The sequence below is a fragment of the Pseudofrankia sp. EUN1h genome, assembly GCF_001854645.1.
Classification (GTDB): Bacteria; Actinomycetota; Actinomycetes; order Frankiales; family Frankiaceae; genus Pseudofrankia; species Pseudofrankia saprophytica.
On the sequence record NZ_MBLN01000077.1, the window covers coordinates 1 to 57,671 of the forward strand.

Genomic DNA, 57,671 nt, shown 5'->3' on the forward strand with positions numbered 1-57,671 from the left:
AGGTTCAACGCCGCGCTGATCGTGTCCGGATGATCCACACCGAGTTCGGTGGTCCACCGGTCGTGGACGTGTTCGCCGATGCGGCGGCTGGTCGGGTAGTCGCCCTGGTTACGCAAGGCCGCAGTCAGCGCCAGCAAGAATTTCCGGCCCGTGTCGCTGTCGGTATTCAGCAGACCCGTCGCCACGGCATGGGGATACAACTGCGCGTACCGTCCCCAGCCCGCAGGAATCGTCCCATCGGGCGGATGGCTCTGGGCAAGTAGACCCTGCACCGCCCGGTGCAGCATCGGCCGAAGCGCCTGCGGGGTGTCGTCCCGCAAAACGGCCTGGACCAGCCTGTGTATCACCACCCGGTCACCCGCAACCAGACGCACCATCGCCGTCCGCACCAACGTCCCGACGACATCCCGCAACACCAACGGATCACGGGCTGCCTCRCCCAACGGCGCAGGCAACAGACCGGCGACCTCAGGTCGGACCAGGTCCACCGGGATCGGCTCCGGACCGAACTGCGCCCACAACCGCAACAACAACACCGCCGACTCATCCAACGTCCGTAGCGCCACCGTCCACGTCGCCGCGACCGGCACATGATCCGCCGGGACGCCGCGGGCCATCACCTCCGACACACGCCCTCGCAGCAGATCCACATACTCCCGGGCCGAGATTCCGGTCTCCGCCAGCCACGCGCCGGCCTGCTCCAACGCCAACGGCAAATCGTCCACTGCCGCCGCGATCTGCCCCGCCTCGGCCACCGATAGCCGTGGCGCCCTCTCCCGCAGCAGTGCCACCGACCGGTCCCGCGGCAGCACGTCCACCTCTACCGTGCCCGCCAGCCGCGACCACGCCAGATCCCGCGTCGTCACCAGCACATGCCCACCACCAGCTGCCGACAACAACCCGTACAGATCGTCCGGCCCACCCGCGTTGTCCAGGATGATCAACCAGCGCGGGAACCGCTGACCATGCCGAAGCACCTCTACAACCGCACGCGCCGATTGCTCCGCCTGCCCAGCCGCCGCCATCCCGACCCGCGCCGCCAACGCCGCCAAAGCCCCCAGTGCCAACGCCGGATCCTCCGCAGGCACCCACCACACCAAGTCGTAGTCACCCGCATGCCGGTAGGCGTACTGCACCGCCAATTGCGTCTTCCCGACCCCACCCAGACCGTGCAGGGCCTGAGGCACCGCTACCGCCCGGCCATCCCCCACCAGACGGGCCCGCAGGTCCGCCAGCTCCTCCTCACGGCCCGTGAAATGCGGATTCCGCGGCCACGGCAACGACCACACCACACCACCACCCGCCGCCGTCGCCGAGCCCGAACGTGCAGCACCTGCCCGGAACACCGGATTCGCCGGAAACAGCTCCAAGGCCGCCGCACACAGAACGGCCGGGCCGTCCTCGATCAACCCGTTCGACAGCAGCCCTGACACCGCCGACCAGAAACCCAGAGCATCCGACGCCGCCCACGACGGCAACCGCTCCACAGGCACACCCGCAGCCACCAGAACCCGCCCAGCCGAACCCGAATCCGGGAACACCGTCGCGAACGCCGCGACCTCACCCACCGACAAGCCACCCACCGGCAGCCACCCCCGTCACCAACCAGCCACCAGCCGTGGCACGCCAGTGACTCAGACGAACATCATCCCACCAGGGGCGCAGCTACAGCCAGCACCCACCGAACACATCACCAAACACCACCGAGTGACCGACATCACAACGTGAAGGTGAGTAATTTCGGTTTCTTGCCTCAGCACGAGAGAGCACTGCTACTCGAGATCGCCGATCTGGGAATCCGGTGGTAAAGTCCGCAGCCGCCCCCAGCCGTCAGGATCGGCTAGTGCTGCCCTGGCGCGGATCGTGTCTGGATGATCCTCACCCAACACCCGCCGCCCCCGGGCCAGCACGTCCTCCTGCAGGACACGCGCGGCCAGGTAATCACCCTGCTCATGCAGGGTGGCCGCGAGGTTCGACGCCGCGACGATCGTGTCCGGATGATCCTCACCCAACACCCGCCGCCCCCGGGCCAGCACGTCCTCCTGCAGGACACGCGCGGCCAGGTAATCACCCTGGTCCGCCAGGGTGGCCGCGAGGTTCGACGCCGCGACGATCGTGTCCGGATGATCCTCACCGAGGCTCGTGGCCCACCGGCCGTGGGCGTGTTCGCCAATACGACGGCTGGTCGGATAGTCACCCTGATCACGCAAAGCCGAGGCCAGAGCTATCAGGAAATCCCGGCCCGCGTCGGTGTCGGTGTCCAGGAGACCGGTTGCCAGGACATGGGGATAGAGCCGGGCGTACCGGCCCCAGCCCGCAGGAGTCGACCTGTCCGGCGGATGGCCCTCGGCAAGCAGCCCCTGCACTACCCGGCGCAGCACCGGCCGGGCCGCCTCCGGGGTGTCGTCGCGCAAAACGGCCTGGACCAGCTGGTGCATCACCACCTGGTCATCAGCGACCAGACGCACGATCGCTGTCCGGGCAAGCCTGCTCACGGTGTCCCGGAACCTGATGGGATCATGGGCGACCTTGCGGAGTCGTCGCGGGAGCAGGCGCGCGACCTGCGGCCGGATCAAGTCCACGGGGATGGGCTCCGGGCCTAGCTGCGCCCACAACCGCGCCAGCACCACCGCTGACTCATCCAGACCACGTAGCGCCACGGTCCACGTCGCCGCCACCGGCACATGATCCGCCGGAGTGCCCCGGGCCATCACCTCCAACACCCGCACCCGCAGCAGATCCACGTACACCCCCGCCGGCATACCCGTCTCCGCCAGCCACGCCCCCGCCTGCTCCAACGCCAACGGCAAATCCTCCACCGCCGCCGCAATCTCCCCCGCCTCCACCTCCGACAGCCGCGGAGCCCGCTCCCGCAACAACACCACCGACCTGTCCCGCGGCAGCACGTCCACCTCCACCGTGCCCGCAAGACGCGACCAGCCCGGATCCCGCGTCGTCACCAACACATGACCACCGCGACCAGCCACCGACACCACCCCGTACAGATCGGACGGCGCCTCCGCGTTGTCAACTATCAGCAACCAACGCGCGAAACGGTCCCCCTGGCCTAGCAGCTCCACCACCGCACAGGCGGACTCCTCCGCCTGCCCAGCCACCCCGACCCCGACCCGCTCCGCCAACGCCGCCAACGCCGCCAACGCCAGCGCCGGATCCTCCGCCGGCACCCACCACACCAGGTCATAGTCACCGGCGTGCCGGTAGGCGTACTGCACCGCCAATTGCGTCTTCCCGACTCCACCCAGACCATGCAGAGCCTGCGGTACGGCCACCGCACGACCATCCCCCACCAGCCGGGCCCGCAGGTCCGCCAGCTCCCGTTCACGGCCCGTGAAATGCGGATTCCGCGGCCACGGCAACGACCACACCCCAGCCCCCACCGGACCACCCGAAGGCAAAGCACCCGCCCGAAACACCGGATTCGCCGGATACAGCGCCAACGCCGCAGCACACAGGACCGCCCGGCCGTCCTCGATCAGCCCATTCGCCAGCAACGACGACACCGCCGACCAGAACCCCAGCRCATCCGACGACGCCACCCACGACGGATGCCGACTCACAGGCACACCCGCCGCCACCAACACCCGGCCCGCCGCCAGCGCGTCCGGGAACACCTCCGCAAACGCCCCAACCTCATCCGCCGACAAACCACCCACCGACAGCCACCCCCGTCACCAACCAGCCACCAGCCGTGGCACGCCAGTGACTCAGACAAACATCATCCCACCGACGATGCAGCTACAGCCAGCACCCACCGAACACATCACCAAACACCACTGAGTGACCGACGTCACACTTGAGGGTGAGTAATTTCGGTTCCTCGCCTCGTCRCAAGAGAGCACTACTACGCGAGGACTGTTGATCCGACTACCCGCGGAGACGTTCCGAATGGCATGGTCCTGCCGAGCCGTTCGCCGGCCGCCAGCTGGGCACCGCTCGGCCGCCAGTCCTTTCTCGTCAGGCCGGCGAGTCGGCCAGGTACTCCTCCCGGAGCTTTCCCTTGGCGAGTTTGCCGGTGGGCATCCTCGGCAGCTCCTCGCGGAACACGACGACCCGCGGCACCTTGTAGCCGGCGATGCCGCGACGCAGGTAGGTACGGAGTTCCTCGGCCAGTTCGGGCGAGCCCTCGACGCCGTCGGCGAGCTGTACCACGGCGTGCACGTACTCCCCCATCTCGGGATCCGGCAGCCCGAACACGGCGACGTCGGCGACCAGCGGGTGCATGACCAGCGCGGCCTCGATCTCCGCCGGGTAGATGTTCACGCCGCCGGAGATGATCGTGAAGCTCTTCCTGTCGGTCAGGTAGACGTAGCCGTCCTTGTCGAGGTAGCCCATGTCGCCGGCGGTCGCCCAGGTGGGGTGGCGTGGGTGGCGGCTCTCCCGGGTCTTCTCCGGGTCCCGGTGGTACTCGAACGGCTCCTCGTCGCGTTCGAAGTACAGCGTCCCGGCCTCGCCGGTCGGCAGCTCCYGCCCGGCCTCGTCGCAGACGTGCGGGGTGCCTATCAGCGGCCGGCCCACCGAGCCCGGGTGCGCCAGCCAGTCCTCGGCGCCGATGTAGGTGAGCCCGGCGCCCTCCGTCCCCGAGTAGTACTCGTCGACGATCGGGCCGAGCCAGTCGATCATCTGGCGCTTCACGTCCACCGGGCACGGAGCGGCGGCGTGGATCAGTCGCCGCAGGCTGGACAGGTCGTACCGGAGCCGCACCTCGTCGGGCAGCTTCAGCAGCCGGACCAGCATCGTCGGCACCACCTGGACATGGGTGACCCGTTCACGCTCGATGACGGCCAGCAGCTGCTCCGCGTCGAACTTGTCGAGGATGACAAGGGTCCCTCCGATCTCGTGCACGCCGGTCGACCACTGCAGCCCGGCCGCGTGGTACAGCGGCGTCGGGCACAGGTAAACCGATTCCTCCGTCATCCCGAACAGGAACCGCGCGAGGGTGGAGATCCCGCCCCGGCCCGGCTCGTCGACCGCGTCACCGGACAGCCTGCGCCGGATGCCCTTGGGCCGTCCCGTCGTTCCCGACGAGTAGAGCATCACGTCGCCCCGGGGCTGCTCGGCCAGCGGCTCGGCGGAGCGGGCGGCGATGGCGGCCTCGTAGGTCTCGAATCCGTCCACGGAGCCGTCCATCATCAGCCGGATGCCGCACTCCGGCGCGAGCTGCGCCACCCGCGTCGCCAGCTCGCCGAACCGCCTCGTCGCGACGAGCGCCTTCGCCGCCGAATCGTTGACGAGGTACGCCGCCTCGTCCGCGGCGAGATGCCAGTTCACCGCCGTCAGGTAGAAGCCGGAACGCAGCGCGGCCCAGACGACCTCCAGGTAGCGCGGATGGTTCTCGGCGACGATCGCCACCGCGTCACCGGGGCGCACCCCGCGCTCCCGTAGCAGGCGGGCCAGGCGGATGGACCGCTCGTCGAGCTCCCGGTAGCTGACGCGCTCGCCCGAGGTGCCCATGACGACGGCGGCCTTTGCCGGGTGAGCGGCCGCGTGCAAGCCTGGGTACATCAGCGGACCTCCAGCGTCTGTGTGCCAAGCCCCGAAGGCGGCCGAGGACTCGAGGATCGCCGCGCCCGCTCGGTCATGCCTCCGCCTCGATGAGTTCCAGCGCCTCCAGCTCACGGATGGCCGCGCAGGCGCCGTGGGCCATCGAGAGGAACATCCGGTCGGAGTTGTCCGACCGGACGCCGGCGGCGTAGACGCAGCCGAGCACCGTGATCAGTGGCCCGTGCGGCAGGCCGCGCCGGTAGTCGTCGAAGCAGTCGGCCACCGTGTAGCCGGTGACGCCGAGCTCGACGAGCCGCCGGTGGTAGGCGTCGACCAGCTCGCCCTCGTGCGCGCGGCGCACGTCCGGGGACAGCGCGGTGGACAGGAAGTAGGCGAGGTCACGGCCGGGCAGCCCGATCGAGATCGTCTGCCAGTCGACCGCGCACACCCCCGGGCCGTCCGCCGGGAACAGCAGGTTGTCCAGCCGGTAGTCGCCGTGCAGTACCGAGTAGGGCGCCTCGTAGGCGCTCTGCCAGCGGTAGGTCAGCGCGGCGGCGCGCCGCAGTGTGTCCGCGTCGCGCGGGTCGAGCTCGGCCCGGTAGCGCTCGACGAAATCCGCGGTGGCCGCCACGTGCAGCTCGCCCATGAACGCCCGCGCGGCGTCGTCGGAGCGCGCGAGCCAGGACGACTCGGCGTCGAGCAGCGCGCTGTTCCAGAACGGGGCGTGCAGCCCGGCGAGGTTGCGGACGGCGTCGGCGGCCTGGTCGACGTCGCAGCCGGCCTCCTGACTGCCCGCGCGGGCCGGGTGCGCGTCGGCGAGTACCAGCGTGAAGAAGCGGGAGTCCGGGCTGATGGCCGCCTGCCAGCAGTGCGGCGTGCGGATCCGCACGGAACCGGCGAGGTGGGCGTAGAAACCGACCTCCTTGCGGTAGCCCTGCCGGACCACGCCGCGCCCGTCCGGGTCGCCCGCGCCCATCTTGACCACCACCGTGCGCGGGGCGGTGCTCACGGCGTCATCGGGCCCGCCGCTGCCGGGCCCGCCGTCCGCGTACTCCAGGTGGAAGCGGTAGCTGGAGCCCATCTGCCCCGTGCCCACCGCCTCGTGGCGCAGGCCGGTCACGGTGACGTCGCCAGCGCCGCCGCCGCGCAGCGCCGCGGTCATCCAGGCCGGGGTGATCTCGCCCGGGTCGTCGACGACCTGCGCGGCCGTCCCGATGGCGTCGACGTCGTCGCCCTCACCGGGCGCCCGCCGCGCGGCTGTGTCGTCAGCCGTGGCCGTGCCGTCCGCGGCCGTCATGCCGACCGCCCCGGGTTGGCCGGCAGGCCGGACAGGCCGGCCGGGCGGACGCCGCGGTAGGCATGGACGACGGGCGCGAGCTCCGCGGATGTCGCGCCGTGCATGATCACTCCGGTCACGCCCAGATCGAACTGGCGCGCGACGGCCCGGGCGCACTGCTCGGGGCTGCCGGTCGCGGCCGTCGCCAGCCATTCCGCCGGGATCAGCGTGGCGATGTGCTCAAGCTGTTCCGTCGTCGCCTTGGCGTCGATCCCGCCCTTGACCGAGGTGACCACCTCGTCCGCGCGGAACCGGGCCAGCACCGCCGGGTCCCAGTCGTTGACCCGGACCATCAGGTCGCCGTAGCCCTGCAGGTAGGAGCCGAGCCGGCCGACGGTCTTGAGCAGCCGGCGGTCCTCGGGGACCTCGTCGGAGACGGTGGCCAGCACCGACCAGACCCGCACGCTCGCCGGGTCGCGGCCCGCCGCCTTGGCGCCGCGGGCGACGGCGGCCAGCGCCTCGCGGACCGCGGTGTCGGAGTAGAAGGTGTGCAGGATGACGCCGTCCAGGCAGCGGCCGGCGAGCTCCAGCGAGCGCGGCCCGAGCGCGGCGAGCATCACCGGGATGTCGTCGTCGAAGTCGGCGTCCTGGTGCAGGTACGGCCAGGCGCCGGCCGGGCCGTCGTGGCCGAGCACCATCTCGCCGTGCCACAGCCGGCGCAGCACGCCGACGAAGTCCTCGATCTGCGCCCCGGTGATCGGCTTCAGCCCGAACGCCTGGAACAGCCGGTCGAAGCCCCGGCCCAGGCCCAGCGCGAACCGGCCGCCGGTCAGCCGGTGCATGGTGGCCGCCATCGTCGCGGTCACGATCGGATGGCGGGTGTTGTGGTTCGTCGCGCCGGTGGCGATGCCGATCGACGTGCTGACCGCTCCGGCGGCGCCGGACAGCGTCGCCGCGTCCTTGGTGCTGAACCGTTCGGAGATGAAGGTGGCGCCGATACCCAGTTCCTCGGCGGCGCGTACCTCGTCGACCAGGTCACGGGGTGCCGAGCTGTGCCCGGCTAACGTGTAGAAACCCAGCTCGGTGAGCTGGGGACTGCCCGTCGGCTGGTCGGGCGGCTGGTTCGGCGTCACGTCGCGCTCCGTCCGGATCGGTCCGGCCGGCCGCACGCCGACCGACTGGTACTGCGGGTAGGCCTAGACGCCCCCGGGCCGTCGATGAACGGTTCCGCGCGTACTCACCGCGCTCCTCCCGAACACCTCGGCGCGRCCGGGGGTGGACGCCCGCCGCGAGCGGCAGGCCGTGCGACCAGATGTTGCATAAAGTATCCTTTCTGCGAGCGGCAGACAACGGCCGCCGACCGGATCCGCCGGCCGCGCCGTCACGGCGGGCCAAGCACGAGCCTTCGGGCCAGTCCTGTCCCTCCACACATTTGCCAAGACTCGGCAATACCGTAAAGCGCCGGAGCCCTCGGCTCCCTGCCGCGAACGGACTCGACGCGCCGGTCCGCCCGATCAACCGGCAGTCGCTCCGCCCGCCGTGCCACGGGAGAGGGGCCCCGCCGGCCGCGCCGTGCCCTTCGGAGGACCCATGCCGTCGCTGGACACCATCAACGTCTACGACCCCGCCCGCTACGAGAGCGGCATCCCCCACGAGGACTTCCGGGTGCTGCGCGCGCAGGCCCCCGTCTTCCACCATCCCGACCACGAGCGCCCCGACGGCCTCTGGGCGGTCACCCGGCACGCCGACGTCACCCGGGTGTCCCGCAACCCGGAGCTGTTCTCCTCGAACCGGTGCACCGCGAACCTGGGCGAGATGACCGAGGAGAGCATCGCCCAGCAGCGGCTGATGATGCTGAACATGGACCCGCCGGAGCACAACCGGCTGCGCGGCCTGGTCAACCGTGGGTTCACCCCGAAGATGGTGAGCCGGATGACCCAGCACCTGCGGGACACCTGCGAGCGGATCGTCGACGAGGCGCTGGCGGCCGGCTCCGGGGACTTCATCGAGCTGTGTGCCGCCGACCTCCCGCTGATCGTGATCGCCGAGCTGATGGGCGTGCCGGTCGAGGACCGGGGCAAGCTGTTCGACTGGTCCAACCGGCTCGCCGCCGCGACCGACGGGCAGCTGGACAGCGACGGTGACGCCGCGGTCGCCGTCATGGAGGCCTACGGGTACGCCAACGACCTCGGCGCGGCCAAGCGCGCCTGCCCGGCCGACGACATCGTCAGCCGCCTGGTGGCCAAGGACGAGCAGGGCCAGGAGCTGTCCGAGCTGGAGTTCGACCTGTTCTTCCTGCTGCTGATGTTCGCCGGCAACGAGACGACCCGCAACGCGATCGCCGGCGGGATGCAGGCGATGATCGACCATCCCGACCAGTGGGAGCGGCTGCGCGCGGACCCCGGCCTGGCGTCGAAGGCCGCCGACGAGATCGTCCGCTGGGTCAGCCCGGTCAACGGATTCCGCCGCACCGCCACCCAGGACGTCGAGCTCGGCGGCCAGCTCATCCGCGAGAACGACAAGGTCGTCATGTTCTACGCCTCGGCGAACTTCGACGAGGCGGTCTTCGACGACCCGTACACCTTCGACATCGGCCGCAGCCCCAACCCGCAGCTCGGCTTCGGCGGCGGCGGCCCGCACTTCTGCCTCGGCCGCCACCTCGCCATGCTCGAGATCGAGCTGATGTACCGGACGCTCGCCGCCCGGGTGCGCCGCGTCGAGCCGCTCGGGCCGCCGACCCGGCTGCGCTCGAACTTCGTCAACGGCGTCACGGCGATGCCGGTCCGCCTCATCCCGGCCTGACACGGCCTGGGAAGCGGCTTGTGACGGTGGGCCGGCGCTAGCACTGTTTCTCGCCAGCGCGCGTCTCCCGCCGGCGTGACCGGTTCAGGCGGCCGGTCCGGACCGAGCCGCCCGGCCCCGCCCTCGTCCACGTCCGGCGCCACCGAGGGGCGTACCGCGTAAAGCGCGTCGCCCATGCTGGCGGCGAGGCTCGCGGCCGGCAGGTCGAGGCCTCGGTCGCGGGCGAGCTCGACCGCGTGCCGCAGGTCCTTCTCGAGCAGCGCCGAGACGGTGGCGAAGTACTCGTGGTCGGGGTCCACCGGCTGGCCGCGGCGCCGCTCGTGGATGTTCAGGAAGACGTCGGCCTGAGCCGAGAGCGTCCCGGAGGCCCGGGTGACCTCGACCAGCAGGCCGTCGGCCACCCCCAGTGCGCGCGCCAGCTGGGCGGCCTCATAGGACGCCAGGTAGTCGAGGTAGACCATGACGTTGTGGGCCAGCTTCAGCGCGGCGCCGCTGCCCAGGGGCCCGGCGCGCACCAGCCGGCCGGTGAACGTCGCCAGCGCCGGCTCGACCGCGTCGACCGCCGCCGGCTGCCCGCCGACCAGTGCCCACATCGACCCTTCCCGGACGCCCTCGGCGCCGGTTCCCGTCAGCGGGGCGTCCACCAGGTCGACGCCGCGGCCGGCGGCCGCCGATGCGAGGTCCGCGACGGTGTCCGGGTGCACCGTCGACAGGATGGCGACGACGTGCCCGGGACGCGCGCCCGCGAGCACGCCACGCTCACCTGACAGCACGTCGACGCACTGGGCGTCGTCGCGGACGCACACGAGCGTGACGTCACTGGCCGCCGCGACCYCGGCGGCCGTCGCGAGGCCGCGGGCGCCCRCCTCGACGGCGTCGGCGACCGGCGCGGGCCGCACGTCGTGGACCGTCGTGACCAGGCCCGCGCCGACCAGCCGGCGCGCGATCGGCGCGCCGAGGATCCCCAGCCCGACCAGCCCGACCGACGGGTGTCCCACGGAGCCTCCAGGAAGGCAGGGGTGGGCCTGAGCCAGACCACCCGAGGAGCAGGGATCAGATATTGCAGGTTATATACATCCCGATCGTTTACTACAGACTGTTGATCGGGTGCTGCGGACGGTGGTAGCCGTCGAACCGCAGCTGGCCGCCGCGCAGCTCCCGGATCGTCAGGAAGTCGCCCTTGTAGCCCTTGTGGTCCCAGGGGCCGAACTGGATGTAGGTGGCCGGGCCGCCGTTGGTGGCGGGCATCCAGCGGATGCGCTCGATGCCTTCCTTGACCTCCTCGGGGGTGGCCATCGCGGCGTTGGCGACCCCGTGGATGCCCACCCGCGCCGTGTCGTAGCCCAGGGCGACGACGACGTTCTTCGACACCCGGCCGAAGCGCTTCTCGAACCGCGCGACCATGGCCTCGTAGTTCGGGTTCGTGCCCTCCACGCCGAGCTGGTCGACGCCGTGCCAGCCCTCCAGGCCCTCCGCCCACGTGTTGGTGTTGGAGTAGAACATGAACGCCGTGCCCATGACCCGCGGCGGGTCCCAGTCGAGCGTCCTGAACGCCTCGGCGAAGTGGAAGGTGGAGTAGCCGTACCCGCCGTAGTAGATGCCGGTGATGCCGTCCTCGCGCATCGACCGGAGGTGGTCGGTGAGGCCCCGCGGGTTCGGCCCGAGCTTGATGTCGCGGGCGATGGTCAGYCCGAGGCTGTTGCACTCGTCCCGGAAGAAGCCGGCGTAGTCACGCCCCGAGCTGCCCTGCTCCCAGAACATGCCGACCTTCTGGTGCCCCTGGCTCTTCAGCCACTGGGCGCACATCACCCCCTCGGTGGGGACGTCGCCGTTGGCGATGGTGAAGCAGTACTCGCTGGCGAACCGCCAGGCGCCCGTCCAGGCGATGACGGGCACCTTGCGCCGGTTGACCAGCTCCTGCAGCGACAGCGAGTTGTCGCTGACCTCCGGGCCGAGCACGACGACGCACCCCTGGTCGCAGAGCCACTCGTAGCCGGTGCGGGTCTTCTGGAAGTTCTCCCGGGGAAGGCCGCGGGCGTCGGCGACGACGAGGCGGACCGGCCGGTCGTAGATCCCCTCGTTCAGCGCGTCCTCGAAGGCAAGGATCGTCGCGTTGATCCAGTCGAAGATGAGCTGGCCGTTCTCGATGTCCATGAGCAGGCCGATCTTCACCGGCTCGAACGCGTCGCCCTGGGTCTGCAGGCCGCGGGTCGGGGGGTACACGACGATGTCGGCGTGTGCCTTCTCCCCGATGCGGCCGCCGCCTTCATACCACTTCGTGGCCGCGCCGGCGTCGGGCGCGTCGGTGCCCGACCGGACGTTGGTCACCGCGCGGTCGGRCTCGGCGATCCCGTGCTCCGTCGGCTCCGGGAACATCCGCTCCACGAACTCGCTGTCCGAGTACGAGTGGCTCATCCATCGCTCCGTCGATCAGAAGGCTAGAATAATTACGTGTCGCAATATAACGAAACGCACTCTAGCGACGGTTCGCCGGCCCGGGCAACACCCGGCGTCGCCGACCCCTCGCGCGGACGGCCGCGCGATCCCCAGGTCGACGAACGGATCAGGCAGGCCACGCTGGAGCTGCTGAGCGAGAAGGGATTCGCCGACACCACGATCGCCGCCGTCGCGCGCCGCGCCGGCGTGGGAGCGCCCGCCATCTACCGCCGCTGGCCCTCGCGGACCGCGATGATCGAGAACGCGATCTTCCCCGGCTTCGACCGCCTCGTGGTGCGGCCGACCGGCGATCTGCGGCGCGACCTCAAGCGGTACGTGGACGCCTTCGTCGCGACCTTCGACCTGCCGGCGGCCCGGGCCGCGCTGCCCGCCCTGCTGAGCGTCTACCAGTCGGATCCCGAGAACAACGCGCTCGCCGGGCAGCGGGTCGGCGGCAGCGTCCGCGAGCCGTTCCGCGAGATGCTCGCCAAGGCCGTGCCCGACCACCCGCACGCGGACGTCGACAGCGACGACGTCCTCGACATGCTGATCGGCTCGGTGCTGTTCCACCTGTTCATCCGCCGGTTCTCCGGTCGGGACATGACCAGCGACTACATCGTCGACCTGCTCGCCCGCGCCGTCCTGGCCGGCCGGGACCGACCGTAGCCGCGGCGGCCCCGACTGCTCGAACGGCGGCTCGAGGGCCGAGCGGTCAGGAGCGAGCGTCCGCGGTCGCCGGCCGCAGAAGGCGCGCGCAGATGTCGACGAGACGCTCCAGGGGGCGGTTGCGCTGGGCGACGGTGGGGATCAGGGTTCTCGCCAGGACGCAGCCGAGCAGCGTGTCGAAGACGTCGTCGGGGTCGGCCGCCGGGTCCACACTGCCGGGTGGCGCCGCCCGGAGGATGTCGAGGAACTGCGGCCGCGCCGAGACCGCGAACCACGTCTCGGCGGCGTTCGCGCGCCCGGCCGACTGATAGACGGCGAGCAGCCCCGGCACCGCGGCGCGCGCGGCCGGACCCGCCATCGTGGCCGCGTAGGCGCGGATGAACCGGCGCAGGTCGCGGCGCAGGTCGCCGGTCGGTCGCACCGTGACCGGCGCCAGCCCCGGGAAGACGGCCTGCTCGATGATCTCGATGCGCGACGGCCACCGGCGGTAGATAGCCGACGCGTGGACCGCGGAGCGCTCGGCGATCGCCTGCACCGTCGTCGCCTCGAACCCCAGCTCCACGAGCAGCTGCCGGGCCGCCTCGAGCACGCGTACATCGATGCTCGCGTCACGGGGACGCCCCCGACGCCCGTGGGGCCGGTCCGGGGTCATGAACAGATGCTATGGCGGGAACCAATTACGGGAGAAGGTGTTCCGTATTGGTCGGCCGGTCGACGCGACGAGCGACGCCTGCGTGCCTGGCCGCGCACCGGAGACCGGCCGTCATGCGGGCCGCTGGGCGGCGGGCAGGACCTCCTCGGCCACGGTCTTGAGATAGCGCCAGCCGATCTCGGGTGGCAGGCCGCCGACCAGGGGGTGCAGCCGGAGCATGCCGCCGCCACGCACGAGCTCCACGGCCTCGTCGACCGCGAGGATCTGGTGGCTGCGCCGCTCCGCCCGCAGCTCCTCGGCGGTCCGCGCGAACGACAGGCTCGCGGTGTCGGTGTTGCCCTCGTTCCAGGCGGCGTAGCTGCGCACGTCGTGCATCAGGTACGGACCCAGCTCGTCCCACGCCTGGTCGACGTCCTGCGCGACGAACACCGTCGAGGGCTCGTCGGGCGAGTTCAGCATGCACATCCCGGGCTCGTGGCCGGCCGCGCGCGCCGCTTCCTCGTAGGCCACGTGCAGTTCCTTGTTGTCGCTCTGGGCCAGGAAGCCGATGCCGTGCCGGCCGGCCCGGCGGGCGGCCGCGGGGCTGCCGCCGCCCCAGAGGATCGTCGGTCCCCCCGGCGTCAGCGGCGTCGGGGTCACCTGGACGCGGCGGCCCTCGTGCTCGAAGGCCTCTCCGGTCTTGGCACGCAGCAGGAGCGGCAGCAGCTCGTCGGCCAGCCGGCCGCGCCGGCGGAAGTCCACGCCGTACATCTCGTACTCGCCGGGCAGGTACCCGATGGCGGCGACGTAGAAGAGCCGCCCGCCGCTGAGGATGTCGAGGACCGCCATCTCCTCCGCGAGCCGGATCGGGTCGTATAACGGCAGCGGCAGGGCGGCGACGGAGAGCGGGACGACGGAGGTCCGGGCCGCCATGGCGGCGGCGAGGACCAGCGGCGCGGGCAGGTAGCCGTCCGCCGACATGTGGTGCTCGCAGAGCACCACCGTCACGCAGCCACGGGTCTCGGCCCACGCGGCCATCTCGGTCGCCGCGGCGTACAGGTCCCGCGCGGGCGCCCCCGTCGCCGGTGCCCGCATGTCGAACCGCATGATGAACATCGCCGAACCTCCTGCGCCGGGCGACACCTGCCGAGACGGAGACCCGGCCGTCGTGTGTCTCGACCGTCCGGGTCAGCCACGCGACCGGTACGGCATGATTTCGGGTTGGAACATCCCGAAATCGGGTGGGTCTGTCAACCGGGAGCGACACGCGTCGTGCCGCGACGCACTCAAACCGCGCGCGAGGCCGGCGGACGGCCGTGGGTGGCGGCGGTCAGGGCGTCGGCGGCCGCCCGCACCCGTTCACCGAGCCCGAGGATCTCGGCGCCCGGGCGCACCGGCATCCCGCCGTGGCCGTCCGCGCACACGAGGCACAGGACGACGACGACCGTGCCTGCGGCGTCGAAGACCGGCGCGTTGACGGCGGACGCGCGGTAGCCCGCTGCCGGGTCGATGGTCGCGGGCAGGGTGTCCGCCAGGTCGAACATGCCGCCGATCTCGCTCATCAGCCGTCGCAGCGTCTCGGCATGCTCCGCGTGGCGCTGGTCCTCGCCGAGCTCGGCGGCGAGCGTGCCGAGACGTTCCCGCACCCGGTTCTCGACCTCCAGCGCCCAGCCGCGGGCGCGGACACCGGCCAGGCCCGGAGCCACCCGGGCCAGCGCGTCCGCCGGCCGGTCCGGGCCGAGGCGCGCCAGCCATCGGTCGACGGCCCCGTCGTCGGCCCAGGCGACGCAGACCGAGCCGAGCGGCGGCTGGGGCGGTATCCGCTGACCCAGGCGCAGGCCGAAGTAGGTGGTGACCGGCTGCTGGGCCGCGCCGCCGACCGCGCCGTCCACCACCGGCCGGCCGATCTCCGCGACCAGCAGCTCGTCGTGCTCGCCCGGGATGGCGCCGGCGACCAGCGCGAGACACATCAGGCCGGTCGCCTCGGCCATCTCCCGCACGACCGGCCGGGCGCTGTCGACCACCGGATGGCCGCGGGCCGCCGCGCGGCCCGTGGCGACGAGCGCGGGGCCCAGCCGGTAGGTGTGCCGCTGGGGATGGCGCAGCAGCCAGCCGCGGCGGGCCAGGGCAACCACCATCGGATGAACCGTGGCCTTGTTGACGCCGRCCGCCCGGGCGATGTCGGCCAGCGTGAAGCCGTCGTCGGGGCGCGTGGCCAGCAGGTCCACCAGGTCGATGAGCCGCTCTGTCTGCGGCGAGGGTCTGGTCATGGCGTCCCGACGATAGCCGGCCAGCATGGCGGCCGTTTGCATAATGCCACCGTTGATTTGGGCACTGCATCCTGCGAGGGTCAGACGACCCCGCCCGCCGCCTACCGAGGAGACGCCGATGACCGACGCGGCGCACGACGCCCCTGGCCGCTTACCGGCCGCCGACCGTGTACCGCGGCAGGCGGGCACGGAGCCGACCCCGACGAGAGGCATGCCGCCTGGCTGGGTCGGCGTCGTCACCGGGGCGGCGAACGGCATCGGGCGGGCCGTCGCGCGGCGCTTCGTCGCCGAGGGCGGGAAGGTCGTGGGCGGGGACGTCGACGAGGCGGGCCTCGCCGCGCTCACGGCCGAGCTCGGCCCGGACGCGTTCGCCGCGGCGCGGTGCGACGTGACCGTCGAGGAGGACGTCGCCTCGCTGATCGGCCTGGCCGGCGCCCGGTTCGGCCGGCTGGACGCCGTGGTCGCCAACGCCGGCGGCGGCTCGTCCGCCGAGATCGCCGACCACGACTTCGCCGAGTGGCGCCGGGTGGTGGACCTGTGCCTGCACGGGGCGTTCCTCACGGTCAAGCATGGCGCCCGCGCGCTGCGGGACGCGGGCCGCGGCGGCGCGATCGTCACCCTCGCGAGCCTCAACGCCGTCCAGCCCGGCCGCGGCATGGGCGCCTACTGCGCGGCCAAGGCCGGCGTCGTCGCGCTCACCGAGGTCAGCGCCCTGGAGCTCGGGCGGCACGGCATCCGGGTCAACGCGGTGGCGCCTGGCCTGGTGCGGACCGCGGCCACGGGCCCGATGTGGAGCGTGCCGGGTCTCGTCGAGGAGTTCGTCGACAACGCCCCGCTCGGCCGCTTCGCCGAGCCGGACGAGGTCGCCAACCTCGTCTGGTTCCTCGCCTCCGACCAGGCGTCCTACGTCAGCGGCGGGCTGTACGGCGTCGACGGCGGTGCGCGGACCAGGCGCTACCCGGACATGATCGCCGCGGTCGAGCGGCTCATGACCGCGAGCCCCGCCACCTCCTGACAACCTTCGCCCGGACACGGCCGGCTGGCGCAGGCCAGCGGACAGACAGGAAAGGCACCCGTGGGCACGACTACTGGCGGCGAGCTGGTCGCCCGCACGCTCGTCGACCTGGGAGTGACGCACGCCTTCGGCGTCCACGGCGGCCATCTCGACCCGTTGCTGACGGCGCTCGACGCCCTCGGCGTCACCCTCGTCGACACCCGGCACGAGGCGGCCGCCGGCAACGCCGCCGAAGGCTACGCCCGGGCGACCGGCGGCCTCGGCGTCGCCTTCGCGACCTCCGGCCCGGGCTTCACCAACGCGTACGCGGCGCTGGCGAACGCCTACATCGACCGGATCCCGATCCTGCTGCTCACCAGCTCGCCGCCGCTGCGCGAGGCGGAGCTCAACGTGCTGCAGGGCGGCCTCGACCAGGTCGCGGCGGCCCGCACGGTCGCGAAGTGGGCGCATCGGGCCACCACCGCGGCGCGCCTGCCCGACCTGGTCGCGCTGGCCGTGCGGCACGCGACCACCGGGGTGCCGGGGCCGGCCGTGCTCGACATCCCGATCGACGTCATGTACCGGAAGATCGACGAGGCTGTCGCGACCAGGCCGTCACTGACGATGCCGACGCCGCCCGCGCCGGCGTCGGCGGCCCTGCGCCGGATGGTGGAGCTGCTGCGCACCGCACGCCGGCCGGTGCTCGTCCTCGGCGGTGGCGCCGCGCTCAGCCGGGATGTCCGGCCGGCCCTGGAGGCCCTGCTCGACCAGGTGCGCATCCCGGTGGTCACGACGTCGTGGGGGCACGGCCAGATCTCCCCCGACCATCCGTGCGCGCTGGGCGGGTCGGGGGCGCTCGCCGCGCTGCCGTTCCTCGCCGAGCGCCCGGACCTGTTCGTCCTGCTGGGCGCCCGCCAGGGCATCACGCTGGGCGCCCGAAGCGGCTCGATGATCGCTCCCGGCACGCCCGTGGTCCACGTCGACGTCGACGGGGTGGAGCCGGGCCGGCTCGGCGAGGTCGAGCTGTCGGTGGTCGCCGACGTTGGCGAGACGCTGCGCACCCTCGCCCTCGCCGCGGCCGCCGGGGACCTGCCCGACTGGGAGGACTGGAACACCGCCACCCGGGCCGCCGTCGGCGCGCATGCGCTGATGTACGCGGACGCCCCGGCCGTCACGCCCAGCGGGCGGCTGCACCCGTACCACGTGGCGCGGGAGCTGACCGAGGCGCTGGAGGACGACGCGGTCGTCGTCTACGACGGCGGCGAGACCGCCGGCTGGATCAACTTCTTCGCCCGCGCCCACCGGCCGCGGTCCTGGTTCGGCCTCGGCATGATGGGCGGGCTCGGCGTCGGCCAGGGCTTCGCCATCGGCGCCCAGTGCGCCCGCCCCGGCGCCCAGGTCGTGCTCGTCACCGGCGACGGCGCGGTCGGCTTCCACCTGCAGGAGTTCGACACGATGGCCCGTCACCGGCTCCCGGTGACGACGGTCGTCTACAACAACCTGTCGTGGGGCATGTCCCTGCACGGCCAGCAGGCCATCTACGGCGAGAAGACGAGCGTCGCCGTCGAACTGCCCGACACCCGCTACGACCTGATCGCGGCGGCCATGGGCCTGTACGCGGAGCGGGTCGACGACCTCGCGCAGGTGCGGCCGGCGCTGCGGCGGGCCCGCGAGAGCGGCCGGCCCGCCTGCCTCGACGTCGCCATCGCCGCCGACGTCGTCCACCCGATGATGGCCCCGCTCACCGCCGACCTCCCCGACGGCTCGATCCGCGTCCCCTACTACGAGGCGATCCCCAGCGGCGAGGGGTGAGGTCGAACACCGGGCGGGCAACGGGTCCGCGGCGTGCGGGGGGGGGCGGTACCCAGGCCAACGGGCCGAGACCAGGGCTCCCGTATGTTCTCGGGTGGCGCTGGCGAGGGAGGTCCCACCGACCGAACGCAGGTCCGCGCCGCGGACCCGTCGCGAACGGACGGGCGGGGCGAAGCGCGGCGAGGAGACACGGATGACGGACGACCTCGACGGGTCGGTAGAGCACAAATACGCGACGGTCAACGGCGTCACGCTGCACTACGTCATCGGCGGTGAAGGCCCCACGCTGCTCCTGCTCCACGGCTTTCCGGACTTCTGGTACACGTGGAAGGCGCAGATCCCGGCGCTGATCGCCGCCGGTTTCCGGGTGGTGGCACCGGACATGCGCGGGTACAACTTGTCGACCAAGCCCGTCGGCGTCTGGAACTACCAGGCCAGGGTGCTCTGCGACGACATCGACGGGCTGATCGAGCATCTCGGCGAGGACCGCGTCCATCTGGTCGGGCACGACTGGGGCGGGCTCGTCGCCTGGTTCTTCGCCATGCGCCATCCGGACCGGCTCCACCGGCTCGCCGTGCTGAACATCCCGCACCCGGAGAGCTTCTTCGCCGGGCTCCGCACCTGGAGCCAGCTGAAGAAGAGCTGGTACATGTTCTTCTTCTGTCTGCCGATCCTCCCGGAGAAACTACTCGGGGCAAGCGGGCGCAAGGGCCTGCTGAAGGTCTACGAGACCGAGCCCAACCCGCCCTTCCCGCCCGAGGACATCGACCGGTACCGCGCCGCCTTCAAGGACGACAGCACCCTGACCGCGACGATCAACTACTACCGCGCCTTCATCCGCGACGGGAGAGACCTGCGGCGTAACCACATGCGCCCGACGGACGTCCCGACGCTGGTGCTCTTCGGCGACCGCGACCCCCACCTGCGCAGCGACCTCGCCGACCCGCCGCCCCACCTGGCCCCCAACGCCCGGACGATCCACTACGCCGACGCGGGCCACTGGATCCAGCACGACCTGCCCGACGAGGTGACCACCCAGCTCGTCGGCTTCTTCGGCGAGAAGGACGGTTCGCCCTCTCGTCCCTGACGCCCACCGAGCGGGTTCGCCCAGCTCCGTACCGGCGACGATGCGGCTATCTGTTGTCCGGCTCCAGGACGAAGACGGGGATCTGCCTGCTGGTCTTCTTCTGGTACTCCGCGTAGTCCRGGTACGCGGCGACAGCCCGGTCCCACCAGACCGCCTTCTCGTCGCCGGTCACCTCGTGGGCCACCATGCTCTGCCGGGTGGGCCCGTCCTGCAGCTCCACCTCGGGGTGCGCGCGCACGTTGTAGTACCAGACGGGATGATTCGGAGCGCCGCCGAGCGAGGCCACGACGGCGTAGAGCCCGTCATGCTCGACCCGCATCAGCGGGCTCTTGCGAATCTTGCCCGACCTCGCGCCGACCGTGGTGAGGATGACGACCGGCCGGCCGTTCAGCATCGTGCCCCGGGTGCCGCCGGAGCTTTCGTACTCCTCGACCTGCTCGCGCACCCAATCCGAGGGGCTCGGCTCGTAGTCACCGGTGACAGGCATGCGCCGATTAAACGCCGCGCCGCGCCGTGGCGCCCGTCGACCTCGGGCCGGCACCCACCAACGACGCATCCGCCGTCGGCTCGACCGCCAGGGCCGTTGCCTGGCATGGGCATCGCCGGTTGCCAACCTCACCTGAAGCGGCAACAGCCCGGGCGACGGACGATGATCTGGTGGGATTTTCGGCGTCCTGACTCCGAAAATGCCACCAGATCATGAGCCGAATCATGATCTGGTGGAAGGCTCGCTCAGCGACTGGCGACGAAGGGGACGTTCTCGGGGGCGGCCTTGCGCGCCGCGAGCAGGGTCATGGACTGTTCGCCGATCGGCACCCGCAGCGGCGGCGCCTCGAGCTCCGCGGCATCGGCGATCGCGTGGGCGACCTGTTCCGGAGTGATGAAGCTGCTGGGGTTGAAGCGGCCGGCGAGCAGGTCCGGGTAGGGATCGTCGGGCAGCCGGTAGGCCAGGGGTTCGTCGAGCGCGCCCGAGCTCACCGCGCCGGGCTCGAGCAGCGTGACGCGGATCCCGAACGCAGCGGTCTCGATGGCCAGCGACTCGACCAGGGCTTCGAGTGCCCACTTGGTGGCGGCGTACGCGGCGTTGCCCGACAGCACGAGACGGCCGACCACGCTGGAGACGAACAGCAGCCGTCCGTCCCGGCGCTCGCGCATCTGCGGCAGCAGCGCCTGGGCGACCCGGATCGCGCCTGAGGTGTTCTGCGCGAACAGCCGCTCGATCTCGGCCACCGGGCTCGCCTCGACCGCGGCCAGGAAGATCACACCCGCGTTGGAGACCAGGACGTCGACCTGGCCGGCGGCCTCGACGGCTTCGTCGACGGTGGTCTGGTCGGTGACGTCGAGGCGTAGCCGCTGTGCCACGTCGAGGTCGGCGAGCGTGCGAGGGTCACGCGCGGTGGCGATGACGCGGTAACCGCGGGCCGCGAACTCGCGGGCGGTGGCCCGGCCGATGCCCTTCGAGGCCCCGGTGATCAGCACGGATGTCATGAGCTTCCCCTGTCAGTAGGAAAATCAGACCTACCTACGATCGGCCACGGTAGCGCTCTTGAGTCTGAAAATCGAACCCAGTATTCCCGGCGGTTCCCACAGCGGACCGTGCCCGTCTTCCCCGGTGGTCACGCGGGCTCCCCGGCACTCACGGCGGTGAGGCGGCCGAAGGCGGATGATGACGCGCTGCGCCGGAGGTGACGGCGCCCCGCTCAGCGAGTTGGAGGTACGGCTATCTGGCCGTCGCGCCAGCGCCGCTCCGGAACGGTCTGCTAGGGATCTCCCAGGACGGTGGCGATGACCTGTCCGCACAGCTCGCGGACCTGCTTCGGGTCCGCCGCGTCGCGGTGGGACAGGGACAGTGCCGCGGTTCCTCGGGCCATGCCCATGATGAGCAGGGCCGCGGCGTCGGCGTCGACGCTCCGCCGGATCGACCCTTCGTGCTGCCCGTCGCGGATGGTGTCGGCGAGGGCCCGGTGGGTGAGATCGTCGGCCTGGACCATCGCAGGGAGGTCGTAGCCGGAGGGGAAGGTCGCGCCCCACATGACGAGGACGGCGCGTTCCTCGATGCTCTGCCCCGACTCGACGATCTCAAGGAAGGTTTCGATGATCGCGCGCAGGAGATCCAGTCGGGAGAGTTGCCCGATGTCGCCCTCGGCTGGGCGGAGGGCGGCTGCCGTCGCTTCGTAGGTGCGTCCGTAGGCGTGTCCGATGAGGCGGCCGATGAGGCCGTCCTTGGAGCCGAAGTGGTAGGCCGGCATCGCGCGGCTGATGCCGGCGCGTTCCCCGACGCTGCGCAGCGACGTCCGCTCGATGCCGACCTCGGCGATGAGCTCCGCCGCGGCCCGCAGCAGTGCGGCCTCGGACGCGGCCCGGCGCTCGGCCTGCGTCCGCCGGAGTCCGCTGGCTGACGCACTCATACCTGACAACCTACGGAAGATGCCTGCCGCTCGACAAGTTTTGACTTGCCTGCCGCCTGGCAGATAAGTTGCCGACCAGGCGGTCGACGCTGGCTTCCCCGACGAGCTGCACGTGCTCGAGGCGAGTTCGTCGTCGTGTATGCCTTTCGGTAGGGAAAACGACGCCTACGCCGGCCGTGTTGCCGGTGTAGGGCGCGCTCCTACCGCCATCGACGGCCCTGCATGCCTTGAGACCACACGCCTTCAGGTCCTCATGCCCGAACGCCGAGTACATCCCACCGTCTGCGCACTCCGGCGGACATCGTTCGAGGGTGACGGCGGCAGCGTCCGCGGCCTCCACCGAACCGATGGCTCCGCGCCCAGTCAACCGCTGGAAGGCTCCCGCATCGCGCCGCGGTTCTCGGCCGCCGGCAACCGGTTCCAGCTGCCAGCTCATCTCACGAACGGAGGTCGCAATGACACACGTGGACGACATCGAGGCGATCAAACAGCTCAAGGCCCGGTACTGCCGCTTACTCGACACGAAGGACTGGGACGGCTACCGCCTGATCTTCACGGATGACGTGGTCATCGACACCGAGGATTCCGGCGGCAACATCGTCGACGGCGCGGACGCGTTCCTGGAGTTCCTGCGCGTCGCGCTCGCGGGCACCGTCACGGTCCACCAGTGCCACACCCCGGAGATCACCATCACCTCGCCAGCATCGGCCACCGGTATCTGGGCGATGGAGGACCGCGTCCGCTTCCCCGACGGAAATGACCTGACCGGCTTCGGCCACTACCACGAGACCTACGAGAAGGTCGACGACGGCTGGCGCATCAAGGCCTCCAAGCTGACCAGGCTCCGGATGGACTTCAGCAAGCCGGACACCGCCTGACCAGCTGAGGCACCAACGCCCCGCGCGCGGGGGCGTCGGCAAGTCGGGCGGCATCGGCAATCGACCGGAGGAGGACGACATGGAGTCCGAGGACCTTGCCGCGCAGGTCGCGGTCGTCACGGGGGGCGCGTCGGGGTTCGGCCAGGCGCTCGGCGAGCGCCTGGCCGAGCGCGGTCTGCGGATCGCGCTGCTCGACCGCGACGGGGAACGGGCCAAGACGCAGGCGGCGACGATCGCCGCGCGGCACGGTGTCGCGGCGATCGGCCTCGGCGTGGACGTCGCGAGCGGGGAGGCGCTGCGCGCGGCCGCCGGCGTCGTCGCCGATCGGTTCGGCCGCGCGGACGTCGTCGTGTCGAACGTCGGGGTCCAACTGTTCGGCGCGGTGGAACGCCTCACCGAGGACGAATGGCGGTGGGTGCTGGACGTCAACGTGCTCGGCGCGGCGCGCACCGCCCAGGCGTTCGTGCCACTCCTGCGGACGGCTCCCCGCGGCCGGCTGGCATTCACGACCTCGTCGTCCGTGCTGTCGCCAGCAGCCCGGCTGGGCGTCTACCAGGCCAGCAAGTTCGCGGTCTGGGGGCTGGCGGAGACCCTACGGCTCGAACTCGCCCCCGACGGGATCGCCGTGTCCGTCATCTTCCCGTCCGGAATGGCCTCGCGGCACCTGGAGACCAGCGCCGCCGCCCAGCCCGAGCATCTGCGCCGGGCGATCGGCGACCCTGACGACTTCGAGGCCATGGTCGCCAGCAACCCCGGCATGGTGCAGAACCCGGTCACACCCGACGAGGCGGCCGGCAACATCGTCGACGCCCTGCTCGCCGGCGAGCGCTACATCATCACGCACGGAGACCTCGTCGACGCCGTCGGAACACTCGGCGCCGACCTGCGCCAGGCGGCCACCGCCGCCCACCCCACCCGCGACCCGCGAACGGCACCAGACGACGCCCCGGCCGCCCCGCGGCCTCGCACGGCGGACAACGCCAACCGGAACAGTCCCTGAGCCCGTCCCGGTCCCGGGCGTTGCCGCGGCGGAGCGCCGGAGTGGTGACCGAGCAATGCACCCGGCCACCATTCCGACCTCGCATCCGTCAGACCGGCAGCAGGTTGTGGCCGGTCTCGGTCGGGTTCTGGCCGGCGCCGAACCGCTCGGCCCGTTCGCGCAGGGTGGCGGTGGCCTCGTCCCGGCCGAGCATGAGGCAGTACTCGCCGGCCCGGATGCCGCGCAGCACATCGTCGGCGAGCTCCTCGAGCGGCTGGACCGGGATCTCCTTGCCGACCTTCGCCGCCGACTCGACGAGCGTCGCCACCGTCATCGCCGGCGTCGACCGCGGCTTCTCCCTGGCGAGCTCCGCCGGGCGGTTGCGATCGGAGGTCCACAGGCCGGTGTCGAGCAGACCCTTGCCGGACGGCAGGAACAGCGACACCGCGATCGGGTGGCCCTCCTCGGCGAGCTGCGCGCCGAGGCACTCGGTGAGGATCGACACGGCCGCCTTGCTCGCCGCGTACACCGACGCGCTCGGCATCGGCGCGACCGCGCCGTCGCCGGACGAGGTGTTCACGACGTGGCCGGGCTCCCCGGACGCGATCATGCGCGGGACGAACGAGCGGATGCCGTTGGCGACGCCGTAGACGTTGACGCCGAAGGTCCAGCGCCAGTCGTTCGGCGTCGTCTCCCAGACCTTCGCCGACGGCGGCCCGACACCGGCGTTGTTCACCAGCACGTGGGTGCGCCCGTGGCGGCGGAACACCTCCTCGGCGAGGGCCTCGACCGAGTCCGCGTCCGACACGTCGGCGACGACACCGCTGAGCTCGGCGCCGGTCGCCCCGGCGAGGGCCGCGACGGTGGCGTCGAGCGCGTTCTTCTCGATGTCGGAGAGCACCAGGACGGCGCCGGCGCGGGCGAAGGCCTCGGCGAGCGCCCGGCCGATGYCCGCGGCCCCGCCGGTGATGACGACGACCTTGCCGGCGAAGTCGGTGATGTGGGCGGTCACGCGGCGGCTCCCTGGCCGTGGATGTCCTCGACCGTCAATCCGATCCGGTCGACCACCGGGGCGAGCTTCTCGAGGTCGAAGCCGTACAGCTCGGCGGCGTTCAGGCCGAGGATGCGGCGGGTGTCGGCCACCGGCACATCACTGAACCGGTCGCGCAGCCACTCCCTGGTGCGCGGCCAGGTGCCCTCCGGATGTGGGTAGTCGTGCCCCCACATCAGCCGTTCGACGCCTATCTCATGACGCCGCTCCACCTCGACGCGGCCCATGACCGACGACGCCATCCAGACGTTGCGGTTGTAGTAGTCCGACGGCTTCATCGTCATCCCGTCGCGGAACGTCTTCGGCCCGAACTTGCGGGTGGAGTGGTCGCCCTCCCACTTCGCGTCCATCCGGGTCAGGATGTCCGGCACCCACCAGGCACCGTTCTCCGCCAGCGCATAGCGCAGCTTTGGGTGGCGTTCGAAGACACCGCCGAGCAGCAGCGCCCACAACGGCCGCGCCGCCCACCAGTACGCCTCGGTGGCGTAGATCGACAGGAAGCCCGGCGCCCAGGTGTAGTCCGTCGGCCCGACCCCGGAATGGGTGTGCACGACCAGACCGGCCTCGGCGCACACCGACCACAGCGGGTCGTACACCGGGTCGTTGTACGCCGGGTAGCTCCCCCACTTCGTCGGGATCATGATGCCGCCGCGCAGACCATGCTCGGCCGCCCACTCGGCCTCGGCCACCGCCGCCGCGACGTCGTGCAGCGCCGGGACGATCGCGATGCCGAAGCGCCGCTCCGGGTCGTGCTGGCAGAACTCGGCCGCCCATCGGTTGTGCGCCTGGGCGCCGGCCATCACCAGCACCGGGTCGCTGTCCCCGGACGAGCCGAGCCCGGAGCCGAAGGGGGACGCCGAGACCCCACCGACGCCGGCGGCGTCCGCGTCCGGGAAGACCACCTCGGCCGCCACGCCCTCGGCGTCCATCTCCTTGGTGCGGATGGTCGCGTCCCAGGCGCCTTCCATGCCGCCGTGGTCACCGATCTCGGAGTTCCACTCGGCCAGGAACTTCTGGTGGTCGTCCTCGCTCACCAGCGCCGCGGCCGTGACGTCCGCGGCGAGCGCCTCGTCGAACGCCGGCCGGTACTGGGGATCGATGTACTCGCGGTACTGCTCGGGAGGCAGCCCGGCGTGCGTGTCCGTGGAGATGAGCAGGTATTTGTCGCTCATGACCCTTCTCCTGGTAACGGGTCGTACGTGCTTCGGATGCCCGGGCTCGCCGAACGTGCCGACGGAACCGCCGACGGAGCCGGCGTTGCCGGACGGTGGGACGTCACGCCGACGCCCGGGTCAGTGGTCGTAGCGGGCGTGCGCGAACGGCTCGAACGCGACCGGGTCGACCGGGCCGACGACGCTGGCGCGGTTCACCGAGGACCGGGTGGTGTAGTGGATCGACACGGTCTCGAGCACCGGCAGGTCGACGACCGGGGCGGTGGGCTCGTCGCGCAGCACGAGCTTGCCCTCCACCTTCTCGACGGTCGCCGGGGTGCGGGTCTGGTCGAGGCGGACGAGCAGCGGGTCGCCGTCGAAGCCGGAACCGGAGACGGCGGGCATGAACTTGTACCACCACTGGGTGGCCGGATACGGCTCCGGCACCGGCAGGCTCTCGGTGACGTCGCCGATGATCTCGACGAAGGTCACGCCGCCCCGGGTGATCCGCCCCTCGACGTGGTCACCGTCCCGGGTGAGCTCGAGGTCGGCGAGCTTCTTCGGCTCGCCGTGCTTCTCCCGGCTGATCGAGATCGCCGACTCCAGGTCGATCGGGATCAGCAGCGGGTACTCGCCGGTCACCCCGTCGTAGACGGCGTCGACGGCGATGTAGCCGACGAGCTCCTTGTAGTGGTACTCGCCGAAGTGCAGGTCGATGTCGGTGACCCGGACGTGCACCCGGGGCTGCGCCGGCGGGGTCAGCGGCGGCGGCAGCAGCGCGGCGAGCACCGCGGGGTCGGTCAGGTAGACGACCTCGAGCGACGGGATCGGCGGCAGGCCCGCCCCGATGCTCGCCTCGGCCTCGGACTTCTTCTCGACGGTGCGAACCCAACGGTTCCCCATCAGGACCCTCCTCGTTGACGTACCGGACGTGGGAAGACGCGGACCAGCCGGCCGCGGTGGACGGCGGCCGGGCTGGTCGATCGGCGCGCCGGGACGGGCGCGGTGCCGGGTGCCGTCAGCGGCGGCGGGGGTCGCCCTCGGGCCAGGAGTAGAACTGCTGGCACCAGYGGCGCTGCTCGGTCACGGCCTTCTCGGACGGCCGCAGCACCGGCGGGTCCTTGAAGATCTTGTTCTCCCAGATCGGCAGGTCCTGGCTGACGCCGGCGGTGAAGCTGAGCGACGCCTTCTCGGCGGCGTCGTCGCCGAGCGACCGGGGCGCCGTGAAGATCCACCGGACGTGCACGTTCTCCTCGTCGATCGGCGTGGTCGAGGAGACGAACGTGGTGTAGCCCTTCACCCGCAGCACGCCGAGGCCCAGCCCGAAGCCCTCCCGCACGAAGTTCCCGTTCATGCCGACCGTGCGCTTGTAATGCCCGTCGGTCTGGAACTCCTCCTCCGGGATCGACGGCGTGCCGTGCACGTACAGGAAGTGCGGAGTGTCGACGTTGTTCTCCGCCATCTCCTGGCAGCAGGTCGCGACCTCGAAGTCCTTGACCACGATCGGCAGCCAGTCGGCGTCGTGGAACTCGGCGACCTCGGGCACCTCGTACGTCGGCTCCGCCCGCTCCAGGTGGTGCCAGGCCCAGATCATGTGGTTGCGCTCGACCACCGGGTAGGAGCGCGCGGTGGCCGTCTTCGGGATGTACGGGTTGTCGTCGTACGGCACCTCGACGCAGGCACCGCTCGCGCCGTCGAACCGCCAGCCGTGGAACGGGCACTGCAGGCTGCCGTCGACGACCTTCCCGCCGACGCCGAGGTTCGCGCCCAGGTGCGGGCAGTAGGCGTCGAACAGGTAAGGAGTCCCGTCGTTGCCCCGGAAGAGCACCAGGTCCTTGCCGAAGTAGAACAGCGTCTTCGTGCGGCCGGGCTCGATCTCGTCGGCCCKGGCGACGATGAACCAGCCGTTCGGGACCGGGAACGGGAAACGCGGCGCCCGCTCCCGGCGGACCCGGGTACGCAGGGACAGGTCATAGAGGGTGTCCGGCCGCTGCGGCATCGGCAGGCCGACCAGGTCGTCGGCGGCCGTCGCGGCGACCGCCGACGTCCCGTAGACACCGGTCAGGCCGGACCGGCTGGCCCTGGTCTCGCCGGAGATCGTCATGTGCTGCCTCCCAGAGAGGTGCGCGCGGGGAGAGACGGAGCAAGATCGGATAAGGTATCCGGTCCTGGCTGGCGGCGGGCTGTGGCGAGCCATCCACTGAACCGCCATTCAACATGATGAACGTGCAGTTCACAACACTGGTTTCTCGGAGCGGCGACCCTGCGGGAGGCCCGCCTCAGCCGACGAGGCGTCCACCGGGAGCGGCCCGGTCCGGCGCTGACCCGCCGCCGACGAGTGCGCGCTGGCCACCGAGCACTCGTCGGCCACTGCCCCGGTCACCGCTTCGATCACGGCCCCAGTCACGGAACGAAAGGTTCTGACGTGTGCGGGCTCGCGCGGGCGGCGACCCTGGAGTAAAGGAGGGATGAGGTGTCGCACGACGGTGATCTCACGGCGGGCCGCCGCCCGCCCGCCGCGTCCGGACACCGCCGCCCCGCCGACCCGGCCCCGGGTCCGACCGAGGCGGAGGCGGCGAGCGCGCAGGTGGCGCCCAAGGCCGGGACGGTGAGCGAGCGGGCGTACTGGCGGCTGGCCGGTGGGACCGCGCTGCTGGTGCTGGCGGCGCTCGTGCCGCTGGACTTCCTGACCGGCCGGCAGCTGGTGGTCTTCCAGGGGGTGACCCTGGTCGCCGCCAGCACGTTCGCGGTCGCCCTGGCCGTCTTCTCCATCGTGCGCAGCCGAGGCGTCGAGCGCCGTTGGCGGCTGCTGCTGAGCGCTGGCCTGCTCACTACCCTGATCGGGGCGTTGTACTGGAGCATCGGCTGGGCGGTCGCCGGCCGCACCTCGCTCCGGCTGCGCGCCGAGGACGCGGTCTACCTCGTGGCCCCCCTGCTGGGCCTGGTGGGGCTGCTGAGCATCCCGACCGGGCCCGCCGACAGGTCAGCCGGACAGCGCGCGCCCCCATCCGATGACGACGGGCGCCGGGTCGCCGCGGTGGTGGTCGCGCTGGACAGTCTGATGATCGTGGTGTCGATGTTCCTGATCGCCTGGGTCGCGGTGCTGAAACACGTCACCGAAAGCGGCCTGCGCGGCTGGCCGTTCGTGGTGGCGCTCGCCTACCCGCTCAGCGAGGTGGCGCTGGTCGTGGTCGCCCTCCTGCTGCTGACGTTCCGACGGCCCCGCAACGGCCGGGCGATGTGGCTGATCACCGCCGGCCTGCTGTTCTTCTCCATCTCGGAGTCGGCGTTGGTGTACCTGACGGCGCGGGGGCCGTTCCACGTGGAGGACACGGCGCTGTACTGGGTCGGCACCGTCATCGGGCCGCCGGTGCTCGCGCTGGGGATGGTGATCCCGCCGGGACCCGCCAGCACGCGACAGACCGGCTTCGGCCGGGTTGGCAGGGAGGACCTGTCCCTGTGGGCTCATGCCTACCTGCCGTACCTGCCGCTGGGCGTCGCCTCGCTGCTCGTCGTCGTGCCCGCCGTGCGGGGGGAGGCGCTGCAGGGCCTCACCCTGCAGCTCTCGATCGCCCTCGCCACACTGGTCGCGATCCGGCAGCTGATCACGGTGGCGCAGAACACCCGGCTGATGGCCAGCCTGCGGGCGACCCAGCGCGGACTGCGCTACCAGGCGCTGCACGACCCGCTGACGGGCCTCGCCAACCGCGCCCTGTTCACGTCCGAGGTCGACCAGGCCGTCGCCGCGCACCAGGCCGACGGCCGGCCGCTCGTGGTGCTGTTCTGCGACCTCGACGACTTCAAGACGGTCAACGACACCCTGGGGCACAACGCCGGCGACGAGCTGCTGCGCGCGGTCGCCGGCCGGCTGCGCGGCGCCGTCCGCCAGGAGGACCTCACCGCCCGCCTCGGTGGCGACGAGTTCGCCGTCCTGATGCGGGACCCGTCCGACGATCCGCGCGCGACCGGCGACGGTACCGCCTGGCGCATCCGGGAGGCGATGCGCCCGGGGTTCGAGGTGCACGGGCGGCGGCGCGACGTCCAGGCCAGCGTCGGTGTCGCCGTGGCCGACGGCGGATCCCCGGTCGCCAGCACCGAGGAGCTGCTCCACCGCGCCGACCAGGCGATGTACGCCGCCAAGAACCGCCGCCGTCGCCGCACTCGCCGGACCGTCCGCGAGCCACGCCGATCCGCTCGCCGCTGAGGCCTGTCCGCTGGGGACTATCGACCGAACTTGGCGATGGCGTCCGGGGTGACCGGGGTGAAGAGGTTCACCAGGTTGCCGTCGGGGTCGCGGAACAGCAGCGCGCGGTTGCCCCACGGCATCGTCGTCGGCTCGTTGACGAAGTCGGTCGTGATGCCCTTGATGCGCTCGTACTCGGCACCGACGTCGTCAACGATGAACTCGGTGATCACCGTGCGGTTGGCGGCGGCCTGGGCGCAGCCCGGTCCGAACAGTGGCACGGTGCGCGAGCTGGCGATCGCCAGCGTGAACGACGACACGGTCAGCTCGGCGAAGACGTCGGCCGACCAGGTCGCCGTGGTCTCGGTGACCTGCTCGTAGAACGCGACGAGTCGAGGGACGTCGTCGGTGATGATCCGAATCGAGACGAACCGCATGATGATCTCCTTCGTCGTCGGGTCAGTTGTGAGACTCGACAGCGACGCTAGGAGCGATACCGGACAGATTCCGCCCGGTATTGGGGAGAATCCTCGGCATGGCCCGTCCGACCGCGCGCGTGCTCGCCCTGCTCGAGACCCTCCAGTCCGGAGGAACGCACACCGTCGCGGAGCTGGCGGCCCGGCTCGAGGTGGACGAGCGCACCGTGCGCCGCTACGTCGGCCATCTCCTCGACCTCGATGTCCCGGTGCGTTCCGTGCGCGGCCGACACGGCGGCTACCGACTGGCCCCCGGATACCGCATGCCGCCGTTGATGCTCACCGACTCCGAGGCGCTCGCCGTCCTGCTCGGCCTGGTCGCCGGCCAGCGTGCCGGCCTGGTGACCACTGCCGACGCGACGGCCGACGGCGCCGCGGCGATCGATGGGGCGGAGGCGATCGATGGGGCCGAGGCGATCAACAGCACGGCGGCGATCGACAGCGCCGCCGGCAAGCTGCGCCGCGTGCTCCCGGAGGCGCTGGGCCGCCGGCTGGCCGCGCTGCTGGAGACCGTCGAGTTCACGGCACCCGCCCGCCCGGCGGTCACCACGACCGAGACGGGTGTCCTCCTGCTGCTGGCCGAGGCCGCGCGCGAACGCCAGCCGGTCTCGATCAGCTACACGGCCTCCGACGGTCGGCACAGCGCGCGCACGGTGTATCCATACGGGATCGTCGCCCATTCCGGCCGCTGGTACGTGACGGGAGGCGACTCCGAGAGCGGACAGGTACGCACCTTCCGGTTGGACCGGATCAGCCTGCCGCGGGCGCTGCCCGGGTCGTTCGACGTCCCTGCCGGGTTCGATCCGGCCGGCCAGGTCCTGGCCGGGATCGCCCGGGCGCCGTGGCGACATGAGGTCTCGCTGCGCGTCCAGGGGACGGCGGACCGCGTGCGTGCGCGGCTCCCGACCGGCATCGCGGTGGTTGGGCCGACCGGCGGGGACGAACCGGCCGACGGGTGGGTCAGAGTTCGGATCCGGGCCGAGCGGCTGGACTGGCTCCCCGAGATGATCGCCAGCCTGGGCCGGCCTTTCGTCATCGAGCGACCAGACGAGCTGCGCCAGCTGATGCGCTCGTACGGCCAGCGGCTCGCGGCCTGCGCCGCCGTCACCACCGACGCCGACGCGCGGACGGCCTGGACGACCGAACAACGGACAGAGTGACAACGGGACGTCGGGTCCGGTCCCGGGCCGGAGGCGGACCTCGCGAGCCTGGAGGGGATCAGGCGGGCTTACGCCAGGTCACCGCATAGCGAAACAGCGGAAGTCGCCGCCAGCGCATCCCGGGAAGAACGGTCGAGGCGATCTTGCGTACCTGGGCGTAGGTGTGGGGGTAGTCCAGCTGAACCGGCGCCGTGTGGCGCCAGAGCCCACGAGTGCGCCTGTACACCTGGGTCTGGACGACGCCGACGCCATCCACGGCGAGATCGACGACGTTCCCGCTCCGCGCGCACCCGACCACGATCAACGCCCCTCCCGGGGCCGTAAGGGCGGCCAGCCTCTGCAGGCCGGCGCCCAGGTCCGGCAGATGGTGAACGGTCGCGATCGAGCCGACGACGTCGAAGTGGTTCTCGGGCAGCGCGCAACTCATCACGTCCGCCACCACCCAGTCGACGTCCGCGCCAGACCGGCGCGCGCGCTCGACCACCGCGGCGTCCCGATCGATGCCCGTCACGTTCGGAACGAGCTCCCGAAGGTCAGCCGCCAGCAGGCCATCACCGGTGCCGACGTCAAGCGCCGTCTTCGCAGCTGGCGCCACCTCGGCCAGGACCAGCCGGTGGTAGTGCGTGTTGTGGTTCCAGTGGCGACGCGGACCAGTAGGCACGTGCGCCACTCTGCCACCCACCGCCAGCCGCCTTTGCAACACCTGACGCGCTCACCCGTCATCCTGTCGAAAGGTGCCGCGTCCCATTCGGCCGGTGATCCGGGAGCCGCGGCCAAGCCGCCGCGGAGGCGCCCGTGTCCACAGATGCTCTCTTGCCCACAGACGCTCTTTCGCCTGTGCCCTTACCCAACCGGGTCTCCCGGCTGCTCGGCGTGCGGATCCCCATCGTCCAGGCACCGATGACCTACATCGCTGGAGCGAGGCTCGCCGCAGCGGTGTCGAACGCCGGGGCGCTGGGGATCATCGAGACCACCTCACCGCAGGGCCGTGAGGATCTGAAGAGGGTCCGTGACCTCACCGACCAGCCGGTCGGCGCCAACGTCGCGCTCGCGATGCGCAAGGATCCCAGCGTCATCGATCTCCTGGTGGAGGCCGGTATCAGCGCGGTGTTCACCTCGGCCGGCGACCCGACTGCGCTGACCGACCGCCTGCACGACGCGGGATTGACGGTGTTCCATGTCGTCGGGAGCCTGCGCAACGCTCTCAAGGCCGCCGATGCCGGGGTGGACGGCCTCGTCGTCGAGGGTGTYGAGGGCGGTGGGTTCAAGAGCGCCAAGGCCGCGTCGACGCTCGTGCTGCTGCCGCTGGTCGCGTCCCAGGTAGCTCTTCCGATCATCTCGGCCGGCGGAATCTGCGACGGGCCGTCGATGGCCGCCGCTATCGTGCTCGGGGCCGAGGGCGTGCAGATGGGCACCCGGATGCTGGCGTCCCGGGAGTCGCCGCTGCACGACAACGTCAAGAACGCGGTGCTGGGGGCGGACGAGACCGGCACCGTCATGATCTCGGTCCCCGGCCTGCCGACCATGCGGGTGCTGCGGACGGCGGCGGCGGAACGGGTACTGGCCTCCGGTCGCCCGGAGGTGGGCCTGGACGGCATTCCTGCGCTCTACTTCGGCGGTGACCTCACGGCCAGCCTCGCCAACACCGGCCAGGTCGCCGGCCGCATCGAACGCGTCGAACCGGTGGCGGACATCGTCCACGAGACGTGGACCGGCTGCCGCCGCGTCCTCGCAGCGGCCAGCTCGCGCGCCAACGGTTGGCAGTGAATGGTGGCCGCGGCTGACAGCGATGGCTGACACTGGGGGTGTGCCAGCGCCCGTCGAGGTCCGCCGCGCCACGGCGGCCGACGCGGTCGCGATGGCCGGACTCGCGGATCGGGCATACCGGCCGTACGTAGCCCGGATGGATGGGCGACGCCCGGGGCCGCTGGACACGGACTACGCCGCCACCATCGACCACGCCGAGGTCTGGGTCGTCGACGGGACAGCGTACCGGCTGCGTGCCTTCCTGGTGCTGGTCCCCGGACCGGACGGTCTGTTGCTCGAGAACGTCGCCGTCGACCCGGCGGCCCAGGGCCAGGGGCTGGGTGGCGCGCTGCTCGACCTCGCGGAGGAACGGGCTCGGGCGCACGCCCACACGTCGATCTGGCTCTACACCCACGTCTCCATGGTGGAGAACCAACGGATCTACGCCGCCCGCGGCTACGTGGAAACCCACCGCGCCACCGAGAACGGCCTCGAGCGGATCTTCTACCGCAAGACCGTCGGCTGAGTCAGCAGAGCGCTCGACGCCCGACGGCTGTCGCGCGATAGGCGGGTCCCTGACGCGACCCGCCTATCGCGGCTGCTCAGACTCGGTAGAGCTTGGCGGCGTTCCCGCCCATGATCTTCTGCTGGGTCTCCGGGCGCAGAGTGGCGATCTTCTCGCTGACCATGCCGACGGGGTCCGGATGCAGGGACGTCGGGTGCGGGAAGTCGGTCTCGAACATGATGTTGTCCTCGCCGACCTGGTCGACGAGGTGCTGCAGATCCCCGCGGCCGGTCTCGAACCAGAACGTGGCGTACCAGTTGCTCTGGAAATACTCCGACGGACGCTTCTTGAGCTTCTTCGCCCACTTGGGCGCGTTCTCCTCCAACTCGTAGTCCATCGCCTCGAGCATGAACGGCACCCAGCCGATGCCGCTCTCGACGGAGACCATCTTCAGGTTGGGGTTGCGGTCGAACATCCCGGAGTAGCAGCTGTTGAGCAKCAGCTGCGAGTTGTTCTGGAACAGGGACGCGCCGCCGATCGCCGGCTTGACGTAGTCGTCCTGGCTGGGCCAGTACGTCGTGCCGAAGTAGGACAGCGACGTCTGGCTCGCGCCGATGTGGAAGTGCACCGGCAGGTTCAGCCCGGCACAGACGTCCCAGAGCGCGTCCCAGGCCGGGTCGCCGAGGTCGGGCGAGCCCGAGTCCTGCGGGTGGGCGGTCATGTTGATTCCACGGGCGCCCATCGCCGCGCAGCGCTCCGCCTCGCGGACGCAGCCCTGGAGGTCCCAGGCCGGCATGATCGGCATCGGCAGCAGCCGGTTGCCGGACTCCGCCTGGATCTCCTGCATCGCGTCGTTGTACATCTCGACGCAGAGCCGCAGGAGGTCCGTGTCCTGGACCGAGTTCCGCAGGTTCTGGCCGCCGAGCCCGATCGCGTTCGGGTAGAGGATCTGCGTGTCGATGCCCAGCTGGTCCATCAGCCGCAGGCGTTCGGCCGGGTCCCACGCCGCCGGGTGCACGTCGCCGATCCCCCAGGAACCGCCCTGGGAGTCGCGGAACGGGTGCTTCTTCCCGTCGTGGTCGATGGTGCCGCCCGAGCCGGCCTTGCCGAACGTCTTGCCCTCGATGACCCACATGTCGACGCCGTCGATCCGCTCGACGTGCGGCACCCGGTCCTCGTACCCCTTCGGGGCCCGCTCGGTAAACAGATCGTGCCGCTCGGTCATGTGAGCGTCCGCGTCGATCACCCGCAGACCTTCAGCCAACTTGACCACTCTGGCCTCCTTGCGCCGTTCGACCACACCGGTCCCGATGCCGAGCTGAGCGTACGCTCACTTCCGAGGGTCCGCAATCTCCAATTTTTTATTTTTGATTGACGGGCGACGATCGGGGCGGCCACGATGGCGACGTGGTGGCCCACCCGGTGTTGCGGCGGACGAAGACGAGCGCGGCGGTGGTCGAGTACATCCAGCACGAGATCTTCGACGGCCGGCTGCGCTGCGGCGACCGCGTGGACGTCGAGCGCATCAGTTCGGCGCTCGACGTGAGCCCCACCCCGGTCCGCGAGGCCCTGGTGCTGCTCGAACGGGATGGCCTGGTCTCGACCCGGGTGCACCGCGCGACCTTCGTGCAGCACTTCGACGCCCGCACGCTGCGGGCGGACTTCCACGTTCTCGGCCTGCTGGGTGGCGTCGCGGCCGCGCGCGTCGCGAAGGGCCGCGACCCGCAGGTCGCGGCCCAGCTGAGCGGCCTCCTGCGGGAGCTCTCCAGAAGCGGCCCGGCAGGCGCCCGGCGCGACGACCTCGCCGCCGAGATAGTCCGGGTCCAGCACCGCGCGGGCGCCACGCCGCGTCTGCTGGCCGAGCTGCGCGGGCTGGGCGGTTTCCTGGAGTGGGCGGCCCGCCAGAGCGACCGGCGAAGCCATGACGACATCGTCGAGGCGCACACCCGGGTCATCGACGCGATCGTCGCCGGCGACCCGCGGCGGGCGTCGCGGGCCCGGGTCGCCGATGCGCGAGCCGCCGCGGAAGAGGTGATCGGCGAGTTGATCCGCCGCGGTGTGCTGCGCGACGACGGCAGCAACGCCGCGGTGGCACCAGAGGCCAGCTCGGTAGACCCGGCCCGCCGCCAGGTAAGTGGCATCGCCGCCGGATAACCGCCGGACACGACTACCGGCCTGGTTTTCCACCACCGTTCTGCGGCGGAAAACCAGGCCGGTCACTTCTTCCGGTCTATTTTTTGCCACCGCAGGCTTCGCCTGCGTCCGGTCTGCCTACCACCGGGATCTCACACGCAGACCCAGACGGAGCGCGCGGGAACCCAGTGTCGTTGCCCGTTCACCCAGTCCCAGTGGCCGCTTTCATGACGCCAGTAACAGTGGGCCGCGGCGTTGGTGACATGGCTGGGTGTCAGCGCGGCCTCGGCCGGAGCCGCGGACAGCACCGATCCCAGCACGGCGGCGACAATCAGCAGAGGATATTTTCGGCCGTTTCGGTACGCCATGTCCGCTCCCCCCGGCGCACTGCGCCGTCTCATCGAGGAAGTTCCGGCTGAATTACCGTTCCGAGATACCCGTGGTTACTGAGAGTTAACCGTTCCTGTGACGTTGGGTAGTACAAGCCGGCGCCCGTGGTGCGAGCGCCGGGCATGGACATGAGACTGCGAACATGAGCGGCACTGCGCGGTTGACCGCCTCCGGATCGTCCGCCGGCGCAGGCGGGCGCGTGGACGCCGCGCCCGGCGTCTCGACGACCGGCCCGGCGGTCGGCGTTCTGGCCGGGCGAACGGTCGTGGTCACCGGCGCGAGCTCGGGCATCGGAGCGGCCGCGGCGCGGCGTCTCGCCGAGCTGGGCGCCAGCGTCGTCGTGCTGGGGCRCTCCCCGGTGAGGACCCGAGCGGTCGCCGAGAGCAGCGGCGCCGTCCCGCTGCTCGCGGACTTCGCCCGGCTGGACGAGGTTCGGCGGGTGGCCGACCAGATCCTGGAGCTGTGCCCGCGCATCGACGTGCTGGCGAACAATGCCGGGGCGATGTATCCGGAACGGCTGGTCACCGTGGATGGCCATGAGATGACCTTCCAGGTCAACTATCTCGCCGGGTACCTGCTCACCTTGCTGCTCATGCCGCGGCTGACCGCGACGCCAGGCTCCCGGGTGATCATGACCAGTAGCATCATAAACCGGATCGGGCATATCGACCTCGACGATCTGGACCATTCCCGCCGTCCCTACCGGGAGTTCCAGGCCTATGCCGACAGCAAGCTGGCGGATATTTTGTTCGTTCGCGAGCTCGCCCGCCGGGCCGCGGACCGGGCCATCGCGAGCCTGGGCACCGACGGACCGACGGCGACCGCCTTCCACCCCGGCGACGTCGCCACCAGCATCGTCCGCTACACCCGGCCACTGGCCCGGCTCAACGGCCGCTGGTGGAACCGGTTCGTCACGCTTACTCCCGACCAGGGGGCGCAGCCGCTGGTCGCGCTCGCCGTCCGCGCGGACCCACGCGCCGTCAATGGCGCCTACCTGCATCGTTTCCGGCGGCACGAGCGGCTGTTGACGTCCCGTCAGTCACGCGACCCGGATCTCGCCCGCCGCCTCTGGGACCGCAGCGCCGCCCTCGTCGACCTGCCCGGGTAACGGCCGGAGCGGCCGCCAGGGAATGCCGGCGGCCRCCGGCCGCGGGCTTGCCCGCGGTCGGCGGCCGCTGAGCGCGTCGACGAAAGCTCCTGGAGCGTGGACGTGCTACCGCTTGTTGAGCAGGCCCGCGTCGACGGGGACGACCGTGCCGGTCACGTAGCGCGCGTCATCGGACACCAGCCATGCGATGGCGTTGGAGATGTCCAGCGGTTCCACCATGTCGACGGGCATCGCGTTGGTCAGCGCGCTCGCGAGCGCCGGCGACCTCTCCAGGATGGCGGCCAGGTTCCCATCGCCGGCCATGGGCGTGCGCACCGCCGTCGGGGCGACGCTGTTCACCCGGATGCTGTACTGCGCCAGGTAGTTGGCCCACGACCGCATCAGCCCGATGACGCCGTGCTTGGCGGCGGTGTAGCCCAGGAATCCCGCCACGGGAATGCCCACGCCGATCAGCCCGCCCGTGGAGCTGGTCAGCACGATCGACCCGCCCTGGTTCCGCTTGACCATCGGCGGGATCGCGACGCGACCGGTGTTCCAGACACCCGTGAGGTTGACGGCGACGACGTCATCCCACTCCGCCTCCTCCGACGCGCTTCCGCCGCCCGCGCCGATGCCGGCGTTCGCCACCACGATGTCGACCGCCCCCAGCTCGGCCACGCCCTCGTCGTAGGCCTTCCGCAGCGAGGCCACATCACGCACGTCGGCCTGCCGGGCGACGATGCGCCGGCCGAGCGCCTCGACCTCCTTCACCGTCTGGGCGAGCTCTTCCGCCGTGCCCATCGGGTATGTCACCGTGGCGATCTGGGCGCAGATGTCCACCGCGATGATGTCGGCGCCCTCCTGCGCCAGCCGAATCGCGTGGCTGCGGCCCTGGCCGCGCGCGGCACCGGTGATGAACGCGACCTTGCCGTCCAGTTTTCCCATTACCCATCCTTAGCTCATGGTGCGGAGATCAGGGCCGGGCATACCGCGATGACAAGCGGGCGCCCACGCTAGCCGACGGTGATCGGCAACGTTTCCCAACCGCGCATCGTCGACGTCGACGACAGCGCGACGTTTTTCCAGTCGACATCCCACGTCGGGAAGCGCTTCACGAACTCCTCGAGCGCGATCCTGGCCTCGAGCCGGGCGAGTGAGGCTCCGAGGCAGTAGTGGGTGCCGAACCCGAAGGTGCGCTGGTTGTTGACCTTGCGGTGGATGTCGAACCGGCCGGGCTCCGGCCAGCAYTCCTCGTCCCGGTTCGCCGAGGCGAGGAGCAGCATCATGGCGCTGCCGGCGGGCACCGTCCGGCCATGCAGCTCGACGTCGGCCGTGACGTACCGGGCGACGGCGTGGCCGGTCGGCTCGAACCGCAGGGTCTCCTCGACGGTGTTCGGGACGAGCCCGGGATCGTCCACCAGCTCGGCGCGCTGGTCGGGGTGACGGTCGAGCAGCGCGGCCAGCCAGCCGATCAGCCGGGCCGTGGTCTCGTTGCCCGCGCCGGCCAGGACGGTGACGTAGGTCAGGATCTCCGCGCGGGTGAGCGTGCGGGTCGTGCCGGCCGTGTCGACGAACTCGGCGCGCAGCAGCTCGGTCATCAGGTCGTCCGACGGGTGCTGGGCGCGCCAGTCGATGTAGTCGGCGAACAGGTCGGTGTCCATGAGCGCCTTCTCGGACACCTTCATCTGCTGCCCCGGCTCGGTGCGCAGCTTCGCGTCCGCCCGCTCGCGGACCGCCGTYTGGTCCGACTCCGGGATGCCGAGCAGCATCCCGATCACCCGCATCGGCACCTCGTTCGCGAACTCTGTCATCACGTCGAAGCCGTCGGCTCCGGCCAGCCRGTCGAGACAGCGCGTGCAGAAGTCCCGGATCTCCGCCTCGAGCGAGGCGACCCGCCGTGGCGTGAACACCCGCGCGAGCAGGCCGCGGTGGATGTCGTGGGCCGGCGGGTCCTCCATCAGCAATGTGCCTGGCGGAATGCGGATGTTCGCCTTGATGACTTCCAGGATCGGTCCCCGGGCCGACGAGAACGTCTTCCAGTCGATCAGCCCGCGATTGATGTCCTCGTAGCGGCTGAGGGCGTAGAAGTCGTGCTTGTCGTTGTAGTAAAGGGGTGCCTCCGCGCGCAGCCGTTGGTAGACGGGATAGGGGTCGACGGCGATTTCACGGTCGAAGGGATCCCAGTAGACCGCGCCATCACGACTCACCTGGCGAGCCCCCTTTTCGACGACTGCGAGACCGCGGCTCGCGCGCCCGATCGGACACGCGGAAGTATTAACAGCCGTTCTAGCTGGGCGATCGCCCAATGTCAACAGATGCCGCCCGCCGGGCCGCCGCTCGCCGCCCCGCGGACCCACCGATCCCGACACCTTGAGCGACCATATGACTACCATCCGTGCCGCGGCACGTCGCGGCACGTCGCGGCTCGTCGCGACGAAGGCGCGCCTCCGAGCCTTCGCCGGATGCGCGCGGCACCATCACGGGCCGAGGTCCCGAGTAGGGTCATACCGGCGACGAAAATAATCCTCCGCACCCTTTTCGTATTTCTGATGCACAGCTGAGCGAATTTTCTGATGCGAGGCGGCTGAACAGGGTGATCGACATGGCGACGCGGATCACGGAATGAAGGTCGCGATGCTGGCGCCGGTGGCGTGGCGCACCCCGCCTCGGCACTACGGCCCGTGGGAGCAGATCGCCAGCCACCTCGCGGAGGGCCTGGTGGCCCGCGGCGTCGACGTCACGCTGTTCGCGACGCTGGATTCGCGCACGGCCGGGGAGCTGGACGGTGTGTGCCCGCACGGATACGCCGAGGACCCAGAGCTCGACGGCCGGGTGTGGGAGGCGTTGCACGTGGCCCACGCGCTGGCCCGCTCCGGCGAGTTCGATCTGGTGCACAACCATCTTGACTGGCTGCCGCTGGCGTTCGCGGCGCATTTCCGGGCGCCGATGGTCACGACGGTCCACGGATTCTCCGACCCGCGGATCGTCCCCGCCTATGCCCGGGCGGCCTCCACCTACGTCTCCATTTCCGACGCCGATCGCAGCCCGGAACTGGACTATGCCGCGACGGTGTATCACGGCGTCGATCTGGCCGCCCTTCCGTTCTCGGCCGCCGGCGGGGAGGAACTGGTCGTCCTCGGCCGGATTCATCCCGACAAGGGCACCGCGGCGGCCATCGAGATCGCCCGCCTGGCGGGCCGGCGGCTGGTGATCTGCGGGATCGTTCAGGACGAGCGCTACTTCGCCGAACAGGTGCGGCCCCACGTCGACGGGGACGCCGTGAGCTACCTCGGGCCGGTCGGGCCGTCCAGGCGAGCGGAGGTGCTCGGTTCCGCCGCCGCACTGCTGCATCCGATCGCGTTCGACGAACCGTTCGGCCTGGCGGTCGTCGAGGCGATGGTGTGCGGCACGCCGGTCGTCGCCTACCGCCGTGGGGCCATGCGGGAGGTCGTGGACGAGGGRGTGACCGGGTTCCTGGTGGACGATCCGGCGGCGGCCGTGGCGGCGGTGGACCGCGCCACGAATCTCGACCGCGCCGCGTGCCGGGCAACGGCGAGCCGGCGGTTCTCGATGGCTCGCATGGTCACCGACTATCTCGCCCTCTACGAACGCATCCTGCGCTGACCTGCCCGACGGTTCAGCCCCGTCAGCTCCGTCAGGCGCGTCAGGCCCGGTCGGCCGGCCGGGCGGTCGCCCGGGTCATCCGCGCGAGCAGGGCGTCGACCGGCACGCTCGCCACCCCGACCCGGGAGTCACCGATCCCGTAGGGGAGCCAGAGCCGCCCGTCATGGACCAGGCCGCCGCAGGAGTACACGACGTTGGGGACATAGCCATCGGTCTCGGTCCGGCCCGGGGTGAGCAGCGGCTCGGGCAGCGTCGCGACCAGGGTGGACGGGTCCTCCAGGTCGAGCAGGATCGCTCCCACGGTGTACGTGCGCATCGGCCCGACGCCATGGGTGAGGACGAGCCAGCCCGCCGACGTCTCGATGGGTGAGCCGCAGTTGCCGACCTGAATGAGTTCGAACGGCGCCCTCGGCACATGCACCGGGCGGGACGGTTCCCAGACCAGCCCGTCGTCGGATGCCGTCAGACCGGTGGTCTCCCCGTCGGATCGGCAGAGCGCGAGGTGACGGCCGCCGACGAGCCGGGGGAACAGCGCCATCCCCTTGTTCCGGGCCGCCGGGCCGGCGAGCGGAGAGGACGTGAAGATCCGCAGGTCGGGGCTGGTGAGCAGTCGTGGCACGATGTGGGTGCCGTCATAGGCCGTGTATGTCGCTCGGTAGTCGACGGTTCCGTTCGGCGCGGTGAAACGGACGAACCGCGCGTCTTCCATCCCCTTGCTCTCGCTGGCGACAGTGGGCCACAGGACCCGCTGCGTCAGGGCGCTGTCCCGCGGGAACTCGACTCCTCGCAGCGATCCGGCGATGGACCGGATCCCGGCCAGGATGCCGGCGGCCTGCGGACGGCGCAGCAGTTCCGCGGGCATGCTGGTGAAGGCCTTTTCGAGCCCGTCTCCGGCCAGACTCCTGTCGGTGGCGTCGAGGACATCGAGGACAGAGCGCGTGACCTCGTCGCCGAGGCCATGCTCGGCGAGCAGGGAGCGCAGCCGGCCGCGCTCCCACGCGACCGGTACGACCATGCCGGTGGTGAGCGGGCCGGTGCGTGACTCCAGCCGCACCGTCGGGCCTGGGCCGAGCACGCCGACCGCGAAGGCGATCGAGGACACGTGCCCTTCGCCGACGGCGCGCAGGCTGAGCACCAGGCGCAGTGCGCCGGGTGGCAGCCCCGACTGGTCGGGGTGCGCGACCGCCGACGGATTGGTGACGGCCGCGCCTTCCACCGCGTACTCGGCGGTGAAGCTCGCGCCGAGCAGCAGCGTGCGCGCCGGCGAGAGCTCGGCCGGCGCCGCGACGCGGGGAGCCACGATCGCCGCGTGCCGCGCCAGGGTGCCGCGGTAGTCCCGGTGCCGGGGCTCGAACCGGTCGAGCAGGGCGGCGACGAGGCCGTCAACCTCGTCCTCGGCCAGAGCGAGCACCCGGTCCACGATGCCCGCGGCCCGGGAGTGCCCCTCGCCGCCCTCCTCGCCGGGGAGGAAGAGCTTCGCGATGACCCTGCCGGGATCCGCGGCCAGCGTGAGCGGAAGCCGGGTGACCAGGTCCGACTCAAGGGTCACGGTGTACTCGGCGCCAGCAGCCGGCGGGCGTGCTGCTCCGTGGACAGCAGGGCGAGCGCGGACTCCGCCCCCTGGTTGGCGTTGCACCCCCCGGGTTCGAGGCCGTCGTGGCAACCACCGGTCGTGGCGTCGACCAGCGGCGTGCCGGCGTCGTTCTCGCCGAGGAACCAGCCGTGCGCCTGCCCGAGGCCGGTGAGCCACCGGTTCTGACTGGTCGCCGCGTAGGCCCGCGCGCAGGCGTCCGCGATGGCCGCCGCCTCGATGGGCTGCTGGTCGAAGCCAGGCCTGGGATCGCCCCGAGGGCGCCGGCCACCGACGGGGGTCGGCGACAGCGTTCCGTCCCTGGTCTCCACGTGGAGCAGCCAGGCCAGCAACCGCAGGCCGTCCGCGCGTGCCGTCCGGTCTGACAGGCACATGCCCGCGAGGATCAGCGCCTCCGGCACCGCCGCGTTGGCGTAGCGCAGGGTGGGCTCCGGCCAGGGCCATCCGGGACTGTCGTCGATCGGGCCGATCGCGGCGACGGCGTCGGCGAGCAGAGTACGAGCCGGCTCGTCGTCCGGGTGGGCCAGCAGCAGCTCGCCCGCTCCGAGCGCGGCGAAGGTCATGGCCCGCAGCCAGGGGGAACGGCGGGCGGCACTGACCTGGAACCCGGCCCGGGCCCGCGCCCGCAGCCGCCGGGTGGGCGCCAGCGCCGCCGCGGTGCCCAGCCCCCACAGGGCCCGGCCCCAGCAGTCGCCGAGTTCGGGGTCGTCCCGCCAGCGGCCTTCGGTGTCGCGCCGGTTGACGACCCTTCCGTCCGGCGCCTGCGCCGCCAGCACGAAGTCGAGATAGAGCTCCAGCAGCCGAATGAGTTCCAGGGGTGGCGACGGCTCGCGAGACAGCACGACCAGCCCGCGCGCGACGTCATCCACGCAGTACCCGTACTCCCGGCGCGGCACCGAGCCAAGAGCGTGCTCGAACAGGCCGATGTCGTCGCTGAGCCGGAAAAGATGAGCGAACGAGATCGCCGGCGTCACCGGGCCACCGTCGCCGTCGCCGTCATCGACATGGGCGTGGGCGCTGGCGCGAGCGCCCGCTGGGGCGTGGGCACGGGTGCGACACCCGGCCTGCTCCCGGTGCGGGCGGCCAGCCCGGTGGCGAGCCGGCGGTAGCGCCGCGCCACCGCGGGCCACAGCAGCTCGGGTGCGTGGGTGGCGGCGGCGCTCGTCAGCCCGCGGGCGACGCCGTCATCGGTGAGGATGCCGCGCACCGCCGCCGCGATCTCCGCCGGGTCACCGTGTGGCACGAGCAGGCCGGTGCCGTCGCCGAGCAGCTCGACCGCGTGCGGGAAGCGGGTGGCCACGACTGGCCGCAGCGCCGCGACCGCCTCGATGAGGATGCCGGAGGTCACCTGGTCGACGGAGTCATAGGGCAGCAGGACCACGTCGGCGCCGCTGACGAGGTCGGCGAGCGATTCACTGTCGAGGTAGCGGGGGTCGAAGGCGACGGAGTCGGCCACGCCGAGCCGGCTGGCCAGCGCGGCCAGCCCTTCCCGGTACGCCTCGCCGTCCCGGGCGAGGACCTTGGGATGGGTCTGGCCCGCGACGAGGTAGCGCGGGGCCGGGTCGAGGTCGGCCAGCTGGGCCATCGCCGCGATGCCCCACTCGATGCCCTTGCCTGGCCCGAGCAGGCCCCAGGTGAGGATGGTCGGCCGGGCGGACCGCGCCGGCGTGGCGCGGCGGTTGTCGGCCGCGCCGTGCGGGATCACCGTGACCCGGTACGGGTGGACGTGGTACCCGTCGAGCAGCCGGTCCCGCGCGGTCTCGGTCATCACGACGACGGCGTCCGCGGACGCGACCAGTGCCTCCATGACCTCGCGCTGGTGCTGGGACGGGCTCACGAGCACGGTGTGCAGGACGACCACCACCGGCACCTCGAGATTGTCGAGAACCTCGATCACCTCGTCGCCGTCCGGCCCTCCGTAGACCCCGTACTCGTGCTGGACGACCGCGACGTCGAAACCGTTCAGGAGCCGCGCCGCGCGGCGCGGGCCACCCGCGGTTCCGGCCACCAGGTCCCCCACGACGGCCGCTGGTCGCCGGCCGGGCCCCGCCGGCGCCTCGAGCAGTCGCACCACCCCACTGGTGGCGCCCGGCGCCGCGCTGGCCAGTTCGCCGAGAAGGGCCGCCGTGAAGGTGGCGAGCCCGCACTGCGTCGGGAAATAGGTGCTCAGAAAGCCGTAACGGAGGGGCACGAAGGCCCGCCTTCCGGTAGTTGCCGACACCGAGTCGGCCGGCGGTCACGCGAGCGCTGCGCTCCGTGGATGCACGATGTGAGGCTCACGCCCGCGGCGAGAGGTGCCGGCACCGGCGGGGGCCAGCAACGAAAAGATGGCCATCTGGCCCAGACACTCGTCGCGCCAGAGGTTGGCACTCGATCCTATTGAGTGCTAACTCATTTGTAGCCCTCTCAAACCCCAAAAGCAAACGGAGACAGCCCCGGGTCTCGCCGTGTCATTTGGCGCACCAGATCGCCACTTCCGGTGGCACCCGGAGCTGGTCGCCCCGGTGTCGTCCTGGCACCCACAGGCGCGCCATCCGATGCCACGACCACCGTCGCCATTTGCGTCCGCAAACGTGAGATTGCATACTATTACTTTCCGTCATTGTATGAGCGCAAATTGGGAATTCTCCTTCCGCGCAGGGCTGTACCGGTCGCCGGACGCCGGTCGTCTCGACGGTCCGCCGATATGTTTCGCGGTCCGCCGACCGCGAATTCCCAGCCGTGCGGCGGGAACTCGGCAGCGATCAGGCGACGCCCGTGTCAGGACATGGGTCGCCGTCCGCTCGTGCATGATGCACGCCGCATGCACGATGCAGGTGAGCTGGCCAGCGCACATGATGTGCGTCATGCATTCATCCAGGCCCAGCGGGTGGGGCCCCTGCCAGTGAGCGCCCCGCTGTCCCCGCCGGCGCCGACGCCCCCGGTGGCCCCCGTGTCCAGCCGGCGAGTCGTGGGTGTGCTGGCCGGCGCCGGCACCATGGTCTCGCTGATGCAGACCCTGGTCATCCCGCTGCTCCCCCAGCTGCCCAGGCTGCTGCACACCAGCACCGCCAACGCTTCCTGGGTGATCACCGCGACGCTGCTCACCTCGGCCGTCGCCACGCCGCTGCTGGGCCGGCTCGGGGACCTCTACGGCAGGCGCCGGCTCATGCTGACGGCCGTGGTGTCCCTGACGGCGGGCTCGCTGGTCTGCGCGCTGGGCTCGACCCTGCTCCTCATGGTCCTGGGGCGAACGCTGCAGGGCCTGGGTATCTCCGTCATCCCGCTCGGCATCAGCATCATGCGAGACGTGCTGCCGCCGCGGCGGCTGGGCCCGGCGGTCGCGCTGATGAGCTCCTCGCTCGGCGTGGGCGGCGCGCTCGGTCTGCCGCTCTCGGCCACCGTCGCCCAGCATCTCGGCTGGCACGCGCCGTTCTGGTTCGCCGCCGGACTGGGCTGCGTCTTCACCGTACTGATCATCACCGTGGTGCCGGAATCGCCGGTCCGGGTACGGCAGCGGTTCGACGCCGCCGGTGCGGTCGGGTTGGCGGTGGGGCTGGTGGCCCTGCTCCTGCCGATCTCGAAGGGTGGTGACTGGGGTTGGACCAGTACGCCCGTACTCGGGCTCCTCGTGGTCTCAGCGATCGTCCTCGGGTCCTGGGCGAGGTGGGAGCTGCGTGCCACGGCGCCGATCGTGGACCTGCGCAGCAGTGCCCGCCGGCCCGTGCTGATGACCAATCTCGCCACGGTCGCCGTCGGGTTCGCGATGTACTCCGCGAACCTGCTCGGGCCGCAGATGCTCCAGCTGCCCACGGCGACTGGTTACGGCCAGGGCCTGTCCATGCTCCAGGCCGGCCTGCTGATGGCGCCCGGCGGCCTGACCATGATGGCGTTCTCCCCGCTGGCCGCGCGGATGAGCCAGGCTCTCGGCCCACGGTCCTGCCTGCTGCTCGGCAGCATGGTCATCTGCGCTGGCAACGTCCTCGCCCAGCTGCTTATCGGCACCGCGTGGGGCGTCCTGGTGTTTAACATCGTGAACAGCGCCGGTGTCGGCTTCGCCTACGCCGCCATGCCGAACCTGATCATGAGATCGGTGCCGGTGTCCGAGACGGCCGCGGCCAACGGCCTCAACTCGCTGGCCCGTTCGCTGGGCACGTCCACCGCCAGCACGGTGGTCGGCCTCGTCCTCGGCCAGCTGACGATCCAGCTCGGATCGGTCGCCGTGCCCTCCGAGACCGGCATCCGCGTCTGCCTGGCGATCGGCGCCGCCGGAGCGCTCGTCGCCACCCTGGTCGAGCTGGCCATCCCGGTCCGCCCGGCGCCCGAGCCGCCGAAGGCCCCGATCGGCGACCTTGAGACGATCACGAGGCCCGCCACCAGTTGACCGCCACCAATCATGAACGGTTCTGGTCGAATCTGGACCTTGCCGCCACGGCGGTGGGTCCCGAACCACGTGGTCTGCGAGGCTGGTGGCTGTGGGACGGATTGGTGCGCTGGTGCGGGCCTGTCATCCGGAGCCGGCCGCGGCGGTGACGCTGTTCGCCGTGGCGCTGGCGGTCGCCGTCGGACGGTCGGCGGCCGGGGTCGCCGCGGTCGCTGGCGCGGTCGTCACAGGGCAGCTGTCGGTGGGCTGGAGCAACGACGTCATCGACCGCCATCGGGACGCGATCGGCGGACGGCCCGAGAAACCCGTCGCCGCAGGGGGCATCACGCCGAGAACCGTCGCGCTCGCGGCCGCCGTCGCGCTGGCTGCCTGCGTCCCGTTGTCATTCGCCTCCGGGTGGCGAGCGGGGTGGGTTCATCTGGGCGCGGTCGCGAGCGCGTGGGCGTACAACCTCGGCCTCAAGGCGACGCCACTGTCGGTCGTGCCGTACGCGGTGTCGTTCGCCCTGCTGCCCACGTTCGTCGTTCTCGGGCAGGCAGGTCATCCACTGCCGCCGTGGTGGCTGCCGCTGGCGGGCGCGCTCCTCGGGTGTGGAGCGCATTTCGCGAACACCCTGCCCGATCTCGAGGCGGACGCCCAGACCGGCGTGCGCGGGCTGCCGCAACGTCTCGGAGCCGTCGGCTCGCGCTGGTCGGCCGTGCTGCTGCTCGTCGCGGGCTCCGTCGTCGCCCTGCTCGGCCCGACCGGTCCCAGCACCTGGCGCGTCGCCGTCCTCGCCCTCGTGGCCGCGCTGACGGCGATCGGTCTCCGGCTCGGCGACAAGCACGCGTTCCGTGCCGCGCTGGCGATCGCCGCGATCGACGTCGCCCTGGTCGTCGCCAGCGGTACCCAGTTGCGTTAGGGCGTTCCCGCGGCGGAGGCCGTAACCCGGGTTCCGGCCGTCCCGCCAAGGCTGAATAACGACGTTCTGGCGCAACACAGGCACGCTTGGTCAACATATCCGCTCGCTGACAACACTCTGTGTACTAGAAATGACGCACAGAGTGGCCACAACGGGATGTGGCCCGTCCTTCAGACAGAAGGAGCAGACATGTCTCAGCGACAATGGCGAACAGGGATGTGCTCGGCGGCGCTGGCCGCCGTGGGGCTGATCGTCCTGCCCACGGCCGCGACAGCTGCCACGCCCGGGCCGGCGGTCCTGGCAGGGGAAGGACCGGCGCCGGCGCTCCTGGGGTCTTCTGACCAGGTCCAATACCCGGGGCCCGGCCTTGTCCTGCCCTGGGGCGCCAACGGCCAGGGCCAGCTCGGCGACGGCACGACCACGGGCCGCCTGACGCCAGTCCAGACCGCGGGCATAGACGAAATCACCGCCGTCGCGGCCGGCGAGAGCACCGGGTACGCGATGGCCTTCGGCGCCGTCCAGGCCTGGGGTGACAACTCACACAACGAGCTCGGTGACGGCACCACCACCGACCGCCTGACCCCGGTGCAGGTCAGCGACCTGGTCGATGTGGTCGCCGTCGGGGCCGGCGCCCACAACGGGTACGCGGTGCGCAGCGACGGGACCGCCTGGGCCTGGGGGCTGAACAACCACGGCTCCGTCGGCGACGGCACCACCATCAACCGTTCGACCCCGGTGCAGGTCTCCGACCTGACCGATGTGACCGCCGTCGCCGGCGGTCTGCACACCGGGTACGCGGTGCGCAGCGACGGGACCGCCTGGGCCTGGGGGTTCAACAACGCCGGCGCGCTTGGTGACGGCACCACGACGGACAGCCCGACCCCGGTGCAGGTCTCCGGCCTGACCGATGTGACCGCCGTCGCCGGCGGTGTGTACCGGGGATATGCGCTGCGCAGTGACGGCACGGTCTGGGCCTGGGGATCCAACAGCTTCGGCGCGCTTGGCGACGGCACCACGACGGGCAGACTGACCCCGGTGCCGGTCGCCGGCCTGACCCAGATCATCGCCATCGCGGCCGGCAGCAACAGCGGGTATGCGCTGCGCGGGGACGGCACGGTCTGGGCGTGGGGGTACAACTACGAAGGCCAGCTTGGTAACGGCACCACGACGAACAGCCCGACCCCGGTCCAGGTCTCCGGCCTGACCGGGGTCACCGCCATCGCGGCCGGCGCCTACACCGGGTATGCGCTGCGCAGTAACGGCACTGTGTGGGCCTGGGGATCCGGCGCCGGCGGCGCGCTTGGGAACGGCACCACGACCAACCGCCTGACCCCGGTCCGGGTCACCGGCCTGAGCGGCATCAATACGATCGCCGGCGGCGGCCTCAGCGGGTACGCGGTGAACTGAGACGGGCCTCGCACCCGTCCGGCCTTACCAACCGCTAACCGGATGAGTACATCGGACTCGCTGCTACCCGGCCTGTCACCCGGGTAGCAGCGAGAATCCAGGAATCCGCGACGGGAACTGTCCCAGGCGTCACCCATCACCTGGGACAGTTCGTCGCACGAGGCTGAGCAAGATCGGTCGGGCGTGGGCCGTGCCGCGCCCGACAGACTGACCCCATGCAGCAACCCGGACGTGACCGCCTGCGCGAGCTGCTCGACGCGGTGCTCGCCGGCGCCGACGAGGGCGTCCCGCGTTCCCTCGACGAGATGGCCGGTGAGGCGTACTCCTCGCCGTTCCACTTCAGCCGGCTGCTGTCGCGGAACGCGGGCGAGCCGCCGGTGGCGATGCGGCGCCGAGTGATGCTGGAGCGCGCGGCCTGGCAGCTGCGGCAGGGGTCGACGGTCACCGACGCGGCCTGGGCCGCGGGCTACGAGTCCGTCGACGGCTTCACCCGTGCCTTCACCCGGGCCTTCGGCCACCCGCCGAGCCTGCCCGCGGGCAGCCACTGGCTGCCCGCGCCCAACGGCATCCACTACCACCCGCCGATGTCGCTGTGGGTGCACTCCACGGAGAACACGATGAGCCCCCTCACCGAACAGCTGGTCAGCCATGACCTGGACGACACCCGGGATCTCCTGGAGATCGCCAAGGGGCTGCCCGAGGCCGAACTCCGCGCCGAGCGGCTTCCCTTCCCGACGGTGACGTCCTGGGAGGGCCCCGAGAGGTCGATCGCCGCAGTGCTGGAGCACCACATCTGGACGAAGGAGGTGTGGCTCGCGGCGATCGAGGGCCTCGACCTGCCGCCGCGGGACGAGAACGACGGCGTCGCGCGGCTGCTGGAACGCCACGACGCCACCGCCGGCCGGTGGCTGGCGGTGGTACGCGACATCGAGGCCCGCGGGGCGTGGAACGACCGGCTCATCGACGCGCTGTGCGACCCGCCGGAGAGCTTCGTGCTCAGCAGCGTCGTCGCGCACATCGTCACCTACGCGGCGCACCGCCGTCAGCTGGTGCGCCACCTGCTGCGCGCCGCGGGACGCGAGGTCGACGACGGCGATCCGATCATGTGGCTGCGCGCCGTGCGCGGCGAGACCGAGCACGACCCAGCCGGCAGGCCGGGCGACGAGACCGACGACGACACGACCACCGGGACGGAAGGGAACGACCGATGAGCCGCACGACCTACTACACCGCGACCACCCTCGACGGCTTCATCGCCGACGAGCACCACTCGCTGGACTGGCTGGTCACCCAGGACATCGACCCGGCCGGCCCGATGAACCACAACGAGTTCATCGAGCACGTCGGCGCGCTCGTGATGGGATCGTCGACCTATCAKTGGCTCCTCGACAACCACATCTCCACCGGCGGCACCTGGGACTACCAGCAGCCGAGCTGGGTGCTGACCAGCCGTGACCTCAAGCCGGTCGACGGGGCCGACATCCGGTTCGCCCGCGGCGACATCCGGCCGGTGCACGCCGCCGCGGCGGCCGCCGCCGGGACGAAGGACGTCTGGGTGGTCGGCGGCGGCGACCTCGCCGGCCAGTTCGCCGACCACGGTCTCCTCGACGACCTCATCGTCTCCTTCGCCCCGGTCACCCTCGGCGCCGGCAAGCCGCTGCTGCCCCGTCGGCTCGACCTGCGCCTCGTTGAGGTCACCCGCAACCGGGCCTTCGCGTGCGCCCGCTACGACGTCGTCGGCCCCCGCGCCTGACCTGGCCGTCAGCTCGGGTACATCCCGCTCGTCGCGTTGATCCAGGTGCCGGTGATCGCGGCCGCGTGGTCGCTGGCGAGAAACGTGACCGTGGCGGCGATCTCGGCGAGCCGCGGCGAACGCCCGGTCATCCGAAGCGAGTCCAGGTTGGCGGCGATGCCGGCGACGGCCTCCGGCGGCAGCGGCGCGCCGGTGACCGCCTCGAGCTTCTCGGCGGTCAGGGTCTCCGGCAGCCCGGCCGTCCAGACGCCGACGACGCGCACACCCCGCGGGCCGACCTCCTGGCGAGGTCGCGGCCGCCGCTCGTTGCACCGCAGGAAGTCCAGGCGGTGTTGGTGGCGATCCTGTACAGCCAGGCGCGCAGACTCGACGGGTCGTCGAGCTGGCCGCGGCCGCGCCAGGCACGCACCAGCGCGTCCTGGACCAGGTCCTCGGCCTCGTCGAAGCTGCCCGTCAGGCGGTAGCAGTGGACCCGCAGCTCCCGGCGATGCCGCTCGGCGGCGTCGGCGAACTCGTCGGCGGCCAGCGCTCCCCCACCGTCGGACATCACCGCAGAACCTATGCCCCCGCCGGGGCCGATGCCGCCGCGGCTACGACGGCTGGCAGCGCGGCGTGGTCTCCGCCTTGGGCAGCACGAGGTCCGTGGCGGTCGCCGACAGCGACAGGCCCGACGCGTCGGTCGACGCCCTGGTGATGTCCAGCTTGAACGGCAGTTCGCCGACCGGGATCGGGATCGAGGGGATCAGCTCGCCGAGGCCGCCCAGCGGGATGTTGAGGTTGAACGCCCCGCGCAGGGTGATCTCGGTGGGAACCAGGATGAGCTTGTTGTCCCGGACCTCGAACGTGGTGACCCCGCCCACCTGCTGGGTTCCGAGCAGCGGCACGTCCGCCGTGCCGGAGATCTCGACGCGCCGCCCGTTGTCCATCGGGTTGATCTGGAGCCCGCCCGGCTGGCCGGCCAGGAAGGTGTTCAGGTCGTCGTAGCGGACCCGGACCGTCGCCTGGGCGCTGTCGACATGCACCTCACCGACGTCGTTACCGATGATCTGGCTGAACGGGACGTGGATGCCCTTGAGGTTCGCCTGGATCGAGGCGATCCGCAGCTGCGGGGTGGAGAGGTTCTCGACGGTCACGCCGACGTTCTGGAACTTCCCGAACAGCACCTGGGTGAGGAACGGGAAACCGCCGATGCTGACGTCCTTCACGGTCGGTGGGGCGGCCCCGCAGGCCACGTTCTCCACGACGCTCGTCTTGAGCTGCTTGGCCATCTCCCGCTCGGCGACCGTGACCGTCACCCGGTCGACGATCACGAACAGCAGGATCAGCACCAGCGGGATCGCGGTGAGGATGAGGACGCGCCGCCGGGGCCAGCGCCACCGGGTCGGCGGTGGCTCCACCCCGGTGCCTGCCCCAGGGAACCCGTCCGGCGGCTGGCCGCCGGACGCGCCGGGTGGCCCGGCGTCGAAGCCGCCATAGGCCGCGGCCGGGTATATCACCTCGTAACCGCTGTCCTGGTGGGGTGGGCGCGCCCATGCCCGGGTCTCGTCCCATGGTTCGGCACCGGCCGGTCGCGCCGCCTGCCCCGGGCGGTAGGAGCTCGCGGGCGGTGGAGGATCGGTCGGGCCGAAGGAGCCCGCGGCCCGCGCGGGTACTGGTGTCGAGCGGGGCGGCACGGTCCGGCGAGGAATGCGCTGGGTCGAGGATCCGTCGGTGTCCGCCGCCTCCGGCCATCCCCGGGATGCTCCGGGCGGCGGGACACGGGTGACGTCTCCGGGCTCCTGCCCGTCCTCGTCACGCTCCTGGTTCACCGAATCGTCTCCCGCTCCCCGTCACGCCAGAACCCTGGCTCCGCCGGCCTTCAGCGACCACTCTCGCACCCGGCCGCCGTGTCGGCTCCGAAGCGTCGCGCTTCGTACTGCGCCCGAGGCGGACGCGTGCCGCGGCCAAGGGGATGAACACCCTGTTCCGGGCGACCGGCAGCTTCCTGGCCAGCGTCATCGGCGGCAGGAACACCGTGCTAGATCGCCTGGCAGGTGAACAGGCTCGGATCGGCGCCTGCCCTGGTGAGCAGCGCCCGCAGGTGCCGCTGCTCGTCCGGGGACAGCCGAGCCAACGGGGAGCGCGCGGTCAGTGTCTCGACGAACCGCGCGCGAACCACAGCACCCTGGCGGGTCAGGCCGACAACCTTCTGGCGCCGGTCCGTCGGGCCCGGCCGTCGTTCGACGAGGCCTCGCTGCTCCAGGCGGTCCGTCAGGAAGGTGACGGTGGACGGATCGCAGTTCAGCGTCGCCGCCAGGGTCCGCATCGAGGGGGCCGGCGCGTCGGGGGCAAGCCGCCACAGGACGTTGACGAGCGGCTCGGTGAGGTCGAGCTCCTTCAACAGGTCCACGGCGAGGGTGGTGGTCTCGGCCGCGAGGGCGACGACCTGCTGGATGAGGATCTGAACCGAGGACTCGTCGAGGCGGTCGCGCGTGTCACCCACCCACCGATGCTACGTGGAGACTCCAATGCTTGACATCTCCAAGCATTCGCCGCAATGCTTGGACTCTCCAATTGTTCTTGTGGTGGAAGGAAACGCGGCATGCATCTGGCGGTCTTCGGCAGCACCGGTCACACGGGGCGCCACCTGCTCGAGCAGGCGCTGCGGCAGGGCCACACGGTCACCGCGCTCGCCCGCGACCCCGGCACGCTGGCGGCTCACGAGCGGCTGCGGCCGGTGGCCGGCGACGTCCGCGACCCGGAGGCCGTCAAGGATGTCGTCGCCGGCGGCGACGCCGTGCTCAGCGCCCTGGGCCAGCGCAGGTGGGGCACCACGGTGTGCACGGACGGGATGCGCGCCATCCTGGCGGCGATGAGCACCCACGGCGTTCGCCGTCTGGTCGCCGTCAGTGGCTACGGCGTGGCGGACAGCCGGCACCGCAGTCTCTACGTGGCCGTCAACCGCGTCCTGATCAGGTCGCTGATGCGGGACAAGGAAGGAATGGAGGAACTCATCAGGGCCAGCGACACCGCCTGGACCGTCATACGGCCGGCTGTCCTCGCGCAGGGCGACCACACCGCGCGTTACCGCGCGGGCACCGACCTGCGGCTGTCGTTCTCCTCCAGGATCTCGTTCGCCGATCTCGCTGACTTCATGCTGGCCCAGCTCGCCCGGGACGACCTCGTCCGCCAGGCCGTCGCCATCACCTCGTAGTCGCCAGCTCCGACGTCAGCGCGCTCCGGGCCACGCGGCGCCGGGGGTGGCGTCAGCCGCGCTGGAAATGCGCCCGGTGAGCTTCGGCCCAGGAGCGAAACGGTCGTCGGGCGAGGTGGCCGGTGACGCGTTCCACGGTGTTGTTGACGGGGGCGGGCGAGCCGCGGCCGCCTGCCGAGCAGGCCCCCACTCCCTACCTCGTGTCGACCGGCGAGGCCCGTCCGTGTCGTCATCAGCCCCGGCCACGGCCACGGTGACCCGGCGACTGCGTCCGTTCTCACCTGGCCCGTCCTACGATCGGCCGTATGACCTCGCCGTTGGCCGTGCCCGCCGCCAGTGCCGTTCTGCTGCGCGACCGGCCGTCGGGGCCGGAGGTGCTGTTGCTGCGGCGCAGCCTGTCGGCATCCTTCGCGCCCGGTGCGTGGGTGTTCCCCGGCGGGCGGGTCGATCCCGGCGACCTCGGYGGCGGGAGCCCGGACGACGGGTCCGCCGAGCTGGCGGCCGCCCGCCGGGCCGCGGTGCGGGAGACCGCGGAGGAGGCGGGTATCGACATCGACGGCGCCGAGCTGATCCCGCTGTCGCACTGGTGCCCGCCCGCCGTGGCGGCGCGTCGGTTCCTGACCTGGATGCTGCTCGGCCGGGCACCCGAGCAGGACGTCGTCGTGGACGGCGCGGAGATCACCGAACATCGCTGGATACGCCCGGCGGACGCCCTGTCGGCGCGCGACCAGGGCAGCCTCGAGCTGCTGCCACCGACCTGGGTGACGCTGTGGACGCTCGCGCCGCACGCCGGCGTCGCCGACGCCCTGACGGCCGCGGCGGGCGTACCGCCCGAGCTGTTCGAGACCCAGTTCACCCAGGTCCCCGGCGGACTACTCGCGATGTGGCACGGCGACGAGGGATACACCGGCCCCGCGCCCGCCGCCCGGGAGGGCGCCCGCCACCGGCTGTGGATGCTCGACGCCGGCTGGCGGTACGAACGCGCCACCTGATCCCCGGGCCAGCAGACCGACGGCACAGAAGAGCGCGGCCGCCTGGTTCGGCGGCCGCGCTCCCGCTGTAGGGATCGGATCTACTTGGCCACTCCGAGCTGGCATGCCGCGATTGTTGGCCAGTGCCAGTGCCAGCGCCGCCGGACGCGGCCGTTGTTGGCCAATGCGGCGATTGGCCCATGAGCGTGCCCGCGGACGTCGAAGGCCGTGAACCCGGCCAGGTGGACGGGTGTGATCGGGAGCGCGGTCATGCCTCCTGCCGCCAGAGCGGTGTGACCTCAACGCGGGTGAGCCGCCACCCGTCTTGGGTGCGGAGCGCCTGGAACGCGAAACGCAGGCCGACGAGCCTCGAGAGCGAGGGAAAGACCGTCCTCGACGGGAAGTACGCGACAAGCTCGTTCGCCGTCATGGTGGCGCGGTCCCCGTCAAGCTCGACGAGCACGTCGGTGATCAGATGCTGAGAGTTTTCGTTGTCGTCGCTGGTGCCGCGAATACTCGAGTATGTCGTCGATCCCCGTGGCGCCGCCGCGAGCGCTGTGGATGATGGCGTCCTCGTGGAAGATTACGCGCCCCTCCTTGTCGTCACCGGTGTCCAGCCAGCGCCCAAGCTGACTGACCAGGGCGGCAAGTTCCGCTCGATCGGTGATGTCCCTCAGATGAGGCACGGTGCTCCTTAATGCTCCTGCGCCGAACGGCCGCCGTTGATGAGGTGCGGGCCGATAAGACCGCTTGACCCCGCGGCGGTCAGGCTAAGAGTTCAAGTCCGCTTGAGGTCAACTCCTTCGTCGGCCTGCCTGTATTCGGCGTACGCCTCCCTCGCCCCCGGACCGCAATCCTGTGTGACCTGGGTCACCATTCGCTGTGTGGCTCGCCGTTTTACTGCGGGCATCCCTCAGGGCGTGGACGCCTGCTTCGTGCCTCATTGAGGTCAGGGCAATGGGTGGAGCACGGCCTGCACCGCCGCCGCGCAAAGCTCCTCGGATACGTCCACGAGCCTGCGGGCGGCTTTCGGATCGGCGTGGGCGTCTGCGATGAAGTGGTCGATCTGGCGCAGGTCCGCGCGGGTGAGCAGGGTCTTGTCGTTGGTGACCCATTCGCCGCGCGCCGCGAGTACGGCGTGCGCGGTTTGCGAGGTTGCCTGGGCGACCAGCCCGGCGCACTGGGCCAGCCGGCCATGGCGGGCGTGGTTGACCCGGGCGTAGTCGAAGGTCAGCCGCGCGTTGTCCCACCAAATCTTGGGCGCCCGTTCCCGCAGCGCCGCCGGGTAGCGCACCGTGGGCAGCCGGCCGCGTAGCACCCTGCTGACCGCGAGTTCCGCGAGGACGAGGTAGGACGGGATGCCGGCGAGGTGGAACATCAGCGGCTCGATGCGGAACCGGCCCTCGGCCGCGGCGGCGAGCTCCTCCTCGACGATGTCGAGATCGCGGTAGTGCACGTCCGTGCGGCGTTCGTCGACGACCAGCCAGGCACCGCTGTTGAAGACGCCGCCGCCCCACGCCCCGATCTCGAAGACCCGAGCCGCTGGTCTGTCCGTTCCCAGGGATCATGAGAAGTGCCGGAGGCCGTGACCTGGTGTTTCTCAAGTGCGGGGGACGTCCGGGACCGGGCGAGTCCCATCGGAGCTGAGAATTTCGGCGACCGGATGATCGTCGTAGTGATGTGATGGTCGTCGGTGAGGGAGGTCCGGGCGTGGCTGACGACCGATGCGTGTTCTGCGCGGTCGTGCGGGGTGCGCCTGCCGTCTCGTGTAGGAGGACACATGGAACGCGGCGAAGTCTGGTGGGTGGACTTCGATGAGCGGCGGCCGGTCGTTCTRCTCTCGGGAGAGGAGCCCGGTGGGTTCCGGGCCATACAGGTCGTCGCTCCAGCGAACATCGAGATCAGCGGCGTGGCTGTCGAGGTGGCAGTGGGCGCCCCCGAGGGACTGCCCCTGGGCGGTGTCCTGCGAGTCGCGCTCCCACGCCCAGGCCTCATTCCTTGCACGTGGCTGGTCACCCTGACCAGGGCAGACATGATCGAGAAGGCCGGAAGCCTGTCGCCCGCGAAGCTCGGCGAGCTCGACGAAGCTCTCCGTCTCAGTGGCCTGGAGCAGGTGGACGCTGCGGGAGCCGATGGTTGATGATCGTAGAGCCGTTGGCAGGTCGCTACGGGTCCATTGGTCGCGAAGGTCGTCGATCCAGCGACAGAGGGGCTCGACGGAACATCAGCCGACACACGCCGATCA

The 57,671-nt window shown here is 71.3% G+C and carries 52 protein-coding genes and 2 pseudogenes; 22 read left to right on the forward strand and 32 right to left on the reverse strand.

Translation table 11 applies throughout. The features are described 5' to 3' along the window. The 5 genes from fxsT (BCD49_RS30580) to BCD49_RS30600 all read right to left on the reverse strand — a co-directional run. On the reverse strand, positions 1-1,568 hold a 1,568-nt coding region (gene fxsT / locus BCD49_RS30580; RefSeq protein ID WP_083401819.1), incomplete at its 3' end, for an FxSxx-COOH system tetratricopeptide repeat protein. A gap of 204 nt (positions 1,569-1,772) precedes the next feature. After that, positions 1,773-3,674 (reverse strand): FxSxx-COOH system tetratricopeptide repeat protein, encoded by a 1,902-nt coding sequence (gene fxsT, locus BCD49_RS30585; RefSeq protein WP_071042196.1) that lies wholly within the window; start codon positions 3,672-3,674, stop codon positions 1,773-1,775. Between the two features lie 301 nt (positions 3,675-3,975). After that, the gene (locus tag BCD49_RS30590) at positions 3,976-5,523 is read right to left on the reverse strand and encodes an acyl-CoA synthetase (protein WP_071042197.1); all 1,548 of its coding nucleotides are present in this window, start codon (positions 5,521-5,523) and stop codon (positions 3,976-3,978) included. Between the two features lie 73 nt (positions 5,524-5,596). Then, positions 5,597-6,799, reverse strand: coding sequence for a phosphotransferase (locus BCD49_RS30595; RefSeq protein WP_007512068.1), 1,203 nt, complete (start codon positions 6,797-6,799; stop codon positions 5,597-5,599). Beyond that, a complete protein-coding gene (locus BCD49_RS30600; RefSeq protein WP_007512070.1) occupies positions 6,796-7,911 on the reverse strand; it encodes a TIGR03857 family LLM class F420-dependent oxidoreductase in 1,116 nt (371 codons plus the stop codon). Before BCD49_RS30600 ends, BCD49_RS30595 begins: the two co-directional genes overlap by 4 nt. Before the next feature lie 457 nt (positions 7,912-8,368). On the opposite strand from BCD49_RS30600, the gene BCD49_RS45375 reads away from it, so the two are divergent. Continuing rightward, positions 8,369-9,580, forward strand: coding sequence for a cytochrome P450 (locus tag BCD49_RS45375; protein WP_007512072.1), 1,212 nt, complete (start codon positions 8,369-8,371; stop codon positions 9,578-9,580). Between the two features lie 173 nt (positions 9,581-9,753). On the opposite strand, the pseudogene BCD49_RS45380 reads toward BCD49_RS45375, so the two are convergent. Together BCD49_RS45380 and BCD49_RS30615 are read right to left on the reverse strand one after the other, a co-directional pair. Then, positions 9,754-10,578 (reverse strand): annotated as a pseudogene (locus tag BCD49_RS45380) (NAD(P)-dependent oxidoreductase); the annotation flags it as partial. Positions 10,579-10,669: 91 nt separating this feature from the next. After that, positions 10,670-11,995: an ABC transporter substrate-binding protein gene (locus BCD49_RS30615; RefSeq protein ID WP_071042198.1), complete on the reverse strand. Its 1,326-nt coding sequence runs from the start codon at positions 11,993-11,995 to the stop codon at positions 10,670-10,672. A gap of 36 nt (positions 11,996-12,031) precedes the next feature. Between BCD49_RS30615 and BCD49_RS30620 the strand changes: the two genes are divergently transcribed. Continuing rightward, positions 12,032-12,682 carry a TetR/AcrR family transcriptional regulator gene (locus tag BCD49_RS30620; RefSeq protein WP_007512078.1) on the forward strand — a complete coding sequence of 217 codons (651 nt, stop codon included), beginning with the start codon at positions 12,032-12,034 and terminating at the stop codon, positions 12,680-12,682. A gap of 46 nt (positions 12,683-12,728) precedes the next feature. Here BCD49_RS30620 and BCD49_RS30625 read toward each other — a convergent pair whose 3' ends face one another. The 3 genes from BCD49_RS30625 to BCD49_RS30635 all read right to left on the reverse strand — a co-directional run bounded on the left by BCD49_RS30625 (position 12,729) and on the right by BCD49_RS30635 (position 15,625). Next, complete coding sequence (locus BCD49_RS30625) at positions 12,729-13,334, reverse strand: TetR/AcrR family transcriptional regulator (protein ID WP_007512080.1); 606 nt, start codon at positions 13,332-13,334, stop codon at positions 12,729-12,731. A gap of 111 nt (positions 13,335-13,445) precedes the next feature. Then, positions 13,446-14,429 carry an LLM class flavin-dependent oxidoreductase gene (locus tag BCD49_RS30630; protein WP_007512082.1) on the reverse strand — a complete coding sequence of 328 codons (984 nt, stop codon included), beginning with the start codon at positions 14,427-14,429 and terminating at the stop codon, positions 13,446-13,448. 170 nt (positions 14,430-14,599) lie between these two features. Further along, positions 14,600-15,625: a helix-turn-helix domain-containing protein gene (locus BCD49_RS30635; RefSeq protein ID WP_083401792.1), complete on the reverse strand. Its 1,026-nt coding sequence runs from the start codon at positions 15,623-15,625 to the stop codon at positions 14,600-14,602. A 169-nt stretch (positions 15,626-15,794) separates the two neighbouring features. On the opposite strand from BCD49_RS30635, the gene BCD49_RS30640 reads away from it, so the two are divergent. The 3 genes from BCD49_RS30640 (at position 15,795) to BCD49_RS30650 (ending at position 19,476) form a co-directional block, all read left to right on the forward strand. Then, the gene (locus tag BCD49_RS30640; RefSeq protein WP_035928770.1) at positions 15,795-16,598 is read left to right on the forward strand and encodes an SDR family oxidoreductase; all 804 of its coding nucleotides are present in this window, start codon (positions 15,795-15,797) and stop codon (positions 16,596-16,598) included. A gap of 60 nt (positions 16,599-16,658) precedes the next feature. After that, positions 16,659-18,389, forward strand: coding sequence for a thiamine pyrophosphate-binding protein (locus tag BCD49_RS30645; RefSeq protein WP_007512087.1), 1,731 nt, complete (start codon positions 16,659-16,661; stop codon positions 18,387-18,389). A 193-nt stretch (positions 18,390-18,582) separates the two neighbouring features. Then, complete coding sequence (locus tag BCD49_RS30650) at positions 18,583-19,476, forward strand: alpha/beta fold hydrolase (RefSeq protein ID WP_007512090.1); 894 nt, start codon at positions 18,583-18,585, stop codon at positions 19,474-19,476. A 46-nt stretch (positions 19,477-19,522) separates the two neighbouring features. On the opposite strand, the gene BCD49_RS30655 is transcribed toward BCD49_RS30650, so the two are convergent. The 3 genes from BCD49_RS30655 to BCD49_RS30665 form a co-directional block, all read right to left on the reverse strand. Continuing rightward, the gene (locus tag BCD49_RS30655) at positions 19,523-19,963 is read right to left on the reverse strand and encodes a nitroreductase family deazaflavin-dependent oxidoreductase (protein WP_071042199.1); all 441 of its coding nucleotides are present in this window, start codon (positions 19,961-19,963) and stop codon (positions 19,523-19,525) included. 245 nt (positions 19,964-20,208) lie between these two features. Beyond that, a complete protein-coding gene (locus BCD49_RS30660) occupies positions 20,209-20,964 on the reverse strand; it encodes an SDR family oxidoreductase (protein ID WP_007512094.1) in 756 nt (251 codons plus the stop codon). Positions 20,965-21,236: 272 nt separating this feature from the next. Continuing rightward, entirely contained in the window at positions 21,237-21,884 is a 648-nt protein-coding gene (locus BCD49_RS30665; RefSeq protein WP_007512095.1) for a TetR/AcrR family transcriptional regulator, read from the reverse strand. 455 nt (positions 21,885-22,339) lie between these two features. Here BCD49_RS30665 and BCD49_RS30670 point away from each other — a divergent pair, with 455 nt between their 5' ends. Beyond that, the gene (locus tag BCD49_RS30670) at positions 22,340-22,762 is read left to right on the forward strand and encodes a nuclear transport factor 2 family protein (RefSeq protein WP_007512097.1); all 423 of its coding nucleotides are present in this window, start codon (positions 22,340-22,342) and stop codon (positions 22,760-22,762) included. 79 nt (positions 22,763-22,841) lie between these two features. Next, positions 22,842-23,762: an SDR family oxidoreductase gene (locus BCD49_RS30675; RefSeq protein ID WP_007512099.1), complete on the forward strand. Its 921-nt coding sequence runs from the start codon at positions 22,842-22,844 to the stop codon at positions 23,760-23,762. Between the two features lie 88 nt (positions 23,763-23,850). On the opposite strand, the gene BCD49_RS30680 is transcribed toward BCD49_RS30675, so the two are convergent. From BCD49_RS30680 to BCD49_RS30695, 4 genes are all read right to left on the reverse strand, one after another. Continuing rightward, on the reverse strand, positions 23,851-24,753 hold the full coding sequence (locus BCD49_RS30680) for an SDR family NAD(P)-dependent oxidoreductase (protein WP_083401793.1): 903 nt from the start codon (positions 24,751-24,753) through the stop codon (positions 23,851-23,853). Then, complete coding sequence (locus tag BCD49_RS30685) at positions 24,750-25,964, reverse strand: amidohydrolase family protein (RefSeq protein WP_007512103.1); 1,215 nt, start codon at positions 25,962-25,964, stop codon at positions 24,750-24,752. Before BCD49_RS30685 ends, BCD49_RS30680 begins: the two co-directional genes overlap by 4 nt. Positions 25,965-26,084: 120 nt before the next feature. Continuing rightward, the gene (locus BCD49_RS30690) at positions 26,085-26,846 is read right to left on the reverse strand and encodes an acetoacetate decarboxylase family protein (RefSeq protein WP_007512105.1); all 762 of its coding nucleotides are present in this window, start codon (positions 26,844-26,846) and stop codon (positions 26,085-26,087) included. Between the two features lie 115 nt (positions 26,847-26,961). After that, positions 26,962-28,047 (reverse strand): Rieske 2Fe-2S domain-containing protein, encoded by a 1,086-nt coding sequence (locus BCD49_RS30695; protein ID WP_071042200.1) that lies wholly within the window; start codon positions 28,045-28,047, stop codon positions 26,962-26,964. 369 nt (positions 28,048-28,416) lie between these two features. Between BCD49_RS30695 and BCD49_RS30700 the strand changes: the two genes are divergently transcribed. Further along, positions 28,417-30,147, forward strand: a complete 1,731-nt coding sequence (locus tag BCD49_RS30700) for a GGDEF domain-containing protein (RefSeq protein ID WP_007512109.1) — start codon at positions 28,417-28,419, stop codon at positions 30,145-30,147. 17 nt (positions 30,148-30,164) lie between these two features. Here the strand turns inward: BCD49_RS30700 and BCD49_RS30705 are convergent, their stop codons facing one another. Further along, positions 30,165-30,563 (reverse strand): VOC family protein, encoded by a 399-nt coding sequence (locus BCD49_RS30705; protein ID WP_007512111.1) that lies wholly within the window; start codon positions 30,561-30,563, stop codon positions 30,165-30,167. 98 nt (positions 30,564-30,661) lie between these two features. On the opposite strand from BCD49_RS30705, the gene BCD49_RS30710 reads away from it, so the two are divergent. Next, the gene (locus tag BCD49_RS30710; RefSeq protein WP_007512114.1) at positions 30,662-31,762 is read left to right on the forward strand and encodes a helix-turn-helix transcriptional regulator; all 1,101 of its coding nucleotides are present in this window, start codon (positions 30,662-30,664) and stop codon (positions 31,760-31,762) included. A gap of 58 nt (positions 31,763-31,820) precedes the next feature. Here the strand turns inward: BCD49_RS30710 and BCD49_RS30715 are convergent, their stop codons facing one another. Then, positions 31,821-32,423: a class I SAM-dependent methyltransferase gene (locus tag BCD49_RS30715; RefSeq protein WP_027140772.1), complete on the reverse strand. Its 603-nt coding sequence runs from the start codon at positions 32,421-32,423 to the stop codon at positions 31,821-31,823. A gap of 152 nt (positions 32,424-32,575) precedes the next feature. Between BCD49_RS30715 and BCD49_RS30720 the strand changes: the two genes are divergently transcribed. Together BCD49_RS30720 and BCD49_RS30725 are read left to right on the forward strand one after the other, a co-directional pair. After that, positions 32,576-33,529: an NAD(P)H-dependent flavin oxidoreductase gene (locus BCD49_RS30720; RefSeq protein ID WP_035924975.1), complete on the forward strand. Its 954-nt coding sequence runs from the start codon at positions 32,576-32,578 to the stop codon at positions 33,527-33,529. Between the two features lie 22 nt (positions 33,530-33,551). Next, complete coding sequence (locus BCD49_RS30725) at positions 33,552-34,034, forward strand: GNAT family N-acetyltransferase (protein ID WP_007512120.1); 483 nt, start codon at positions 33,552-33,554, stop codon at positions 34,032-34,034. A gap of 76 nt (positions 34,035-34,110) precedes the next feature. On the opposite strand, the gene BCD49_RS30730 is transcribed toward BCD49_RS30725, so the two are convergent. Further along, complete coding sequence (locus tag BCD49_RS30730) at positions 34,111-35,286, reverse strand: amidohydrolase family protein (RefSeq protein WP_071042201.1); 1,176 nt, start codon at positions 35,284-35,286, stop codon at positions 34,111-34,113. A 134-nt stretch (positions 35,287-35,420) separates the two neighbouring features. Between BCD49_RS30730 and BCD49_RS30735 the strand changes: the two genes are divergently transcribed. Beyond that, complete coding sequence (locus tag BCD49_RS30735; RefSeq protein ID WP_051466317.1) at positions 35,421-36,167, forward strand: GntR family transcriptional regulator; 747 nt, start codon at positions 35,421-35,423, stop codon at positions 36,165-36,167. A gap of 131 nt (positions 36,168-36,298) precedes the next feature. Here the strand turns inward: BCD49_RS30735 and BCD49_RS44615 are convergent, their stop codons facing one another. Then, positions 36,299-36,514: a hypothetical protein gene (locus BCD49_RS44615; RefSeq protein ID WP_007512126.1), complete on the reverse strand. Its 216-nt coding sequence runs from the start codon at positions 36,512-36,514 to the stop codon at positions 36,299-36,301. A gap of 164 nt (positions 36,515-36,678) precedes the next feature. On the opposite strand from BCD49_RS44615, the gene BCD49_RS30740 reads away from it, so the two are divergent. Next, on the forward strand, positions 36,679-37,644 hold the full coding sequence (locus tag BCD49_RS30740) for an SDR family NAD(P)-dependent oxidoreductase (RefSeq protein ID WP_241832430.1): 966 nt from the start codon (positions 36,679-36,681) through the stop codon (positions 37,642-37,644). Positions 37,645-37,749: 105 nt separating this feature from the next. On the opposite strand, the gene BCD49_RS30745 is transcribed toward BCD49_RS30740, so the two are convergent. Then, positions 37,750-38,568: a mycofactocin-coupled SDR family oxidoreductase gene (locus BCD49_RS30745; RefSeq protein WP_007512130.1), complete on the reverse strand. Its 819-nt coding sequence runs from the start codon at positions 38,566-38,568 to the stop codon at positions 37,750-37,752. A gap of 68 nt (positions 38,569-38,636) precedes the next feature. Next, entirely contained in the window at positions 38,637-39,830 is a 1,194-nt protein-coding gene (locus tag BCD49_RS30750) for a cytochrome P450 (RefSeq protein ID WP_071042202.1), read from the reverse strand. 415 nt (positions 39,831-40,245) lie between these two features. Here BCD49_RS30750 and BCD49_RS30755 point away from each other — a divergent pair, with 415 nt between their 5' ends. Then, the gene (locus BCD49_RS30755) at positions 40,246-41,247 is read left to right on the forward strand and encodes a glycosyltransferase family 4 protein (protein WP_007512134.1); all 1,002 of its coding nucleotides are present in this window, start codon (positions 40,246-40,248) and stop codon (positions 41,245-41,247) included. 40 nt (positions 41,248-41,287) lie between these two features. Here the strand turns inward: BCD49_RS30755 and BCD49_RS30760 are convergent, their stop codons facing one another. From BCD49_RS30760 to BCD49_RS30770, 3 genes are read right to left on the reverse strand one after another with little or no spacing between them, the layout of a single operon-like run. Beyond that, positions 41,288-42,796, reverse strand: a complete 1,509-nt coding sequence (locus BCD49_RS30760) for a glycoside hydrolase family 130 protein (RefSeq protein WP_007512136.1) — start codon at positions 42,794-42,796, stop codon at positions 41,288-41,290. Continuing rightward, positions 42,793-43,812, reverse strand: a complete 1,020-nt coding sequence (locus BCD49_RS30765; RefSeq protein WP_007512138.1) for a hypothetical protein — start codon at positions 43,810-43,812, stop codon at positions 42,793-42,795. The genes BCD49_RS30760 and BCD49_RS30765 overlap by 4 nt, the downstream gene beginning before the upstream one ends. Next, positions 43,809-45,029, reverse strand: a complete 1,221-nt coding sequence (locus BCD49_RS30770; RefSeq protein ID WP_007512139.1) for a glycosyltransferase — start codon at positions 45,027-45,029, stop codon at positions 43,809-43,811. Before BCD49_RS30770 ends, BCD49_RS30765 begins: the two co-directional genes overlap by 4 nt. 732 nt (positions 45,030-45,761) lie before the next feature. On the opposite strand from BCD49_RS30770, the gene BCD49_RS30775 reads away from it, so the two are divergent. The 5 genes from BCD49_RS30775 (at position 45,762) to BCD49_RS30795 (ending at position 51,262) form a co-directional block, all read left to right on the forward strand. Beyond that, on the forward strand, positions 45,762-47,201 hold the full coding sequence (locus BCD49_RS30775) for an MFS transporter (RefSeq protein WP_425343348.1): 1,440 nt from the start codon (positions 45,762-45,764) through the stop codon (positions 47,199-47,201). A 91-nt stretch (positions 47,202-47,292) separates the two neighbouring features. Continuing rightward, the gene (locus tag BCD49_RS30780) at positions 47,293-48,102 is read left to right on the forward strand and encodes a UbiA family prenyltransferase (RefSeq protein WP_007512143.1); all 810 of its coding nucleotides are present in this window, start codon (positions 47,293-47,295) and stop codon (positions 48,100-48,102) included. 189 nt (positions 48,103-48,291) lie between these two features. Then, positions 48,292-49,509 (forward strand): RCC1 domain-containing protein, encoded by a 1,218-nt coding sequence (locus tag BCD49_RS30785; RefSeq protein WP_007512145.1) that lies wholly within the window; start codon positions 48,292-48,294, stop codon positions 49,507-49,509. Between the two features lie 215 nt (positions 49,510-49,724). Then, entirely contained in the window at positions 49,725-50,720 is a 996-nt protein-coding gene (locus BCD49_RS30790) for a helix-turn-helix domain-containing protein (protein WP_007512148.1), read from the forward strand. Then, positions 50,717-51,262, forward strand: coding sequence for a dihydrofolate reductase family protein (locus tag BCD49_RS30795; RefSeq protein WP_071042203.1), 546 nt, complete (start codon positions 50,717-50,719; stop codon positions 51,260-51,262). Before BCD49_RS30790 ends, BCD49_RS30795 begins: the two co-directional genes overlap by 4 nt. A gap of 8 nt (positions 51,263-51,270) precedes the next feature. Here BCD49_RS30795 and BCD49_RS44380 read toward each other — a convergent pair whose 3' ends face one another. The 4 genes from BCD49_RS44380 to BCD49_RS30815 all read right to left on the reverse strand — a co-directional run bounded on the left by BCD49_RS44380 (position 51,271) and on the right by BCD49_RS30815 (position 53,744). Next, the gene (locus BCD49_RS44380) at positions 51,271-51,525 is read right to left on the reverse strand and encodes a hypothetical protein (RefSeq protein ID WP_007512151.1); all 255 of its coding nucleotides are present in this window, start codon (positions 51,523-51,525) and stop codon (positions 51,271-51,273) included. Beyond that, positions 51,480-51,809, reverse strand: coding sequence for a sigma factor (locus BCD49_RS45965; RefSeq protein ID WP_007512152.1), 330 nt, complete (start codon positions 51,807-51,809; stop codon positions 51,480-51,482). Before BCD49_RS45965 ends, BCD49_RS44380 begins: the two co-directional genes overlap by 46 nt. A 43-nt stretch (positions 51,810-51,852) precedes the next feature. Then, positions 51,853-53,070, reverse strand: coding sequence for an LmeA family phospholipid-binding protein (locus BCD49_RS30810; protein ID WP_007512153.1), 1,218 nt, complete (start codon positions 53,068-53,070; stop codon positions 51,853-51,855). Positions 53,071-53,279: 209 nt separating this feature from the next. Then, on the reverse strand, positions 53,280-53,744 hold the full coding sequence (locus BCD49_RS30815; RefSeq protein WP_007512154.1) for a MarR family winged helix-turn-helix transcriptional regulator: 465 nt from the start codon (positions 53,742-53,744) through the stop codon (positions 53,280-53,282). Between the two features lie 99 nt (positions 53,745-53,843). Between BCD49_RS30815 and BCD49_RS30820 the strand changes: the two genes are divergently transcribed. Continuing rightward, positions 53,844-54,455, forward strand: coding sequence for an NAD(P)-dependent oxidoreductase (locus BCD49_RS30820; RefSeq protein WP_007512155.1), 612 nt, complete (start codon positions 53,844-53,846; stop codon positions 54,453-54,455). 305 nt (positions 54,456-54,760) lie between these two features. Further along, positions 54,761-55,447 (forward strand): NUDIX hydrolase, encoded by a 687-nt coding sequence (locus BCD49_RS30825; protein WP_007512156.1) that lies wholly within the window; start codon positions 54,761-54,763, stop codon positions 55,445-55,447. A gap of 247 nt (positions 55,448-55,694) precedes the next feature. Here BCD49_RS30825 and BCD49_RS46555 read toward each other — a convergent pair. Together BCD49_RS46555 and BCD49_RS30840 are read right to left on the reverse strand one after the other, a co-directional pair. Next, positions 55,695-56,112 (reverse strand): annotated as a pseudogene (locus BCD49_RS46555) (nuclear transport factor 2 family protein). 263 nt (positions 56,113-56,375) lie between these two features. Beyond that, positions 56,376-56,882: a hypothetical protein gene (locus BCD49_RS30840; protein WP_007512159.1), complete on the reverse strand. Its 507-nt coding sequence runs from the start codon at positions 56,880-56,882 to the stop codon at positions 56,376-56,378. A gap of 324 nt (positions 56,883-57,206) precedes the next feature. Here BCD49_RS30840 and BCD49_RS30845 point away from each other — a divergent pair, with 324 nt between their 5' ends. Then, entirely contained in the window at positions 57,207-57,566 is a 360-nt protein-coding gene (locus tag BCD49_RS30845; protein WP_007512160.1) for a type II toxin-antitoxin system PemK/MazF family toxin, read from the forward strand. Positions 57,567-57,671: the final 105 nt, after the last annotated feature.

Coding starts and splice junctions, on each gene's coding strand:
- BCD49_RS30640 (WP_035928770.1), top strand. CDS start 15,795: ATGCCGCCTGGCTGGGTCGGCGTCGTCACCGGGGCGGCGAACGGCATC.
- BCD49_RS30630 (WP_007512082.1), bottom strand. CDS start 14,429: ATGTTCATCATGCGGTTCGACATGCGGGCACCGGCGACGGGGGCGCCC.
- BCD49_RS30660 (WP_007512094.1), bottom strand. CDS start 20,964: ATGACATCCGTGCTGATCACCGGGGCCTCGAAGGGCATCGGCCGGGCC.
- BCD49_RS30710 (WP_007512114.1), top strand. CDS start 30,662: ATGGCCCGTCCGACCGCGCGCGTGCTCGCCCTGCTCGAGACCCTCCAG.
- BCD49_RS30625 (WP_007512080.1), bottom strand. CDS start 13,334: ATGACCCCGGACCGGCCCCACGGGCGTCGGGGGCGTCCCCGTGACGCG.
- BCD49_RS30675 (WP_007512099.1), top strand. CDS start 22,842: ATGGAGTCCGAGGACCTTGCCGCGCAGGTCGCGGTCGTCACGGGGGGC.
- BCD49_RS30665 (WP_007512095.1), bottom strand. CDS start 21,884: ATGAGTGCGTCAGCCAGCGGACTCCGGCGGACGCAGGCCGAGCGCCGG.
- BCD49_RS30745 (WP_007512130.1), bottom strand. CDS start 38,568: ATGGGAAAACTGGACGGCAAGGTCGCGTTCATCACCGGTGCCGCGCGC.
- BCD49_RS30785 (WP_007512145.1), top strand. CDS start 48,292: ATGTCTCAGCGACAATGGCGAACAGGGATGTGCTCGGCGGCGCTGGCC.
- BCD49_RS30690 (WP_007512105.1), bottom strand. CDS start 26,846: ATGGGGAACCGTTGGGTTCGCACCGTCGAGAAGAAGTCCGAGGCCGAG.
- BCD49_RS30725 (WP_007512120.1), top strand. CDS start 33,552: ATGGCTGACACTGGGGGTGTGCCAGCGCCCGTCGAGGTCCGCCGCGCC.
- BCD49_RS30650 (WP_007512090.1), top strand. CDS start 18,583: ATGACGGACGACCTCGACGGGTCGGTAGAGCACAAATACGCGACGGTC.
- BCD49_RS30670 (WP_007512097.1), top strand. CDS start 22,340: ATGACACACGTGGACGACATCGAGGCGATCAAACAGCTCAAGGCCCGG.
- BCD49_RS45965 (WP_007512152.1), bottom strand. CDS start 51,809: ATGTCCGACGGTGGGGGAGCGCTGGCCGCCGACGAGTTCGCCGACGCC.
- BCD49_RS30685 (WP_007512103.1), bottom strand. CDS start 25,964: ATGAGCGACAAATACCTGCTCATCTCCACGGACACGCACGCCGGGCTG.
- BCD49_RS30790 (WP_007512148.1), top strand. CDS start 49,725: ATGCAGCAACCCGGACGTGACCGCCTGCGCGAGCTGCTCGACGCGGTG.
- BCD49_RS30595 (WP_007512068.1), bottom strand. CDS start 6,799: ATGACGGCCGCGGACGGCACGGCCACGGCTGACGACACAGCCGCGCGG.
- BCD49_RS45375 (WP_007512072.1), top strand. CDS start 8,369: ATGCCGTCGCTGGACACCATCAACGTCTACGACCCCGCCCGCTACGAG.
- BCD49_RS44615 (WP_007512126.1), bottom strand. CDS start 36,514: ATGGCGTACCGAAACGGCCGAAAATATCCTCTGCTGATTGTCGCCGCC.
- BCD49_RS30820 (WP_007512155.1), top strand. CDS start 53,844: ATGCATCTGGCGGTCTTCGGCAGCACCGGTCACACGGGGCGCCACCTG.
- BCD49_RS30705 (WP_007512111.1), bottom strand. CDS start 30,563: ATGCGGTTCGTCTCGATTCGGATCATCACCGACGACGTCCCTCGACTC.